Genomic DNA, 57,671 nt, shown 5'->3' with positions numbered 1-57,671 from the left:
TGGTCGGGGCGCTGATCTGCGCCGGCGCCGCGCTCGCCCCCGACCTCGACCACAAGGCCGCCACCATCTCGCGGGCCTTCGGACCGCTGTCGCGCTGGATCTGCGAGATCGTCGACAAGCTGTCGTACGCCGTCTACAAGGCCACCCGCAAACCCGGCGACCCGCGGCGCTCCGGCGGCCACCGGACACTGACGCACACCTGGGTGTGGGCGGTCATGATCGGCGGCGGCTGCTCGGCCGCCGCGATCTTCGGTGGGCGCTGGGCGGTGCTGGCGGTCCTCTTCGCGCACATGGTGCTGGCGATCGAGGGTCTGCTGTGGCGGGCCGCCCGCGGCTCCAGCAGCGACGTGCTGGTGTGGCTGCTCGCGGCGACCAGCGCCTGGATCCTGGCGGGCATCCTCGACAAGCCGGGCAACGGCTCGGACTGGCTGTTCACCCAGCCCGGCCAGGAGTACCTGTGGCTGGGCCTGCCGGTGGTGCTGGGCGCGCTGGTGCACGACATCGGCGACGCGCTGACCGTCTCGGGCTGCCCGATCCTGTGGCCCATCCCGATCGGCCGCAAGCGCTGGTACCCGCTGGGCCCGCCGAAGGTGATGCGGTTCCGCGCGGGCAGCTGGGTCGAGCTGAGGGTGCTCATGCCGGTGTTCATGGTGCTCGGCGGCATAGGCTGCGCCGCCGCCCTCAACGTGATCTGACCCGGCGGTCAGCCGGTCTTCCCGGAGCCGTCCCCATAGCGGCGCTGGAACGCGGCGACGCGGCCCTCGGTGTCCACCGTGCGGGCCTTGCCGGTGTAGAAGGGGTGGCTCTCGGAGGAGATCTCCACATCGACCACCGGGTAGGTCTCACCGTCGTCCCACTCGATGGTCTGCTCGCTGGTCGCCGTGGACCGGGTCAGGAAGGCGTATCCGGCGGCGCGGTCGCGGAAGACCACGGGGTGGTAGTCGGGGTGCTTGTCCTGCTGCATGGCGGCTCCTCGAACAGGCCGAACCGGGCGGAGGGGGCGGAAGGGGCGGAGGGGGCGGATCAGGCGGACGGGCCGGTCAGGTGGCAGGGGACCGACGGGGCGGACGGGCCGGTCGGGGCCGGGTCAGCCGTAGGGGGAGTCCTCGTCGACGATGTGCATCGCGGCCTCCTCGGCGGAGGCTCCGGCGCCGTCGATGCCGACGTCGCTGGCGACCAGGCCGTTCTCGTCGTCCTCGTGCGTCCCCTCGTTCGGGGCGACGAGCCGGCCGGAGCGCAGGTCACCGACCTCGTTGTCCAGGAGTTCGCCGTCGGTGCCGGCGCAGTCGCCGATGCCGTCGCCGTCGGGGGCGCCCTGTTCCGGCAGCTCCTCGGAGAGCCGCTGGTCCAGCGTCTCGCCCTGGTGGCGCTCGGCCGCGGTCACACCGGTGTGCTCCACCGCCCACGGCCGCTCCGGCGGGGACCAGCCGCGGTCCAGGGGATCGGCCACGCCGTCGAAGTCCAGGGTGTCCTCGACGTCGAGGACACCCGAGTCCTCCCGGATCTCGGACTCGTCGGGCTGGTAGACGTCGTCCCCCCATCCGTCGGCGGTGGTCACGGCTACCTCCAGGGGGTGAGGACGCGGTCCGCGAGGCGGGCCGCCGGCACGCTCGGCACGGGTCTCACACGGCGCGAACCCTCCGGTTCCCGGCCGGTCCCCGAACCCCTGCCGCTCTCCAGCCTTCCACCCCTGCTCGCACCCGCGCAACGGCACGGGGCCCGACCTGGGCCGTGCCCGCCGGGCCGCCGCGACCCCTCACCCGTGCCACGACCGCCACAGCGCCGCGTAGGCGCCGTCGGCCGCCACCAGCTCGTCGTGGCTGCCCAGCTCGCTGATCCGGCCGTTCTCGACCACGGCGATGACGTCCGCGTCGTGGGCGGTGTGCAGCCGGTGGGCGATGGCGACCACGGTGCGGCCGTCCAGGACCCGGGCCAGGGACCGCTCCAGATGGCGGGCCGCGCGCGGATCCAGCAGCGAGGTCGCCTCGTCCAGGACCAGCGTGTGCGGGTCCGCCAGCACCAGCCGGGCCAGCGCGATCTGCTGGGCCTGCGCCGGGGTCAGGACCGCCCCGCCGGAGCCGACCTCGGTGTCCAGACCGTCGTCCAGGGCCCGGGCCCAGCCGTCCGCGTCGACCGCGCCCAGGGCCGCCCACAGCTCGGCGTCCCCGGCGTCGGTCCGGGCGAGCAGCAGGTTGTCGCGCAGGGACCCCACGAAGACATGGTGTTCCTGGTTGACGAGGGCCACGTGGGACCGGACCCGTTCGGCGGTCATCCGGGAGAGTTCCGCGCCGCCCAGGGTGATCCGGCCGTCGCGGGGCGCGTAGATCCCGGCGAGCAGCCGGCCGAGCGTGGACTTGCCGGCTCCCGAAGGACCGACCAGCGCCAGCCGGGTGCCGGGCGCGACCTCGAGGGAGACCTGACGCAGCACGTCGACGCCCGGCAGGTAGCCGAAGCGGACCTCGTCCGCGAGGACCTCGCGGCCTTCGGGGGCCAGCGATCCGTCGCCCGCGTCCGGTTCGATGTCCCGCACCCCGACCAGCCGGGCCAGCGACACCTGGGCCACCTGGACCTCGTCGTACCAGCGCAGGATCAGGTTCACCGGCTCGACCAGCATCTGGGCGATGAGCGCGCCCGTCGTCAGCTGGCCGATGCCGATCCAGCCCTTCAGCACGAACCACCCGCCGAGGATCAGCACCGAGCCGAGGACCGTGGTGTGGGTGGCGTTGATCGCGGGGAACAGCACCGACCGCAGCCAGAGCGTGTAGCGTTCCCACGCCGTCCACTGGGTGATCCGCTGTTCGGACAGGGCGATGCGCCGGTCGCCGAGGCGGTGCGCCTCGACGGTGTGCCCGGCGTCCACGGACTCCGCGAGGACGGCGGCCACGGCCGCGTAACCGGCGGCCTCGGAGCGGTAGCCGGAGGGGGCCCGCCGGAAGTACCAGCGGCAGACGACCACGAGGATCGGCAGCGCCAGCAGCACGGTGGCGGCCAGCGGCGGTGCCGTGACGGCGAGCCCGCCGAGCAGCAGCACGACCCACACCACGCCGATCGACAGCTGGGGCACGGCTTCCCGCATGGCGTTGGCGAGCCGGTCGATGTCGGTGGTGATCCGGGACAGCAGGTCGCCGGTGCCGGCCCGTTCCAGGACGCCCGGCGGCAGCCCGACCGAGCGGACCAGGAAGTCCTCGCGCAGATCGGCCAGCATCCGCTCGCCGAGCACGGCGCCGCGCAGCCGCACCTCCCGCACGAAGACGGCCTGCACGGCGAGCGCAAGCACGAACAGGCCGATGGTCAGGCCCAGATGGAGTTCGCGGGCGCCGTCGGAGACCCGCTCGACGAGCGCGCCGAGCAGGTACGGGCCGACCATGGAGGCGACCACCGCCACCGCGTTGACGGCGATGAGGAGGGTGAAGGCCCGGCGGTGCCGGCGGAAGAGCTCGGCCACGTAGGCGCGCACGGTCGCGGCGGCGCCGACGGGCAGGGTGGCGGCCGTCGTCGGGGCCGCCGGGTCGTAGGCCGGTGGTGCGACGCCGATCATGCGCTCTCCTCGATCTCTTCCAGCGCGCCGCGCAGGGCCGCTTCCTCGTCGGTCTCCCGGGTCACCACCGCCCGGTACAGGGGATCGGCGTGCAGCAGTTCGCGGTGCACGCCGACCGCCGTGACCTCGCCCTCGTGCACGAGGACCACCCGGTCGGCCCGGTCGAGCAGCAGCGGCGAGGAGGTGAACACCACGGTCGTGCGGCCGGAGCGCACCTCGCGGATCCCGTCGGCGATCCGTGCCTCGGTGTGCGAGTCGACGGCGGAGGTGGGCTCGTCCAGGACGAGCACTCCGGGGTCGGTGATCAGCGACCGGGCCAGCGCGAGCCGCTGGCGCTGCCCGCCCGACAGGGACCGCCCGCGCTCGGTGATCCGGGCGTCCAGCGGGTCGGTGACGTCCAACGAGCCCTGGACCAGGGCTTCCAGCACGTCCGCGCACTGCGCGGCGGCCAGTGCGTCCTCGGCCCGCACCGCGCCTGAGGCCGGCACGTCGAGCAATTCGCGCAGCGAACCGGACAGCAGCACGGGGTCCTTGTCCTGGACGAGCACCGCGGTGCGGGCGGCGGCGAGGGACAGTTCGTCGAGCGGTACCCCGCCGAGCAGCACGGAGGTACCGGCCTCGGCGGGGTGGCCGCCCAGCCGTTCGGCCAGCTGTCCGGCCGCGTCGGGGTCGCCGCAGACCACGGCGGTCAGCCGGCCCGCGGGGGCGAGCAGGCCGGTGGCGGGGTCGTACAGGTCGCCGTCCGGCACCTCGGCCGCGCGTGAGCCGCCGATGTCCGTGGCCCGCTCCAGGGAGAGCACCCGCGCGGCCCGTTTCGCCGCGGGGCGTGAGAAGGAGTAGGCCATGGCGATCTCGGTGAAGTGCTGCAACGGGTAGTTGAGGATCATGACCGCGCTGTAGACGGTGACCAGCTCGCCGACCGTGACGCTGCCCTGCCGGGCGAGCTGGACGCCGTGCCAGACGACCACGATCAGCAGCAGCCCGGGCACCAGCACCTGGATCGCGGAGATCAGCGCCCACATCCGGGCGCTGCGCACGGCGGCCCGGCGTACCTCCTGGGAGGCGCGGCGATAGCGGTCGAGGAAGAGGTCCTCGCCGCCGATGCCGCGCAGCACCCGCAGGCCCGCGACGGTGTCCGAGGCCAGCTCGGTGGCGCGGCCGGCCTTGGTGCGCTGGTGGTCCGCTCGCCGGGTGGCCCTGGGCAGCAGCGGCAGCACCGCCAGCGCGACCAGCGGCAGGCCGACGGCGACGACCCAGCCGAGGGCCGGCTGGTAGAAGAGCAGGCCGACACCGACCGCGACGACGGTCAGCGCGGCAGCGGTGAAGCGGGAGACTGCTTCCACGAACCAGCCGATCCGCTCGACGTCGGCGGTGGAGACGGCCACCACCTCACCGGCCGCCACCCGCCGGGTCAGACCGGAGCCCAGCTGGGCGGCCTTGCGGGCGAGCAGCTGCTGGACGCGGGCGGCCGCGGTGATCCAGTTGGTGACAGCGGCCCGGTGCAGGAAGGTGTCGCCGAGGGCGATCGCCGTGCCGCACAGCACCAGCAGACCGCCGGTCAGCGCCAGCCGGGTGCCGGACCGGTCCACCACGGCCTGGACGGCGGAGCCCACGCAGAACGGGAGCAGGGAGACGGACACGAAGTGCAGCAGCCCCCAGGCCAGTGCCTTGAGCTGGCCGCCCAGCTGGTTCCGCCCGAGCCACCACAGGAACCGGGGCCCCGAGCGGGCGTCCGGCACACCCGGATCGGGATACGGAAGATCTTGAATCTGCATGACGTATGACGTCCCAGCGGCTCGTGTCGGGGAGGGGGAATGAGGGAGGGGGAAACGGAACGGAGAGGCGGCGACAAGCTGTGAAAGGTTCGCGTCGGAGCGTGCTCGAAATCAAACGGTTTTCCCGGGCGGCGGCCGAAACGCGTACAGCCGTAGGACGCCACCCGCCTCGAGTGCGGGTGGCGTCCTACGGCTGTACCTCGGTGCCGGCCTGCCGCTACCGCGTGCCGTGCGTGTCCAGCAGGTCCACGTCGTTCGCCCTGACGTAGGCGAGCCGGTGGCCGAGCTGGATCTCGTAGTACCGCTCGTGGCCCAGCACGACGGGCTGGGGTACGTCAGAAAAGGTCGACCTGTCGACATAGGAACCACCAACACCGGACTGGGTCACGTACCGCTGACCCGCCCGGACGGTGTACGGCAGCGGCGACTCGTCCTCCTCCTCGACCCCCTCCGGGTAGGCCTCCTCCTCCGGGAGGGCACGCCCGAACACCGGGATCTCGTCCAGGCCCTCCTTGGGGGTCACCATCCGGCCGCTCGCGCCGACGGCCGTCGGGTGCGCGGCGGGGTTCTTGAACCACGCCTTGTGCCCCTGGAACCAGATCGCCGTCCACTCGCCGCTGCGGTCGGCGACGGCGAACGTCTGGCCGGTGGAGACGCGCGAGCCCAGGTCGCTCACGTCCTCCGTGGAGCTCTCGCCGTCCGGCCTGCGGCCCGGGTCCTGGATCAGCGGAGCGTTCTCGTCCGGCCGGGTGTACAGCCGCACGGCGCTGGAGCCGTGCGGCTGGCAGCGTCTGCCGTCGCCCTCGCACCCCGTGTACCGCGGTTTGTGGGTGGCGTAGTCCGGCAGGATCATCACCATCGGGCTGTCCGGTCCCGCCGTCGCCTTCAGCGGGGCGCCGAGCAGGTCGAAGTAGTGCCGCCAGTCCCAGAACGGACCGGGGTCCTCGTGCATCTCGGGGATGGAGTCGGCGGTCGGCGCGGGCACGTTGTCGTGGCCGAAGATGTGCTGCCGGTCCATCGGGACGCCGTACTTCTTCGCCAGGAAGCGCACCAGACGCGCCGAGGACCGGTACATCTGCTCCGTGTACCAGGTGCCGGGGTGGGCGAGGAAGCCTTCGTGCTCGACGCCGATGGAGCGGGCGTTCACGAACTTGCTGCCGGAGTGCCAGGCCTCGTCCTTCGTCCTGACGTGCTGGGTGATGTGGCCGTCGCTGGAGCGGACCGAGTAGTGCCAGGAGGCCTCGGTCGGATCCTGCACGGTCTGGAACATGTTCGGCAGCGTCGACTCGGTGTCGTGGATGACGATGTACTCGATCCGCTGGTCCCGGGGCCGGTCGGCGAGATCGTGGTTGCCGTAGTCGCCGTCCTCGTCGATCTCCTCGTAGGGTGCGGCGAGCCAGTCGCAGGACAGTTCGGGAGGGCACTCGACGTTCTTCGGCCGCGGTGCCGCCGGGGGCCCGGGATGCGGTCTGACGCCGGGGGAGGCGGGCAGGGTGACCTCCTGCCCCTCGGCGGTGGTCCGGTGCGCGCCCCGGCGGATCAGGCCGAAGACGTCGTCGGCGTAGGTGGCCGCCGTCGTCACGTCACGGGTGCCGGGGAAACGTTCCACCGCCTGCCACCAGTCCTCCGGGTCGGTACTGAGCGGCTTGCCGAGGTGCCGTTGCGCGGCGGCCAGCAGCGCCGCGCCGCCGCGGACGTTGGCGACGGCGTCCGTCCGCAGCTGCCCGGCCGGGACCCGGATCAGCCGCGCGGCGCGTTCCAGGTTCGCGGGCTGCACGGCGTGGCCGCCGGAGGTGAACGCCGTTCCGGCGAGCGGGTCGGCGGGACTGCCGTCCGGCGCCCGCGGGCCGGGCGCGGGCGCCGGGCCACGGCCGCCGCCGGCGTCCAGGAGGTGCATCGGCCCGTAGCCGCCCGCGACGCTGGGGGTGCCGGGGTGGGTGTCCCAGCGCGACTGCATGTACGAGACGCTCATGAGCACACTGCGCGGCACGTGGAACTCGCGCGCGGCGTCCGTGAAGGCGTTCTGCAGCCGCTGGTCCTCGGTGTCGTCGGCGCCGGAGGCCGGAAGGATGAGCAGGGGTGGCAGCAGCGCGGCCGTCGCGATCAGGCAGGCCGCCAGACGGCACGACCGAAGGGCGCCGGGCACTCGTGGAGCGACAGTTCTTCTCATACCAGAGGGTCTCCAACCGCTTGCTGAGGGTCTCCGAGCACGCTCGTCGCAACCAGGGCAGGGGGTTTGCCCTCGATGTCACCCCTCGTACGTTTCCGTGCCCGGCGCGGCACGGCGCGCCGAACGTCAACCGGGTGGACCAGCGCTCCGGCAGAGGCCACCCGGTCGGCGGGCACCGGTGAGGCATCCGCCAGGGGTCCGCGGCGCGCCCGTTCAGTCCTCGACCGGGTCCACGCGCCAGTCGGGGTGCCCCGGCATCGCGGGGGTGTCCGGGCCGTACAGCCAAGGGGTCAGAAAGGGCGTCAGATCCTCGCCGGCGACCTCGGAGGCGAGCGCGACGAAGTCCCGGGTGCCCGCGGCACGGCCCCGGTACCTGGTCACCCAGGTGCGCTCGATCCGGTCGAACACCTCGTCACCCACCTTCTCCCGCAGGGCGTACAGCACCAGCGCCGAGCCGTCGTACCGCATCACCTTGAACAGCGTCGGCTCCGTCGGTTCGGCCGGGGCGCCGTCGTCGTGACGCCACTGGTCGTGCTGCTCGTACGCGGCCCGCATGGCGTCCTCCATGCCGACGCCCCCGTGCTCCGCGGAGTACAGCCGTTCGTAGTACCGGGCGTGACCCTCACTCAGCCACAGGTCCGACCAGCGCCGGACGGCGACGCTGTCGCCGGTCCAGTGGTGGGTCAGTTCGTGGACGAGATTCCGTTCGGCGTCGATCCGGTCGCCCAGCAGGTCGCCCTTCGGCACGACGGACAGCGACTGCGTCTCCAGCGCCACCGGCAGGTCGGTGTCCCCGACCAGCACGCCGTAGCGGTGGAACGGGTACGGGCCGAGACGCCGTTCCAGCCAGGCGAGGTGCTCCGGGGTGCGTGAGCGTTCGGCCTCGGTGGCCGTGACCAGGTCGTCCGGCACGACGTCCCGGACCGGCAGTCCGTGCGGTCCCTTTCCGTCGGTGAAGGTGAACTTCCCGATCGCCACCTGGACCAGCTGGGCGGCGATCGGTTCCTCGGAGTCGTACGTCCACCGGACGCGTCCGCCCGGCCGGCCGACGCGTTCGACGAGCCGGCCGTTGGCCACCGCGCCGAGCCCCGGTGGGGTGGTGATGCGGAAGGTGACCGGGGCGCGCAGGCTGGGGTGGTCGTTCACCGGGAAGACCAGCTTGGCGCCGTCGGGCTGAGCGTAGATCAGGGTGCCGTCGGGGGTGGGCACCCAGCCGTACTCCCGGATCGCGTCGCTCCGGTGCCGTCGCCCGGTCGGGTCGGCGGTGTAGGTGACCCGGACGGTGAACGCGGCGCCCCGGGGGATCGGGCGGGCGGGTGTGACGACGAGTTCGTCCCCGTGGCGTTCGGCGGTGGCCGGTGCGCCCTCGACGGTGACCCCGTGCAGTGTGTTGCCCGCGAAGTCCAGGTCGAAGCGGGACAGTGCCTGGGTGGCGGTGGCCGCGACGGTGGTGCCGGCGGGGAACGGTGTCCGGGGCGCCCGCCAGTCGAAGTCGAGGGTGTAACGCCGTACGGTGTAGCCGCCGTTGCCGTCCAGCGGCATGAGGGGATCGCCGATGCCGGGTGCGCCCGGCGCGGCGGCCGGCCCGGCGGGACCGGGAGCGGGGGAGTGCCGGCCCTCGCGCGGAGGGTCGGTGAGAACGGCTTCGCAGGTGAGGGCGACGGCTCCGCCGAGGGCGAGGGCGAGTGCCGCGCGGCGGACGCGAGCGGTCGTGATCTGCATGGCAGCACTGTGTCAGCAGAGTCATCTCATAGCACCATATGTCCACCCTGGGCGCGCCTGAGGCACGCCTCGGGCGCACCCGACCGACCCGTAGGGGGCAGGGGGCCGCCGCGTGATCGTCGGCCGGTCTGCTCGTTGCGGCCGGCGGCCGACTCCCCGTAGAACACCGGCCATGAGAAGACGGATCGTCATGTCCATGCTTGCCGGAGCGGCGCTCCTGACGAGCACGCTCCTCGGTACGGGCGCCCCCGCCGCCCGCGCCGCCGACGTCCCGGCCGAGTTCGGCACCGACTGGCACGACCCGGTGACCGCGGCCCCGCCGGTGTCCGTACCGGAACACGCCACGTCCTGCCGGGTCACGCTGGCCGAGGCGCAGTTCCGCGACTTCACGCCGTACCGGGGCGCGTACACGCCCCCGCGGGGCTGCGGCGACCGCTGGAGCAAGGTGGTGCTGCGGCTCGACGGCAAGGTGAAGGGCCGTCAGTACGACCGCCTGGGCTACCTGCACGTCGGCGGCGTCGAGGTGCTGCGCACCTCCACCCCCGAGCCCTCCCCGGACGGCATCGAGTGGCACGTCGAGAAGGACGTCACCCGCTACAGCGACACCTTCCGCGGCGCCCAGGACGTCGAGATGCTCATCGGCAACGTCGTCGACGGCACCTACACCGGCGTCATCGACGTCAAGGTCACGCTCACCTTCTACGCGGGCCGCCCGCCGGCCACCGCTCCCGACAAGGTGCTGACCCTGGACGGCGGCACCACCCTCACCACCCCGCGCAACAGCGAACGGGTCGTCGCCGAGGTGTACGCCACCGGATCCGGCGGCGGCTGCGAGGAGTTCTGGTATCTGACGGTGGCCGACCCGGCGTCGTACTCCTGCAAGGCGGACAAGGGGCCGTACCGGGAGGTGCAGATCACGGTCGACGGCCAACTGGCCGGAATCGCCGCGCCGTTCCCGAACGTGTGGACGGGCGGCTGGTCCAACCCCTTCCTCTGGTACGTCATCCCGGGCCCCCGTGCCTTCGACGTCAGGCCGATCGAATACGACCTGACGCCGTTCGCCGGGCTCCTGAACGACGGGCGCCCGCACCGCGTCGAGGTCTCCGTCACCGGGGTGCCCGAGGGTCAGGCCGGCTGGAGCGCCCCGGTGAACGTACTGGTCTGGCAGGACCACCACCGCGCCCACGTGACCGGGAAGCTCACCGGGGCCACGGCCTCCGAGCCCGTCAACTCCTCGGTGTACACGCCGGGTTCGGGGGAGTACCGGGTGGACACCGACGCCGGGCACCGGCTCACCGTCGCCGGTTACGTCGACACCTCGCACGGCCGGGTGACCACCACCGTCGCCCGGACCCTCGCCAACACCTCCGTCCACCGCTGGAACGACGGCGAGACGACCGACGCCCTCGACGCCACCTGGACGGACGACCAGAGCGTCACCGTGCGGGCGGGCGGACCGCCCCGGACCACGCGCACCCAGCGGACGTACACGATGAACGGCGCCATCACCATCGGCACGGACAACCGGCTGCGCACCGAACTGGCCCTCGGTGACCGGGCGACGGTCGTCCGGCCCGGCGCCGACCGCTCGCGGTCCGACGACTCCTACCGCGGCGACGCGTCCTACCTCCTGGACGTGCCCCGCGACCAGCGGCACGCGGTCGGTACGTCGAGCGAGCGCTACCGGCTGTACGGGCCGGGCGAGTGCTACGACCGTTCGCTGGCCACCGAACAGGGGGTGCTGACGGAGGACCGCGGCGGCTGCTGAGCCGACTCGTGTGCGATGCGTCACTCCGCGCGTGATTTACCCGGCTGACACACCGTGGTTTCGGACGGGATCAACAAGGCCTTCAGGGTGATCGACACGGAAGCCGCTTTCCGTATCGCAGAAGTCCCGCTCGGCTTCCGTGAGTCGAAACCCCCACAAGGAGTGCCCGTGCCGCAGTCCGTACCGTCCCTGCCGGGACGCGTCGCACGCATACTGCGTACCTCTCTCTTCGCGCAGGTCGCCTGCGCGCTCGTACTCGGAATCGTCGTCGGGCGGCTGTGGCCCGGCTTCGCCGCGGACCTCCAGCCGCTCGGCGACGGTTTCACCCGGCTCATCAAGACGATCATCTCCCCGCTGGTGTTCTGCGTGGTCGTCGTCGGCATCGCCAAGGCCGGTGACCTGAAGGCGTTCGGGCGCATCGGGCTCAAGGCGCTGGTCTGGTTCGAGGTGGCCAGCACGCTCGCGCTGGTCATCGGACTCGTCGCCGCCAACGTGGTGCGGCCGGGATCGGGCATGCACGTCGACCCGGCCACGCTGAGCGCCAAGGCGGTCGACGCGAAGACGGGCGGCGGGTCACTGCCCTCCACGACGGAGTTCGTCCTCGACGCCCTGCCCACCAGTTTCGTGGGCGCCTTCGCCGAGAACTCCCTGCTCCAAGTGCTCGTGCTGGCCTGCCTGGTGGGCGCGGCCCTGCTGCACCTCGGGCACACCAGGGTGCCGCAGGTACTGCCGGCCGTGGAACAGGCCCAGGAGGTCGTCTTCGCGATCGTCGGCTTCGTGATGCGGCTCGCCCCGATCGCCGTCTTCGGCGCGACGGCCGTCCTGATCGGCCAGTACGGGCTCGGTGTGATCGAGACGTACGCCAAGCTGATCGTCCTGTGCTACGCGGCCGCCGCGCTCTTCATCGCCCTGCTCGCGGTCGTCCTCAAGGCGCTGACGGGGCTCAGCCTGTGGAGGTTCGTCCGCTACATCCGCGCGGAACTGCTGCTCGCGCTCGGCACCGCCTCCACGGAGTCCGTGCTGCCGCGCGTGATGCAGAAGCTGCGCAAGGCGGGTGCCCCTGACGACGCGGTCGGCCTGGTGCTGCCCACCGGCTACTCCTTCAACCTCGACGGTGCCTCGCTCTACCTCTCCATCGGCACCCTGTTCATCGCCCAGGCCGTCGGCGTCGACCTCAGCCTGGGTCAGCAGATCACCGTCGTCCTGGTGCTGATGCTCACCAGCAAGGGCATGGCCGGCATCCCCGGTTCGGCCTTCCTCGCGCTGTCCGCGACCGCCTCCTCGCTCGGCGCGATCCCGGCCGGCGCCGTCGCCCTGCTGCTCGGCGTCGACCGCATCATGGACTCGATGCGTGTCGTCACCAACCTGCTCGGCAACTGTGTCGCCGTGTTCGCGGTCTCCCGCTGGGAGGGTGCGCTGGACGTCGAACGGGCGAAGAAGGCACTGGGCGACGAGGTGCAGCCGGCGGAGGAACCTGGGGCGGCGCCGGAGCGGGAGCCGGAGCCGGAACGGGAGCCGGAGTCAGGGGCGGAGCGGGAGCCGGTCAGGGAGCCGGTGCTCGACAGCTGACCGACTGCCGTACGGCTCGGGGCGGCTCCCTTTCCGGCAGCGCCGGGAAGGGAGCCGCCCCGGCGTGCCTCAACAGTGCTTCGCCGCCACCGGACCGTCGACCAGCGTGTCCAGCAGACCGCCCAGCGCCTCCCGCTGCTCCTGCGACAGCGGCGCCAGGATCTCCGCGGCGGCGGCTCTGCGTGCCGCGTGCAGTTCGGCCAGGGTCGCGTGCCCCTGGTCCGTGATCTCGATCCGGGTCACCCGGCGGTTCGTCGGGTCCGGTGCCCGGCGCACCTTACCGCTCGCCTCCAGACCGTCGACCAGGGTCGTCACCGCACGCGGCACCACCTCCAGGCGCTCGGCGAGATCAGCCATGCGCGGGGGCGCGTCATAGTGCGCGAGGGTGCGCAGCAGCCGGGACTGGGCCGGTGTGACACCGAGGTCGCGCGCCTGGAGGTGGCGCTTCTGGATGCGCCACACCCGGCGCGTGAGGCGCAACAGCTGCTCGGCGAGCGGGCCGTCGGGGTCGGGGGTGTTCATGCGGGAATAATAACAGGACTCAGTTCATTGTGAGCGTAGGTAACAGTGAGCTATGCTCCGCCAGTCCGTACACACCGCACCCATCCGTAGGAGCCATGCCCCGAGACGAGATCAACTGGACCCCCGACGGCGCTTCGGCCGGACAACCCCGCCAGGTGCGCCGCATCCTCAGCCTGTTCCGCCCCTATCGCGGGCGCCTCGCGATCGTCGGCCTGCTGGTCGGCGCCGCCTCACTGGTGTCCGTCGCCACCCCCTTCCTGCTGAAGGCGACCCTCGACACCGCGATCCCGCAGGGCCGCACCGGACTGCTCAGCCTGCTCGCGCTGGGCATGATCCTCAGTGCCGTCCTCACCAGCGTCTTCGGCGTCCTCCAGACGCTGATATCGACCACCGTCGGCCAGCGCGTCATGCACGACCTGCGCACCGCCGTCTACGACCGGCTGCAGCGCATGTCGCTCGCCTTCTTCACCCGCACCCGCACCGGCGAGGTGCAGTCCCGCATCGCCAACGACATCGGCGGCATGCAGGCCACCGTCACCTCCACCGCCACCTCCCTGGTCTCCAACCTGACCAGCGTGGTCGCCACCGTCGTCGCGATGATCGCCCTCGACTGGCGGCTCACCGTCGTCTCGCTGGTACTGCTGCCGGTCTTCGTGTGGATCAGCCGCCGGGTCGGCAACGAACGCAAGAAGATCACCACCCAGCGCCAGAAGCAGATGGCCGCGATGGCCGCCACGGTCACCGAGTCGCTGTCCGTCAGCGGCATCCTGCTCGGCCGCACCATGGGCCGCGCCGACTCGCTCACCGCCTCCTTCGCCGACGAGTCCGAGCGTCTCGTCGACCTGGAAGTGCGCTCGAACATGGCCGGCCGCTGGCGGATGGCCGTGATCACGATCGTGATGGCCGCGATGCCCGCCGTCATCTACTGGACCGCCGGCCTGGCGCTCCGGACGGGTGAGGCGCAGATCTCGCTCGGCACCATCGTCGCCTTCGTCTCCCTCCAGCAGGGCCTGTTCCGCCCGGCCGTGAGCCTGCTGGCGACCGGCGTCCAGATCCAGACCTCGCTCGCGCTCTTCCAGCGCATCTTCGAGTACCTCGACCTGCCGGTCGACATCACCGAGCGGGACGAGCCCGTGCACCTGGACCGGGTGAAGGGCGAGGTCCGCTTCGAGGACGTCGGGTTCCGCTACGACGGCAAGGGCGGCCCGGTCCTCGACGGCATCGACATCACCGTGCCGGCGGGCGGCAGTCTGGCCGTCGTCGGGCCGACGGGCGCCGGCAAGTCGACGCTCGGCTACCTGGTTCCCCGGCTCTACGACGTCACCGGCGGCCGGGTCACCCTGGACGGCGTCGACGTCCGCGACCTCGACTTCGACACCCTCGCCCGCGCGGTCGGCGTGGTCTCCCAGGAGACGTACCTCTTCCATGCGACGGTCGCCGAGAACCTGCGCTTCGCCAAGCCGGACGCCACCGACGAGGAACTGCACGAGGCCGCCCGCGCGGCCCAGATACACGACCACATCGCCTCGCTGCCGGACGGCTACGACACCGTCGTGGGCGAGCGCGGCCACCGGTTCTCGGGCGGCGAGAAGCAGCGGCTGGCCATCGCGCGCACCATCCTGCGCGACCCGCCGGTCCTGATCCTCGACGAGGCGACCAGTGCGCTGGACACCCGCACCGAACGCGCGGTCCAGGACGCCATCGACGCACTGTCGGCCAACCGCACGACGCTCACCATCGCCCACCGGCTGTCCACGATCCGTGGCGCCGACCAGATCGTGGTCCTCGACTCCGGGCGGGTCGCCGAGCGGGGCACGCACGAGGAACTGCTGGAACTCGACGGGCGCTACGCGGCGCTGGTGCGCAGGGACGCCCAACTGGAGACGGCGGGGCGGCCGGCGGTGTGAGCGCGCGGCTCCGCCGACGAGCTGAAGATATGCCGGGTTTGCTGGTGTATGCGGGCTAATGTGCCCGCATGCAGATGAACATTCCGCGACGGAAGACGGTCCGACGGAGCCCGGTCACCGGGAACTCGTCGCGACGGAATCCGGCCCGACGGAACACGGTCCGGCTGACGCCCCGGGGCAGGGTCACCCTCGGCGTGGCCGGTGTCCTCGTGGCCGGCGCGGCCGTGATGGTGCCGCTGCTGACCCTGCACGGCACGGCCGGGTCCGCCACCCTGGTCATCCCCGAGGGCTGGCGTGCGTCCCAGGTCTACGACGCCGTCGACAAGGTCCTCGCCCTGCCGGCCGGCAGCACCAGGCAGTCCGTCGGCGGCGCGGACCTGCGACTGCCCGGCGAGGCCGCGGGCAACCCGGAGGGCTACCTCTTCCCGGCCAGCTATCCGGTGGATCGGGACGCGACCCCGCAGTCCGTGCTGCGGTTCATGGTGGACACCGCCAACCAGAGGTTCGGCAGGGCGCCTCTCGCGGCCGGCGCCCAGCGCGACACGATGAACCCCTACCAGGCGGTGACGGTCGCCAGCATCGTCCAGGCCGAGGCCGCGAACAAGGCGGACATGGGCAAGGTTGCCCGGGTCGTCTTCAACCGGCTCCAGCACGGCATGCCGCTCCAGATGGACGCCACCCTCAACTACGGCCTGGACCGCAGCACCCTCGACACCACCGTGGACGACACCCGGAGCGAGAGCCCCTACAACTCCTACCAGCGCATGGGCCTGCCGCCCACGCCGATCGACAACCCGGGCGAGGACGCGATGCGGGCCGCGCTGAACCCGACGCCGGGCGACTGGCTGTACTTCGTCACGGTCAGGCCGGGCGACACGAGGTTCACCGCCGACTACACGGAACACCAGCGCAACGTCGCCGAGTTCAACGCCACGCGCGGCGACCGGGGCCGGCAGCCGTCCCCCTCCGCACAGCAACACTGAGCGGCGGCCGTGGACCGGGGTGCCGGCCGTGGGCAGGAGGCGGGTGGCGGTCCGTGGTTCGGGCTGCGGTCCGTGGGGCTGGAGGCGAGGCTGTGGTGCGTGGGTCAGGCGGCGAGGGGTTCCCCGGCCAGCAGTCGCCTGATGTCCCGTACGGCCTCGCGGCCCGCCCGGTTGGCGCCGATGGTGCTGGCCGACGGGCCGTACCCGACGAGATGGACGCGCGGGTCGGCGACCGAGCGGGTGCCCTCGACGCGGATCCCGCCGCCCGGCTCGCGCAGCCGCAGCGGCGCCAGATGGTCCAGGGCGGCGCGGAACCCGGTGGCCCAGAGGATGACGTCGGCGTCGACGTGCCGGCCGTCGTCCCACTCCACCCCGTCCGGGGTGATGCGGTCGAACATCGGCTGCCGGTCCAGGACGCCGTCCGCCAGGCCCTGCCTGATCGCGTCGTTCAGCGGCAGCCCGGTGACCGACACCACACTCCGCGGCGGCAGGCCCTGCCGGACCCGCTCCTCCACCAGGGCGACCGCGGCCCGCCCCACGTTCTCGTCGAAGGGGCCCTCGCGGAAGACCGGCGGGCGCCGGGTGACCCAGGTGGTCGCCGCCGCGTACGGGGCGAGCTCCAGCAGGTGCTGGGTGCCGGACGCGCCGCCGCCGACCACCACCACCCGCCGGCCCGCGAACTCCTCCGGCCCCCTGTACTGCGCGGTGTGCAACTGCCGTCCCCGGAAGGTCTCCTGACCCGGGTAGCGCGGCCAGAACGGCCGTTCCCAGGTGCCGGTGGCGTTGATCAGCGCCCGTGCCGACCAGTCCCCGGCGCCGGTCTCCACCAGCAGCCGCCCGCCCTCGCCCTCACGTACCGCGCGGACGTCGACGGGTCGCCGTACCCGCAGGTCGAAGGTGCGCTCGTAGTCCGCGAAGTACTCCCCGACGACCTCGGCGGACGGCCGTGCCGGATCCGCCCCGGTCAGCTCCATGCCCGGCAGCGCGTGCATGCCGTGCACCTTGCCGTACGTCAGTGAGGGCCACCGGAACTGCCAGGCACCGCCGGGCGCGGGGGCGCGGTCGAGGACCACGAAGTCACGGTCCGGCTCGAAGCCCGTGCGCCGCAGGTGATAGGCGCTGGACAGACCGGCCTGACCAGCGCCGATGACGACCACTTCGACCTCGCGCACCTTGTTCACGCCTCTACCAACCAAGGGGTCGCCGGGGATCTTCCCGTACCACCGCTCGCACGGACGGCCCGGCACATGGGCCAGGATGGAGGCATGTCGGATGCCTTCACCACACGAGTGCTCAACGTCGCCACCGGGTCCCGGGAGCGGGTCGTCGACCTGACCGGCGACTGCGAGGCCTTCCTCAGCGAGGCCGCGGCCGGCCGCGACGGCCTCCTGAACATCTTCACCCCGCACGCGACGGCCGGTATCGCGGTCATCGAGACCGGGGCCGGCAGCGACGACGACCTGCTGGCCGCGCTGCACACCCTGCTCCCCGCCGACGACCGCTGGCAGCACCGCCACGGCAGTCCGGGCCACGGCCGGGACCACGTCCTCCCGGCGATCGTGCCGCCGCACGCCACGCTCCCGGTGATCGACGGCCGCCTGGAACTGGGCACCTGGCAGTCGGTGTGCCTGGTCGACACGAACAAGGACAACTTCGAGCGGAAGGTGAGGATCTCCTTCCTCGCCGGTTCCTGATTCCGCGCCGGTCTCCGAGCCCGTCAGGGCGCCGCGTCCAGCAGGTCGACGGCGCTCTGCTGGCGTGCCGCGTCCACCTGGTCGAGCGGCCCGTACCAACGCAGCCCGTACTGGTCCAGGGCGTTGCGGTCGTTCGTGCGGGCGCTGTCCGCCTGGCGCCTGAGGTACGCGGTGTACGGGTGGTCCGGCAGCACCGAGTTCAGCCTGCCGAGACCGCGCACGCCGGCGCCCTTGAAGGACGGCCCGTCGGCTCCGCAGTCACCGCTCTCGCAGGGGTCGCGCAGGATGCCCCCGGAGGTGTGGAGCAGCGAGGTGGTGGTGGCGGCGTCGGCGATCCGCCGGGCGTCGGTGAGCAGTCCGGCGTCGCCCGTGCCCCGGTACAGCTCGGCCAGGGCGCCGAGCAGCACACCCTGGTTGTACGACCAGACGGCCTGCCCGTTGTTGCCGCAGGTGGACAGGTCGACACCGTCGTTGACCAGGTGCGAGCCGTTGATCATTCCGGTGCCCTGGAACCAGGTCCAGCCGGCGCGGGCCCGGCCGAGGTACGTCGTGTCGCCCGCGATCCTGTTGTGCAGGGCGGCGTTGAGCTGGATGTACAGGGAGTTGGCGATGGCGTTCTTGTAGGTCCTCGCGGTGCTCCACCACACTCCGCCGCCACAGGTGGTGTCCCAGTAGGCCGCCATGTGGTCGGCGTCCGCGCGGGCCGTGTCCAGGTAGCGGCTGTCGCCGGTCAGGTCGTAGGCGGCGACCCAGGCGAGGCCCCACCAGCCGGTGTCGTCGATGTAGTCGTTGCGGAACCGGCCACCCTGCGCGTTGACGTTCAGGTCGTAGGTGCGGGCGATCGCGTACCGGTAACTGCCCATGCCCGTCACCCGGATGTTGTCGATGACCGCGGTCAGCGCGTTCGCCGAGTTCCACCAGCCGGTGGTGTCGAAGAGGCCGGTTCCGTAGTCGTAGGAGGCCATCAGGGCGGTGGCCGCGGCGGTGCGCGGTTCGCCCGCGTTCCAGGTGGTGCGGGCCCAGGGGGTGCACGCGATCTCGGCGCGGTCCCCGGCCTTTCCGCAGGCGCGCAGGGCGCCGACGCCGAGGTTGTTCCAGTCGTCGACGTTGTACATGAGTGTGCGCCAGCCGTGTCGGCCGGTGGGCACGCTGGTGTCGCCGAGCCTGCTGCCCGAGCTCCAGGTGCGGCCGCCGTCGAAGGACCGGTCGAGCCACACCTCGTCGCCCGGGCCGCCGTTGTCGACGGAGGCCCAGCCCATCGCGTCCGCGTCGTCGAAGTGCAGGACGACCGACCGTGAGTAGATGCTCGCCGTGACCGGCGTGCGGTCACCGGCGGCGAGCGCCGGGTCCCGCGCGTCGCAGTACTTGTTGCACACCGTGGCCGCCGCCGAGGTGGCGGCGGCGGATGCCTGGGGTGCGAGGGGAACGAGGACGGCGGACAGCGCGGCGGCGAGCAGCGCCGCCGGCCGGCGCGGGCGGCGGCTGCTCGGCCTGCGTACGAGGGGCATGGGGGCCTCCCTGCCTCGAGGGACGGACGTGAGAGCGCTCTCGGAAGGTAGGGAAGCGACAGGGAGGCGTCAACGTGGCCCGCGGGTACGGACGTTGCACTCAGGTCTGCCCTAAAGGGCACCCGCCAGCACCTCCGCGGCGGCGATCCCGGAGGCGGCCGTGGCCCCGTGCGTGAAGATCTGGGCGGCCGACGGGACGACGGTGCCGGGCAGGCCCATCTCGACGACGATCGCGTCCGGGCGGGCGGTGACGAGTTCCGTGAGGGCCCGCGCCATCCACGGGTGCCGGGCGGCGTCGCGGACCACCACGACCAGTGGGCGTCCCGACGCGGGGACCAACGCCTGTGTCTCCAGAGCGGTGTCGCCCGTCCGCAGGTCCTCGTGGCGTACCCGGGCCGACGTCGTCCCGGGCAGCCGCTCGCCCAGCGGGGCCGCCACGCCCCAGGGGGTCTCCTTGCCGATGGCCAGGTTGGTGGTGGGCGCCAGCTCCACCACGTGCGGCGCGGTGACCAGCGGGAGGACGTGCCGCACGGCCCCGGTCAGCCGGATGGCGCGGCGGGCGGCCGCGAACCCGATGCCGGCGGCGTCCCAGGCGGCGACGCCGGCCGGGCTGAGCCCCGCCGACCACGTCGCGAACTCCCGGACGCGCAGGCTGGCTTCGGCGAGCCGCTCCTCCGGGAGCTGTCCCGACCCGACGGCGTCCACGAGGGCGTCCACGAGCAGGACCGCGGTCGCCTCCTGGGCGTTCTCGCCGCCGACGCAGACGGCGTCCGCGCCCGCGGCCACCGCCCTGACCGTGGCCCCGCCGATCCCGTAGCGGCCGGCCACGGCGCCCATCTCGATGGCGTCGGTCACCACCATGCCGTCGAACCCGAGCTCCTGGCGCAGCAGTTCGTGCAGGATGCGGCGGCTCAGGGTGGCGGGCAGTTCGGGGTCGTAGGCCGGGACCAGCAGGTGGCCGCTCATCACCGCGCGCACACCCGCGTCGATCGCGGCACGGAACGGCGGCAGGGCCTGCTCGGTGATCCGCGCCCGGTCGGCCTCGTAGACGGGCAGGCCGTGGTGGGAGTCCACGGCCACGTCGCCGTGGCCCGGGAAGTGCTTGGCACAGGCGGCGACACCGGCCGACTGGAGTCCCCGGATCCAGGCCCCGGTGTGCCGAGCCACCACCTTGGCGTCGACGCCGAAGGACCTGACGCCGATGATCGGGTTGTCCGGGTTGGAGTTCACGTCCGCGCTGGGCGCGTAGTCGAGGCTCACGCCGGCCGTGTGTAGCTGCCGGCCCAGGTCGGCGGCGACGGCCTCGGTCAACTCGGTGTCGTCGACGGTCCCGAGCGCGAAGTTGCCCGGCCGGGTGGAACCGGTCGCCGACTCGATCCGGGTGACGTCCCCCGCCTCCTCGTCGATCGCGATGATCAACTCGGGGTTCTCCGCGCGTAGTTGCCCGGTCAGACGCGCGACCTGGCGGGGCGTGACGATGTTGCGGGAGAAGAGCACGACCGACGCGAGGCCGTCCCCGATCTCGCGCAGCACCCAGTCGGGGGCCTCGGTGCCCACGAACCCGGGCTGCAGGACGGAGCGCGCCAGTCGCCGCAACTCCTTGCCGCTGTGCTTGCTGGAGACCATAGCGTGCGCCCTCCCGTTGGTACAGACCAATGCGTCCCGCTCAGGCTAACCGTCGCTGTCAAGTGGCCCCGGCGTGTGCCCTGTTGGCGGCAACACGCCCTCAACCGGGATGTTTGACAGGTCGAGTTGGTCTAGTCCAAGTTGGTTGCACGCGAGTTCGAAGGGGCTGGTGTGGCCCGCGGTGCAGCGACCCTGCCGCTACGGTCCCCGCCCCGCACTCCGCGCAGTTGGCGGCCCGGCTGGGTCGCCGGTACCTGAGAACGAGGTGTGGAGCACCGTTATGCCCACGACTGACCGTTATCTCCATCGAGCGCCCTCGAACACCCCCTACTTCAGCTCGGACGGCGAGACCTACCTCGCCCCGACACCCCTGCGGGACCTGAAGAAGACCCGCCCCCTGCGCGTGCTGTCCGAGGAGGACTTCGCCTTCTGGCAGACCTACGGCTACGTGGTGGTCAAGCAGGCCGTCCCCGCCGCGTCGGCCCGCCGGCTCCTGGACTTCGCCTGGGAGTTCCAGGGACTCGACCCCGAGCGCCCGGAGACCTGGTACGAGGAGCGCGAGTACCGCTCCGACCTCGACCGGGAACTGCACATCTACGGCTTCGTCGAGGCCTACCACCACCAGCTCATCTGGGACAGCCGGCAGAACCGGCGGGTCTACGACGCGTTCGTCGACGTCTGGGACTGCGAAGAGCTGTGGGTGACGCTCGACCGGCTCAACCTGAACCCGCCCAACATCAGGACCCGGGACCGGGCCCTGATCCCGCGTACGGACGAGGGCTTCGACATCGAGCTGCACTGGGACGTCGACACCACGCTCGGCGTGCCGCCGCAGCGGGTGCAGGGGATCATCGCCCTGACCGACACCAGGCCGGAACTCGGCGGCTTCCAGTGCTGCCCCGAGCTGTTCAAACGGTTCGACCAGTGGAAGGCCTTCCAGCCCGAGGACCGCGACCCGATCCGGCCCAGGATCGACCGCGCGGAGTTCCCCGTGGTGCGACCGGAGCTGGAGGCCGGCGACCTGCTGATCTTCAACGGCCTGCTGGCGCACGGCGTGGCACCCAACACCGCCGACCAGGAGGTGCGCGCGGTCCAGTACCTCTCGATGATGCCGGCCCTGGAGTCCCACGAGACGCTCCGGCGTTCCCGGGTCGAGTCCTGGCGCACCCTCGCCACCCCCGACTGGAACGGCACGCTGCTCGGCGACGCCACCCGCCACGAGTCCCTGCGGTACGGGCGGGCCACGCTCGACGAACTCGGCGCCAGACTGCTCGGCCTCAGGTCCTGGACCGGGGCGGACCTCGACGGGACGACCCCGCCGGCCGGAGAAGAGACATGCGCCGAATCTGCCTGACCCTGCCGACCAACAGACCCTGCGCGGCGACCATCACGGCCGTGGCCGAGGAAGCGGCCTACGCCGTCCGGCACTTCGACGTCGAGGTGCACCTGCTCGTCCTGGACTCCTGCGCCGCACCGGCCCACGCGGAGCACGCCGAGGCCGTGCGCCGGATCCCGGCCGACCCGCGGATCGTCGTACACCACCTCGACGAGGCAGAGCAGCGGGACTTCCTCCGGCGGGCGATCGACCGGTCCGCGGCGCCGGACCCCGACCACCTGCTGGACCTGATGCTCCCGGCCGGCCTCTCCTACGGCGCCTGCACCAACCGCGCCTTCCTCCTCGCCGCCGGACTCGGCTGCGAGTCCGTCCACCGCCGGGACTCCGACAGCCGGTACCAGGTGGTGGACGGACGAACCGTCTTCCCCGTCCACCACGAACTGGCCTCCCTCGGCAGCCGGGCGGCCGACGCCGCCCGGCACGTCACCGAGACCACGCTGGCCGCCGACCACATGGACCGGCGGGTCGCCATGGTCGGCAGCTCCTTCATCGGCGAACTCTCCGTGGACATCGGGGAGATACTCCGCACCGACCCCGCCGTCTACCACGACATGGTCGGCCTGTGGGCCCCCGCCCACTGGTCCGACGAGCAGAAGACACAACTCGTCGACGAGTCCTTCCGAGGCGCCGGCACAGAGCCGTTCACCGCCGACCGCGCCACCCTCACCCTGGTCGACCCGATGCGCGTGGACATGTGCAACATCGCCTTCCACGGCCTGCACGAACGGGTCCCCCTGCCACCCGCGACCGACACGATCGGCAGCGACTACTTCCTGATCCACCTGGTCCACGACGCCGGGCAGCCCGGCGTCCTGCACAACCGGAACATCGTCAACTTCTACACCGGCGAACGCCGCACCGACGCCGGGTTCACCGCCTACCAGCTGCGCTTCGTCAAGTTCCTGCTGTCGATGCTCTACTTCAACTTCGTCTACGACCGGATGGCGCGGGCCGGTGCCGCCCTGCTGGACGACCGGGGAGAGGTGCGCGCGTCCGTCGTGGCCCGGCTGGCGAGGGAGAGCGCCGGGCTCGACCGCGGCGAGAACATCCACCGGCTGGACGTCCTCGACACCGCGTACCGCAAACTCGGCGGCCGCTACGCCGAGTTCGCCGACCTGCTGGCACGGCGCCGCGAACGGCTCCTCGACGAGGCGCGCCGTGACATCGAGGACTTCGCCCTGCTGGTGGAGGCGTGGGAGCCGCTGGTGCGGGCGGCCGCGCTCACCTCCGTACCGCGGCGACGGTGAGGGCGACGATGACGCACGAGTCCGCACCGCTGCTCGCCGCGCTGGCCGGCGCCACCGAGGACCGCATCTTCTTCGACCTGACCGGAATCGAGAACCGCTACGACACCCTCCGGCGCGAACTGCCGGACGTCGATGTCCGCTTCGCCATGAAGACCTGCCCGGTGGACGAGGTGCTGACCCACCTCGCCCGCCTGGGCGCCGGGGTCGACGGGGCGAGCCCCAGCGAACTGGAGCAGGCGCTGCGCGCCGGTGTCCCGGCCGGCCGGACGCACTACGGCAACACCGTCAAGTCCGACCGGGACATCGCCGAAGCCCACCGCCTCGGCGTCCGCGACTTCGTGACCGACAGCGCCGAGGACCTGGCGGCCATCGCGGCCCACGCCCCGGGAGCCCGGGTCTTCTGCAGGCTCGCGACCAGCGGCGACGGGGCGCTGTGGGGGCTGAGCAACAAGTTCGGCTGCGCACCCGCGGACGCGGTCCGGATCCTCCAGCGGGCACGGGAACTCGGCCTGACCCCCGCCGGCCTGTCCGTGCACGTCGGCTCCCAGCAGATGACGGCGGACGCCTGGCACCACGCCGTCGAGTGCCTGGCGGACGTCCTCACCGCCCTCACCCGGCGCGGCATCGTGCTGGACCACGTCAACCTCGGCGGCGGCCTGCCTGCCCTGGGCTACCTCGACCGGTACGGCCGGCCGCTGGAACCCCCGCTGGACAAGATCTTCGCCGTCATACGCGAGGGCATGCGCCACCTCAGAAAGGTCCACGGCGACCACCTCGCGTTCGTCATGGAACCGGGCCGCCACCTCGTCGCCGACCACGGAGCCATCCGGGCCCACGTGGCCCGCCTCGCCGAGCGGCGGGGGCCGGACGGCGAGCACCAGTACTGGCTCTACCTGAGCTGCGGCAAGTTCAACGGCCTCTACGAGATGGACGCGCTGCAGTACCCGCTCGTCTTCCCCACCCACCCCGACGCCGAGTACGTCCCCGCCGTCGTGGCGGGCCCCACCTGCGACAGCGACGACGCCTACCCCCAGGGACACGCCCTCGTCCCCGTCCCCCGCGACCTGGCGTCCGGCGACCCCGTCTGGGTCCTCGCCACCGGCGCCTACGCCATCAGCTACACGACCCAGGGCTTCAACGGCTTCGCCCCGCTCCCGTACACCTGCGTCGGCGAAGGACACCTGTGAACCGGGACGGCGTACGCATACGCCACATCGCCGACACCGACTGGGACGCCGTCGCCGCGCTGGAGGCCCGCGCCTACGCGGAACTCGGCCTGTCCGAGGGGAAGTCGGCCCTGCGGTCCAGGGCGGACGCCTCACCGGAGACCTGTTTCGTCCTGGACGTCGGCTCGCGGCCCGCCGGATACGTGCTGGCGCTGCCGTATCCGCCGTTCAGCTACCCGGACCTCCGACGGGCCGAGGAGCCCGCGGCCCCCGCGCAGCGTTCGGGCAACCTGCACCTGCACGACCTCGTCGTCGCCGAGCGGCTGCGCGGCAGGGGACTGGGACAGCGTCTCCTCGACCACCTCACGCTGACCGCCGGCGCGCGCGGCTTCGAACGGATCTCGCTGATCGCCGTCGGCCACAGCGAACGGTTCTGGTCGGCGCGCGGATTCACCGCCCACCCGGGGATCGCTCCGGGCGGATACGGCGCGAACGCCGTGTACATGTCCCGAGTCGACGAAACGAGTTGATGTGCGTGTTCCCCGTCCGTGACCCCTTCCAGCGCGGCCAATGGGCCATCGCCGCGCTGTTCTGCTCCCTCGGCTTCCAGTACGCCACCTGGGCCTCGCGCATCCCTGCCATCAAGGCGGACCTCGGGCTGACCGCGGCCGAGGTCGGGGTGCTGCTGATGGCGGCCGGCATCGGCGCCGTGGCGTCGTTCCCGCTGGTGCCGGTGCTCATGCGACGGCTGGGCTCGGCACGCCTGTCGCTGCTGTCGGCCCTCTGCCTGACCCTGCTGCTCCTCGGCCTCGCCCTCGCCCCGGACTACCCCGTCGCCCTGCTGGTCATGGTGGCCGACGGCGTGTGCGTGGGATGCCTGAACGTGGCCATGAACGCCCAGGGAACGGCTCTGGAGACCCGGTACGAACGCAATGCCATGGCCAGGCTGCACGCGACGTTCAGCGCAGGCTCCCTGCTCGCCGCGCTGCTCGCCTCCGGCATGAACACGGCCACCTCCTCCGTCACGGCCCACTTCGCGGTCGCCGCCGCGGTCCTCGTCCTGCTGGCGGCCCTGGCCCGGCCCGGTCTGCTCACGGACGAGGCTCCCGCGGCGCCGAAGCAGAGCAGGAACCGAACCGGCTGGAGCCTGCCGTCGCGCGTCACGCTCTGGATGTGCTGCGCCATGGCGTTCGGCACCGTGACCGAGGGCGCCATGAACGACTGGTCCGCCCTCTACCTGAAGGAAGTCGCCCGGTCCACCGCCGCGTTGGCGCCCATGGGCATCGCCGTGTTCTCCGGCATGATGGTGCTGGCCCGCCTCTTCGCGGACGGCTGGCGCACCCGCTGGGGCGACGGCCGCGTGGTGCTGTTCGGCAGCGCCCTGGCCGCCGCCGGGCTGGCCTTCGCCCTGGTGAGCGGGGGAGTGGTGACGGCCCTCCTCGGGTTCGCGTGCGTCGGGCTGGGCTGTGCGGCGGTGACCCCGTGCGTCTACGTGGCCGCGGCGAAACAGGGCTCGGAGGCGCTGGCCCTGGTCGCCGCGATGGGCACCACGGGCCTGCTGGCCGGGCCACCGCTCATCGGGTTCGTGGCGGGCTCCAGCAGCCTGGTCTGGGGCCTGGCCGTGGTCGCGACGGCGGCGGTCGTGGTCGCCCTGAGCAGTACGCGGATCCAGTGGACGCCGGCGAGCGGCTGACCCGCCGCGCCGGCCGCCACCCGTCGCCGTCACATGCCGGCCGTGCCGCCGCCGGTGAGACCGGGAGCCAGCGCCGGAACCCAGAAGACGGCGGCGGCCAGGGCGATCGAGGTGACCCCCACGACCCGCGCGACCAGGTGCCCCACGGGAGCCAGCTTCTCCGCGGTGATCACCGCGGTCAGCGCCGCCATCGCCCACAGGTTCATCGCGCCGAACGCCGCCAGCAGCACCATCAGCGACCAGCAGCAGCCCAGGCAGAAGCCCCCATGATGGACCCCGGCCCGCAGATCGCGTGCGGACCCCGGATACGAGGCGTAGCGCAGCATCAGTCCGATCGGCGAGCGGCATCTCGCCAGGCAGCGGTCCTTGAGGGGGGTGAGCTGGTAGACGCCGTTGACAGCGAACACGGCCGCGGCCACCGCGGTCCCCGCCACGGCGGGGAGGTCCGCCGCCCGGCCCAGGCCGACCGCCAGGCCGTACGCCGGCAGCCCGGCCGCGGCCCAGACCAGCAGGTAGGCGATCGTGAACACGACCATGCGCGGCCCGCGGCGCACGGTGATGGTACGGGCGTACAGCGCGGCCACCGGCGCCGTGGCGGGCAGCATCATCGCCGCCGTCATCAGCGTCCACACGGCCAGGAAGGCGGGCAGACCCAGGCCCATCGTGCCCGGCATCGGGGCCATGCCGCCCCAGCGCGTCACCATCCAGACCCAGGCCGCGGCCGCCGCGACCAGCAGCAGCCCCGCGGGACCGGTGGCACGGCCGACGGTGACCGGCCGGCCGGTCACGCGGACCACGTGAAGGGCGCCGAATGGCCGTTGCCGCCGGAGAAGTCCCAGGACCGGCCGTACACGCCGGCGCCGGTCGCCCGGGTGGACCGGGCAACGGTCAGCGTGCTGTTCACCGGATGGAAGATGCCGGTCAGGCTCATGACCGGACCGTCCTCGCCGAACTGCGGGGCGACCTGGTCCACGATCTCGATGTCGATGGCGTCGCCCACCCGGGCGGTGTGGCGGCGGCCGTCGTCGCGGTAGTCGATGGGAACGCGCTCCACGCCCAGGACCTCGCCGATGAGCGGGGCGAGTGCCGCCATCGGGCCGCCGGCCTGACCGGAGAAGACCTTGCCCAGCGCGTCCGCCTGCCCCTCGTCGGCGGCCGCGTCGAGGTACAGCGCCACCTGCCAGTTGCCCTCCGCCATCACCCGGGGCGCGTCGATGAAGACGGCCACGCTGCGGTCGGACACGTCCACTCCGTCCACGTCCCCCTGGTCCACGTGGAACGCGAAGGTCACCTGACAGCGCTCGTGGTCGGCGGGGGCGGTCAGGCCCGAGGTGGTGCAGGGACACACCACGTCACAGTTGCAGCTCTCCAGATACGTGCCGTTCAGACGCCAGGGCATGGCTCTCCGCCTCCCTCTCCTGCACCCCCCTCGGCAAATGCTCGACAAACGCTCGGCGATGGTCCGGCAGGGAAGGACATCGGGAGGCCCCGTTCCGTCCCGGTGCCACTCCACTCCAGCCTATTCCCGACGACCCCCGCCGCGCAGGTCAGACCCCCTGCCGGAGGGAGGCGTCGCCACCAGCCCGAGCCGCTGCGCGCGCAGCACCGTGCTGATGCGGTCGCGGGTGCCGAGTTTGCGGTAGATGTTCTCGACGTGCTTGTGCACGGTGCGGGCCGAGATGCCCAGCCGGCGGCCCATCGCGTCGGCGGTCAGCGCGTCGGTGAGCAGGAGCAGGACGGTGAGTTCCCGCGGCGTCAGCACGCCGTCCGCGGCGCGCCCCGCCGGTTCGGCCGCCGACCGCCGCCACTGTTCCAGCAGCCGGCGCTGCTGCTCGACGGCGGCCAGCAGCGGTTGCGCCCGCTCGGCGACGCGCATGTGGTCGTCGCTGAAGTCCCCACCGGAGCGATACACCAGACAACCCGTGATCGGCGCGACCGTCCCCGGCAGCGGGAGCCCCAGCACCTGGTTCACGTCCAGGGCGGCGCCGAGTACCCGCGCGGTGGCGCTCGCCGCCCAGTCGCGGCCCGCGAGCCGACCGGCCGTGACCGGTGTCCGCCCGGGACCGGCCGCGTAGTGGCGGGCGAACGGATAGCCCGAGCGCAGCACCGCCGTCTCCTTGGCACCGAGCCGCTCCAACTCGACGGCGGCGGCAGGCGAGATGCCGAGCGTCCCCGTGCCCTCGCTCCAGTCGTCCAGCTTGTAGATCAGCGTCTCACCGCCGCACAGGCCGGTCAGGGCGTCGGCGAGCAAGGGCCAGAGCCGGTCGGGCTCGCGTTCGTTCAGTGCGGCCACGGCCAGTGCGGTGAGGCGTTCGTAGGCCCTTTCCAGCCCCTGTGACACGTCTTCCTCTCTGCCCGTCCCCTACGCAGTTGTACGCATACCCCCGTACCGGCCGGCTGCCGCATGCTTCAACCGGAAACCGACACCGGACCGGAGGACTCCGGTCACGCGGGCCGCCGGCACGGGGGAGCGGCGGCCCGCGATCGGTCGTCGTGCCGGGTCAACCGCCCCAGGCGGCGGCGCACAGCACCCGCTCGACCTCGTCCGTGTAGCGCGCCGCGGTCAGCCAGGTCCGTGCGAAGCGGCCGGTGTCCGCCGGAAGGAGACGGCCGAAGGCGTCGCGCGAACGTTCCGCCGCCGCGGCGAGCAGTTCGTCGAGGATATCGCCGGCCGTGGCGAGCCCGTGCCGGTGCAGACGAGCCGCGTCGGCCGCGGAGTTCCCCGGGAAGGCCAGCACACGCCGGCCGCCCGAGGCCGCCTGCTCGACCCGGCGGCGCAGCACATGGAGGGGTGCCTCCGCGGGCGTCGGCGCGGTGCCGGCCGGTACCGGCGCGGGCAGGTCCGCCTGCTGGAGCCGGTCCAGCCCCAGGTCGACCCGGGTTCCGGCGAGGGTGGGGTGCTCGCTCGCGAGCAGTCGGGCACGGGCGTGCGGGGCCGGGACGAGCCGTGCGACCACGCGCAGCCGGCTGCCCCGGGCGGCGGCCAGCAACCGCAGGTTGTCACGGAACGGCAGCGCCGGATGGTCGTGCGCCACCGTCAGCCGCAGCGGCAGCCCGCCGCAGTCGGCCAGCAGACAGTCACCCGCCGCCTCCCGCACCGTGCCGACCGGCGTCACCTCCAGGAACAGCAGATCGTGGCCGCCGCCGAGGGCCCGCCCGACCTGCTCGGTCACCGGCACCGCCCACCACCGGTCCAGTGGCTCGGCCCGCCAGTCCACACCCGAGGCGCGCACGGCCCGTACCCCCTTGCCGGCGCCGAGCCGCCCGGCCGGCGACAGTGTCGCCCCGGAGACCGCGAGGCCCGCCCGCGACAACTCCCGGTGCGTCAGCGCCGTGTCACCGACGCGTACGGCACGGTCGGCGGCGCCCACCGCGCGGCCCGCGCCGCCCGGGGCCACGTCCGAGACGCTGCACAGCCGGCCGTCGGCGTCGGCGGTCCAGGTGACGGCTCCCGCGTAGCCGCTCGCGGTGAGCACGGGCTCGGAGAACAGGCCGTACAGGCGCAGCGAACCGTCCGGGGTGTACGGCTGCCGTACGGTGCCGCGCAGTTCGGCCAGCTCCGGGCCGGTCGCCGACGGGACCCGGTGGGCCACGTACAGCGCCTCCGACAGGGCGGTGACGAGGTCGGCGAGCCGGAACGCCGGGTCGGCGGCGCGCGCCGCGCGCAACGCCGTGACCACGGAGACCGCCGCGGAGGCGGCCCGGGGGAGACCGGCGAGGCGCGCGGTGTGCGCGGCCCGCAGCAACTCCGCCTGGAGCACGGCACCGGCACCGTCCGTACCGGCGTCGAGAACGGCGGCCACGGCGTCGAGAACGGCCTGGGCAGCGGTGAGTTGAGGGGCCGTGGGGGCCGCGTCGGAGGTGCCGGCCAGGTGGACCACCGACTCCGGCCCCGACTCCCCGGCGGCCCTCGCGGTCCTGCCGGCCTCTGCGGTCTCCGTGGCCTCGACGGTGTCCGCGGTGTCCGCGGTGTCCGCGGTGTCCGCGGAGGCCGCGGAGGCCGCGGTGTCCACGGGCCCCGGTGTGACAGCCGTCGACGCGCGTGCGGACGGGGCCGTCGGCGGGTCCGGCAGGGGGGTGTCGGCCACCGGGGCCGCCGAGGCCGCTGCCGCCCGGTGCAGGCAGTCCGGGGCCAGCAGGCAGCCGCAGCGGACGGCCGCCGGGTCGGTCACGACGCCGTCGGGGGCGTGCAGTTCGAGCACGGACCCCTCGTCGTCGACGGTGACGCGCACGGTGTCGCCGTCCCGGACGACCGGGCGGTCCGCCAGCTTGGCGACCCCCGCGTCCAGCCGCTTGCGCAGCCGCGGCGAGAGAGCCGCGACCAGTTCGGCGGTCACGGCCGGGTCGACCGCGGGCAGTTCGGTACTCATGCGATCTTCTCCCCTACCCAGCGGGCGAGTTCCAGCGGGCTCAGGGCGGCCACCGGCATCCCGGCACCGACCAACTGCCCCGCCACCCCGGTGGAGTAGCGCGGGCGCCCCGAATCGTCCAGGCTCGCGCACCCCAGCACCTGACAGCCCGCCCCGACCAGCGCCCTGACCTCCGCGAGCAGCCCGCCGACCGGATGGCCCTCCTCGAAGTCGCTGACCACGACCACGAGCGTGCGGGACGGCACGGTCACCAGCTCCCGCGCGTGCCGCAGCCCGGCCGCGATGTGCGTGCCGCCGCCCACACTGACCTCCAGCAGCAGCGACAACGGGTCGGAGACATGCTCGGTGAGGTCGATGACCTCGGTGGAGAACGCCAGGAAGTGCGTGGACAGCGTCGGCACACCGGCCAGCACCGAGGCCGTGAGCGCCGCCCAGACCGTCGACGCCTCCATGGACCCCGACACGTCGGTGACCAGGATCAGCCGCCAGTCGGCCGCTCGCCGGGCCCGGGTCCGGAAGACGGGATGCTCCGGGATCACCCGGACCGTGCCGTCCGACGCCCGGCGGGCCGTCGCCAGGTTGGCCCGCAGGGTGCGCGGCAGGTCCAGGCCACCACCGGGGCGTCTGCTGGGACGCGGCAGGACGGTGCCGTGCAGCGCCGGGCGCAGCCGGGTCGCCAGTTCCCGCGTCAACTCGTCCACCAGGCGTCGTACCAGCGGGCGCAGTGCCGCGAGACGGGCCTCGGGCAGCCCGCCGGCATGCCGCAGCACCGAACGCAGCAGGTCCACGGAGGGCCGCACGGTGTCCGGGTCCAGCTCGGCCAGCACATCCTGACGGCCCGTCGCGGCGGCCGCCGCCAGCACCTCCTCCCTGATCCCGGGCCCGAACAGGGCCGCCAGCTCCTCCGACCACTCCCGCACCCCCGGATACGGCGCCTCGCGCCCGCCGCCGCCCCCGAGCTCGCCCCGGCTGCCCTCGCCACGCCCACTGCCGTACAGCTCGTCCAGGGCGGTGGCCAGCGCGCGTGCCGACGGGGGAAGCCGGTCGGACCGTCGGCCCAGGAGCAGACGCCAGCGGTCGGCGGGCGACAGCCGGCGGTCCTCCGCGGCCGGAACGGCGGCGCCGACCGTCTCGGGCTCCGTCCGCACCCGGGGTGTGGGCAGCAGCCCGAGTGCGCGCAGGGTCTCGCGGGCGGCGAGGTCCGCGCCCGTCCAGGTGGCCAGGTCGGCGGGGTCGACCGCGCCGGTGTCGGCCAGCCGGTCGGTGCCCAGACGCCCCTCGACACCGGTCAGCAGACGCTCCCGGTCGGCCGGGCTCAGTGTGTCGAAACCGCCGCGCAGTGCCGGGAGCCGGGCGAGGAAGTCCGCGTCGGACAGCTCGGACACCCGGTCGACCAGGGGCTCAAGCGTCGGTGCCGCCGCCTCCAGCAGCCGCCCGGCCGCCGTGAGCAGCCCCGTCAGCCGGGCGGTGAGCGCGGACCGGGAACCGGCGTCGACCGCCCCGTCGACCCATGACGCCACCCGATCGCCGAACGCACCCGGTTCCTCCTGGCCGAGCAGCACCCGGACGGCCCCGGCGGCGCCCCGCATCAACGCGGAGCCTTCGGCCGCGAGCCGGGCCAGCGCGTCCGTGAGCCGGACACCGCCCAACAGGTCCGCGCGGTGGGCGAGTTCGAGCAGGGCGTGGGCGTCGGCCGGATCCTCGGACCCGGTGAGGCCGTCCACCTGGCGCACCGCCGCGGCCGTGAGCAGCTCGGCCACGGCGACGGCCCTGGCGGCACGCTCCTCGTCGGCGTCGAGACCCGCGATGTGACCGGTCCGCAGGCGGTCCGTCAAGGCCAGCCCGGTGAGGAGTTCGGGGAGGGTGCCGGAGTCCGGCAGCACGTCGGCGGTGTCACCGAGCCGTTCGTCCACGAGACCGGGCAGACCGCAGTGCGCCGCCTGTTCCAGGCCGCCGAGCACCTGTGCCGCCGTGGGCCCGCCGGCGTCCCGTTCCTTGCGGGCCCGCTCGCGCAGCAGGCCCTCGGCGGCTTGGGCGAGGGTCACCCCGCGGACCCCGGCCGCGGCCAGCATCGCGGCGGTGGCCGGCGTCCAGCGGACCTCCCAGCGTGAGGTCAGGGCGTCGGCGCCGCCGGCACCGGTCACCGACCTGGCCTCGGCGTACGGCACCGAGCACAACGACAGGCGGCGCAGCAGCAGTTCACGGCGGCGGTCGAGGTCCGAGCGGAGGGGGTCGAGGCGCAGGTCCCGGGCGGTTCCGGGGGCGCCGTCGGACGGGCCGGGCAGACCGAGTGCGGCGATCTCGGCCTCCACGGCGGGGGCGAGGCCGCTTCGTGGTGCGCCGGGTGCGGGGCGGCCGGTGCGGCCGCCGATCAGGACCGTCTCCATCGCCCGTGCGACGGCTCGGCCCCGGCCGTACGGTTCGCCCTGCGCCAGTACCGTCTGGACCGCCTCGACCAGCTCGCCCCGGCCCGCGGCGGGCAGGTTGCGCAGGCGCGCGAGGTCCCCGGCGAGACGGGTGATCTCCCTCGCGTCGGCCGGACCCGAGGGGTGGCCCTGCTCGCGGAGGGCGGCGCAGATCCGGACCGCCGCGCGGGTCAACGTGTCCTCCAGGGCGGCGGGTTCACCGGCCGCTTCGAGGACCATGTGCTGCCATTCGGGATCGCGGATACCCGCCGGGTAGCCGGAGCGCTCGTCCAGGAGGGCGTAGGTGTAGGGGATGAGGGAGGTGGTCCACTCGGGTGCCGGCCGGTCGGAACTTGTCGCGCCCGCGCGGCGGTAGCCGCACATCGATTGCGGGCCCGCGCCCCCGTCGGGGCGCACCAGTGCCGGTGTGTGGAAGGCGCCGACCACCGCGGCCGCCCGCTCGCCCTTCGCCGTCGCCTCGGCCAGCCGCGCGCGCATCCACTCCTCCCGCCGCAGATCCACCTCCGGCACGGCCGACTCCGTCCGCAGCGCCCAGCCCGCCAGCAGGGCCGCCCGGCGCAGTGCCTCCGGGGTGGATCCGGGCGCGGCCGTCTCCACCAGCCGGTCCCACAGGTCGTCCCCGGGACGGCCCGTGAGCCGGGAGCGCAGGGCGGCCGAGAGACCGCCCGGACCCTGCGCCGCCGCGGGCTCCCGATCCTGCCACCCCCGGTCGGCCAGCGGCAGATCACACGCCACCACCGGCACCTGGTGCCGCGCGGCCCACCGCACCGCCGCCAGCTCCGGGGAGAAGTCCGCGAACGGGTAGAACGCCGGGCCGGCGCTGCCGTCGGCCGGTGCCGCGGCGAGCGCCACCGGCGCCCGGGTCTCCTCGTGGGCGAGCCACGGCAGCCACTCCTGCAACTCGGCCGGCAGCTCCACGAGCAGGACGTCCGGCTTCGCCTCGTCCAGCAGCGCCGGTACGGCCGCGGCCAGCGACGGCGCGTGGTGCCGTACACCGATCAGATAGGGGCCCGCCGGATCGGTGAGAGCCGCGAGGGCGGCCGCCGGGGAATGAGCCATGGCGTCTTCGGAGAAGCCGGCCACGGCGGCCTCGGGGGAGTCGGCCAAGGCGTCTTCAAGGAAGTCCACCACGGCGTCTTCGGGGGAGTGGGCCACGGCGTTTTCGGGGGAGTGGGCCATGGCGTCTTCAGGGAAGCCGGCCGCTGCGTCTTTCGCTGAGGGGGCCACGGCGTTTTCGGGGGAGTCGGGCACGGCGTCACGCCTCCAGGACCGTGCGCAGGTCCCACAGGGTGCGCCAGGTCGCCGAGCCCTGCTCCGCGCGCCGCCGGACCGGGCCGTCCCAGTAGCCGCGCAGCCGGGCCGCGTCGGCGGGGTCGTCCTTGCGCACGACACCCAGGAGATGGCCGGGCAGCAGGCCGAGGACGTCGCGGTCGCCGGGGAAGTAGGCCGCGGCCAGGGCCAGCGCGCCCGCCACCGACACCGCCTCCGCCGTGCTCATCACCGTCGACGGGCGCTCCACCTCCCAGCCCTCCGCCGACCGTCCCTCGCGCAGGTCACGGAACGCGGTCACCAGGGCCTCCAGCACCGCGTCGTCGACCTGGAAGGGCGCCCCGGCCCGCTCCACCGACGCCCGGGCCTGCCCGCGGACCAGTGCCGTCTCGGCGTCCAGGTCCGGGATGGGGCCCACCGTCTCGAAGTTGAAGCGCCGCTTGAGCGCCGCCGACATCTCCGAGACGCCCCGGTCCCGCAGGTTGGCCGTGGCGATGAGCGTGAAGCCGGGCGCGGCATGCGCCAACGCGTCCTCGGTGCCCGCGAGTTCGGGCACCGCGATGCGCCGCTCGGACAGCAACGACACCAAGGAGTCCTGGACTTCGGGCAGACACCGCGTGACCTCCTCCACCCGGGCGACGGCACCCCTGGACATCGCGGTGAGCACGGGGGACGGGACGAGAGCCTGCCTGCTGGGACCCTGCGCGAGCAGCAGGGCGTAGTTCCAGCCGTACTTGAGCTGGTCCTCGGTCGTGCCCGCCGTGCCCTGCACGACCAGTCCGCTGGTGCCGCACACCGCGGCCGACAGCAGCTCGGACAGCATCGACTTGGCGGTACCGGGCTCGCCGACCAGCAGCAGCCCCCGCTCACCGGCGAGGGTCACCACACAGCGTTCCACCAGTGCCCGGTCGCCGACGAACTTGCCCGCCACGACGAGCCGGCGCGGTACCCCCGCCGGCACCTCGGCGTCGTCGGGCAGCCGCAGCGCCCGGCCGTCGCTGCCCATGACGAAGGTGACGACGGCCCGGGGCGTGAGCCGCCACGCGGGCGGGCGCGGCCCGGCGTCGTACGCGGCGAGAAAGGCCAGTTCGGTGGCGTAGCGGTCCTCGGGCGGGACGATCTGGCGGAGCGGGGCGGTGGTGACGGTCATCGACGGGTCGTCCTCGGCGGTGGTGCGGATCGTGGTCATCGGCGGCGGCCTCGGCGGGTCGCCCGGGTGGTCAGCTGCTCGTACGCGGGCGCGTCCCCGGCCCGTACGCGTTCCCAGGCGCGGACGAACAGCTCCGGCACAGGGACCAGCGGCAGGGTGCGGTCGCCGTCGGAGACCGGGTAGAGGGCCTCCTTCCAGGTCTCCACCGGCAGGGCCGGGGCCCTGAGGTCACGCCAGCCGCAGGGCAGGAACAGGGTGCGGCCGGCGCGGGGCCGTTTCGCCTCGACGACCAGGCCGGTCGCCGCGAGTTCGGCACGCGCCTTCTTCGCCCGGGCGGGCTTCCAGCCGGTCCAGCGCGCGCAGTCGCGGTCGGTCGGGTCGGGCAGCGCCAGCAACTGGAGGTAGAGCGCCGCCGCGTCCTCACTCAGACCGTGTGCCGCGGCGGCCTCCGTCACCAGCTCGGGCACGCTGACCGTGGGGTCCTGGGGGTGCCCCGCGGGCCCCTCGGCCACGAGGGCACGCGCGAGGTCGTCGCCGAGGAGCGTGCGGACGGTGCTCAGTGCGGCCCCGCGCCCGGCGCCGACCAGACCCTCCAGCAGCCCGAGGACGGGGTCGTCGGGGCCGCTCAGCGCGGCCGGCCGGAGCAGGACGTGCTCCGTGTCCGCGTACCAGGGGCGCAGGACCAGCGCCTCCCCGGCCCGGGTCACCCCGTGCGCGTCTCCGCCGCCGGTCTCGGGCAGGCCGTACACCTTGCGCAGTTGGACGGAGGTCGGGCCGCCCTTCTCGGTCCAGTCCAGGCCCAGGTCGAGCAGCAGCTCGGGGTCGGTCAGCCGGCGGCGCAGCGCGGCCAGTCCGTCCGGCAGCCCGGCCCGCAGCGGATGCCCGTACGGCAGGACGTACGCGAGCGCGGCCAGGCTGTCCACGGCCCCGGTGAGCGCGTACGAGTTCGGCACCGCCGACGGGTCGGCCGGCGCCAGGTCGCCGTCCGCGTCGGGCCGGAACACCGTGGTGCGGCTGAGCCAGGGAACCCGGGCGGGGTTGAGCACGGTCTCGGCGTGGCTGATCCCCATGCCGGCGAGCTCGGTGCTGAGGTCCTCCGGGAGCCGTACCAGGGTGCCGAGCCGCTCGGCCCACAGGCGGCCCGCCGCGGCCGTGCGGGGGCCGTCCGTCCACAGGTCCGCCGGGTGGTCCGGCAGCAGCGCGCCCAGCAGCGCCCGCTGTTCGTCCACGCCCAGCGCGGTGAGCAGTCCGGCGCCGAACGCCCGCTGCCGGGGCTTCAGCCCGATGGTGGTCAGTTCCTCGGCGGCGGGGGCCTGGGGCAGGCCGGCCAGCAGCACGGTGGCCTGCACGGGGCCCAGGCCGCCGTCCGTCGCGGACACCAGTTCCGCGGGGGCCTCGGGCCGCCAGGGCGCGGCGCCCTTCTCCCGTACCAGCCTGGTGAGTTCGGCCAGCCGGTCCGCCGGTATCCCGGTGCTGTACCGGGTCTCACGGACCAGCGTGAAGTGCCCGACGGCGCCGAACGTCCCGGACGGGTCGTGGTCCAGGGCCAGCCACTCGACCTTGTCCCGCTGGGGATCGACGCTCTGGCAGCCGAGCACGACCACGGTACGGCCGTCCCGGCGCAGCACCTGGCCCGCCCGCTGCTGCTTGTCGTGCGGTTCGCCCAGCACGACCTCGCGCAGGGTGTTCCCGAGGCCCGTGAGCGGTCCCTCGGTCAGCGCCTCGAACAGCAGGAGCAGCGGCTCGCGCTGGACGGCGGAGAGCGCGGGCGAGGCGGCCCGGTAGGCCAGCGGCCGCAGGGTGCCGAGGACCGGCGTCCACACGGCGCCGATGGCGGGGACGGTGTGTTCGTCGCTCAGCCAGCCGTCACCTATGGCGTGCTGTTCGCGGTGGGCGAGTGGTTTGCCGTCGGCGGGCCTGCCGGACAGCACGTGGTTCACCGAGCGGATCTGGCGCAGCGCGGCGAATCCGCTGTGCCACGCGCTCCGCAGGGCCACCACGCCGGCGGTGGCGTCGTGCAGCGCGCGGTCACCGCCGTGCTCGGGGCTGTAGTCGGCGAACATGCCCTCGGTCCGCTGCCGCGGCTGCCGCGGCAGCTCCCGCGGCGGGGTCGCCAGGGCCGAGGCCGACTCGGTGGCCCGCAGGGCCGCGTGGACGAGGGCGGCCACCCCGGCCAGCAGCCGCCGGTCGGTGAGCCCGGGAAGGGCCCGCGCCACCGCGGTCACCGCGACCTGGTCGGCGGCCGGCACCGCGGCCCTGGCCTGGGCGTCCTCACCGGCCCGTGCCAGCGCCTCCCGCCGTTCGGCCAGTGCCGTCGCCGTGGTCCGCAGCAGCTCCCCGGCCGACTCGTCGGTCAGGGCGCGCAGCACGGCCGATCCGTGTTCGTCGCGGGGGCGCAGCGCGTGCCAGAACGGGACCGGCGGCACCAGCCGGGTCCCCGCCGCGTACGCCCCGCCCGACTCGCCGAACGACACCCGGCCGAGTTCGGTGCCGTCGCCCGCGTGCAGGGCGACGCTCTGGTACGTCTGCGAGACGACCGGCTCGGCCCCGCCCGGCAGCCGCAGCGCCCCCAGCGGCACCCGGCCGCCCAGCCCGGCCCGCAGCGTGGCCGTCCGCCCGTCCGGAGTGCCGGCAACGGTGCGCGCCTCGGCCCCCTCGCCCTCCGTGCGCACCCACCGCCCGAGCACCGTGCCGTCGGTGCCGAACGGGCTGGTCTCCAGACCGGGCTGGAGCGGCAGCACCTCGCAGGAACCGTGCCGCAGCGAGGCGTCCTCGCGGACGGCCGACGCCAGCAGCGCGGGCAGCGAGGCACGTCCGTGCTCACCGGTGGCCGGGTCGTACTCCAGCCACACCGACTGCCTGCCCTGCCGGCCCTGGCGCCAGTACGTGACGCCGTCGCCGATCACCGGGCGGCTCGGCGGCAGGACCGTGTCCCCGGCGTGCAGGGTGCGCCCACCCGTCGCCCGGCCGCCACCGGGCAGCGGGATCGACGCGTTGGCCGCGTCCATGCCGGACCACCAGCTGGGGATCTGCTCGCCGCCGACCGGGAACACCTCGGCCGGACGGTTCGACCAGTAGCCGTACTGCTTGGCCCCGTCGCGCCACATCACCAGCAACTCGCCGTCGGCGTACCGGAACCGGGGCCGCTGCCAGCGGTCCAGGTCGGTGGGCAGCCGCAGTTCGTGCGTGAGCAGGATCCCGTCGGGGCCGACGACGACCGCCCGGCGACCGCGCGCCAGGATCAGCGCGGGCCATGCCTCGGTGACGGCGAGGGAGTTGTCCTGGTCCTTGCGGACCTCGGCGTCGAGCTGTTCGAGCGCCTCGTCCAGGGCGGCCCAGCCCAGCTCGTCCAGGACACCGGCCCGCAGGGTGCGGCCGAGCGCCGGAAGGATGTCGTACCCGCCGATGAGGCGGACGGCCTCCGGACTCTCCTGCAACACCGCCCGGAACGGGCGCAGTCGCTCCAGCCGCGCCTCGACCGCGGGCAGTCCGGCGGCGGCGGCGAACTCCGCGGCCGCCTCCCGCAGCCACTCGCGCAGCACCTCACCGAGCACCGGATGCGCGGCCGCCTCGGCCAGGTCCTTGCCCTGCCCGCGGCCCAGCCCCTCGACGGCCGCGGACAGCAGGGCGCGGTACCGGGGCTCGGCCGCGACGGCCCGGAGGTCACGCCGGCCGGGCCGGTCGTCACCCAGCCAGGCGCTGAGCGGCAGGTACACCTCCTCGTCCGGGTCCGGGACGGTCAGGGCGACGCCCTCCGCCACACACAGGTCCAGCAGGTCGAGGTCGGCCCCCGCCCGCCAGCGACCGGTGAACAGGTCGACGGGCCGGCCGGCCGCGCGCAGCCGCGGCGCCATCCGCTCGACCAGCGCCAGTGTCGCCGGGGAGCGGTGCGAGTACGCCGCGCCGTGCTTGCGGTGCTGGGCCCACCGGGTCAGCCAGTCCGCCGCGTCGGCCTCGCCGCCCTCCTCGGTGAGCAGCAGGTCCGCCCCGCACTCGGCGAGCAGCGCCAGCCAGAACTCGTCGTCCGCCACCTCACGGCCCAGACCGGCCGGCATGATCTCCAGCAGCCGCACCCGCAGCTCGGGCCGCCGCTCGGCGAGGACGGGCAGCACCGTGCGGTAGGCGTTCCAGAAGGAGGCGGGCGCCCGTACCGCCGCCGGGGACACCAGCAGGTCGGCGACGAGGGCGCACTCCTCGGTGACCCGGTCGAGACCGGCCGCCCTGACCAGGCCGCGCGCGTCCTGCGGCAGCGAGGCGTACGGCGGCATCCCGGCCGCGCAGCGCTCCACCGTCAGCTGCCGGAACTGGGCCCAGGCGACGTCCGGTCGGAGCCGCCGGGCCAGGTCCCGCACGTACTCCTTGAGCGCCTTCACGGTGAGCGCCCCGGCGAACGCGAACTCCAGGAACACCGCCCGCTGCCGCTCCTCGTCGACCGCGAGGGCGTGCACCCGCTCCGCCTCACGGGCCTTGCCGAAGAAGGCGGCCGCGTACGTGGTGTTCTCGTGCTGGAGGAAGACCCGCGCGGCCTGCTCGTAGAACGTGGGCAGGAAGTGCGGGACCGCACGGCCCAGCCGCTCGCCGAGCGCCTCGAAACCCTCCTTGGCGTTGCCCGGCTTGGACTTCGCCTGCCGGGCCAGCCGCTCCACGTCCTTGACCAGGGCGAGGGCATGGTGGCCGTTGGCCGGGTCGTGGACCAGCGCCCAGGCGGGGAAGCCCAGGGTCTCCCGGCGCACCTGGCCCACCTCGGGCGCCTCCGGGTCCCGGGCCAGGCCGAGGAACTCCAGGGCCAGGTCCTCGGCCTCACCGAGGGTGCCCGGCACCAGCCGCACCACCCGGCGGTCGTCCAGGGCGGGGTGGGTGTAGGTGCGGGCGGTCAGGACGTCGGCGTCCTCGCGTCCGGTGGTGCCCGCGGGCAGGATCGCGCCGGCGTCGAGCAACGCGGCGCTGGTGGTGTCGTCGTACGTGGTCATGCCGCCCGCTCCTCGTCCTCGATGTCCCGCCCCGCGTACAGCGCCGCCGCCATCCGCATGCCCTCCGACCAGGCGACCGGGCCGACCTGCCCCAGCTTCAGCGGCCGGCCCGCCGGGTCGGTCCACGCCAGCGGGCCGGTCTCGGTCTCGTAGTAGCCGTCGAAGTCGCCGACCCAGACCCGGGCCTCCACCTGGCGGCCCGCCTCCAGCACGGAGCACACCGCGTGTCCGCCGCGCACCCGGTACCCCAGGGAGCCGGCCCGGCCGTGCAGGAACCGCAGCTCCTTGAAGACCCCGCCCGCGTACTCCTCGACCTGGGTGCCCTCCGCGTCCAGCGTCGCCGGGCGGTGCCAGACCTCGCGGAACAGCTGCTGCGCCTTCTGCTCGACCCCCAGCTCCACCGCGAACTCCCGCAGCTCCTCCAGGTCGTCGAGGAGCACCGGGTGCGGCAGGCGGACCAGTTCGGGTGTGATGCGCACGGTGTCGCCGTCGAGGTCGACGAGCCCGAGCCCGCGGCCGGTGTCGGCGTCCCGCAGGAACCCGGCCACCTCGCCGTCGGCGCCGGTGACGACCAGGTCGCGCAGCGCCGCCTGCCAGGCCAGGTCCGGCCAGACCCGGGTGAGGACGGCCAGCGGTACCGGCAGCGAACGGGTCATCCACCGCTCCACGTCGCCCAGGCACTGCCGTTCGTGCCGCTCCAGCCACTCGGTGAGCTGCCGCAGTCCCAGCACGGCCGGATCGTCCGCCAGCTTCGCCGGCACGGACTTCAGCCGCCGCCCCGCCGCGTTGCGGCAGACCACCTTCCCGTCGTCCAGGGCTACTTCGTAGTCCCCGGCCGTCACCCACCCCATGCGTGCCTCCCCGCACCGCAGTGATCAAGTGCTGGGAACTGTAGGGGAGGCCACTGACAACACCCTTCGAGAGCCCCGCCCGCGAGGGAAGAAGCAGGTCGGGACGGTACGGCCACGGCCCCGGCCGAGGCGGTGGGCCTCGGCCGGGGCCGTGGGGAAGATCGGGTGGGCCGGACGTCAGTCCTCGCCCGCCTCCTTCGCGCGCTTCAGGTTCTTCAGTCGTGCGCCCTCCTTGCGGACCTCGGCCTGGGTGGCGCGCTCCTTCTCCAGCCACGCGGGCAGGTCGCGCTTCAGCTCCTCGATCTGCTCGGTGGTGAGCGCCTCCGTCACCCCGCCGCGCGCCAGCCCCGCGATGGACACGCCCAGCTTGGCCGCGACCACCGGACGCGGGTGCGGCCCGTTGGCCTGCAGCTCGCGCAGCCACTCGGGAGGGTTCGCCTGGAGCTCGGTCAGCTCGGCGCGCGAGACGACACCCTCCTGGAAGGCGGCGGGCGTGGCGGGCAGGTACACCCCCAGCTTCTTCGCCGCGGTCGCGGGCTTCATCGTCTGGGCGGTCTGGTGCGAACTCATGAGGTCAAGGGTATCGGCCGGGCGCGCGGGCGCGGACCACGCGCGTACCGGGCCGGCCGCCGCCCCCGACCGCGGCCGGTTAACCTTGCCTGGTGACAGGCTCGGAGGAAACACCGTCGTTCCGGCTCGCGTACGTTCCCGGCGCGACGCCCGCCAAATGGGTAAGGATCTGGAACGAGCGCCTGCCCGGCGTCCCGCTCACCCTCCACCAGGTCCCGGCCGCCGAGGTGTCCGGACTGCTGCGCGCGGGCGAGGCGGACGCCGGTCTCGTACGGCTCCCCGTGGACCGCACGTTCTTCAGCGCGATCCCCCTGTACACCGAGACCACGGTGGTCGTCGTCCCCAAGGACCACGTGATCACCGCGGCCGAGGAGGTCACGGTCGCCGACCTGGCCGACGAGGTCCTCTGCCACCCCCTGGACGACGTGTTCGACTGGGACGCCCCGCCCGGCGAGCCCGCGTTCGAGCGCCCCGCGACCACCGAGGACGCCGTCGAGCTGGTCGCCGCCGGCGTGGGCCTCCTGGTCGTGCCGCAGTCCCTGGCCCGGCTCTACCACCGCCGGGACCTCACCTACCGGACGCTCACCGACGGTCCCGAGTCGACCGTCGCGCTGTCCTGGCCGGAGGCGGCCACCACGGACCTGGTCGAGGACTTCATCGGCATCGTCCGCGGCCGCACCGTGAACAGCACCCGCGGCCGGCAGCCGGCACAGGCACCGCAGGGCTCGCAGGAGAAGCCCAAGCGGTCGCAGAAGCCCGCCCCGGCCAAGGCGGCGCAGTCGCGCACCGGCGCGGCGAAGCGCACCCAGTCCGCCAAGCCCGCGAAACGAGGCAAGCCCCGCCGCCGTTCCTGACCCCAGCCCCGGGCCCCCGCCCGCCCCCCGTCTGCTTCTGGACACCCCCGGCGCCTCCCCGTCCCGGGGTCCGTGCGATGCCACGATGCCCTCCGGACATCCCGGATATCCCGGACATCCAGCGCTGGAGGCGCCGTGAGCCCAGAAGCAGTGGCGGACGAAGTGGTCGACGCCCGTGCCTCGTCCGCGTTCCTCGTCAACGAATCCCTCGGCTACCTGTTCCCCGCCGCACTGCGGGCGGCCGCCGTGGTGGGGGTGGCCGATCATCTGGCCGACGGGCCCCGGACCGCGGCCGAACTGGCCGGGGCCACCCGTACCGACGCGCGCAACCTGTACCGGGTGCTCCGGCTGCTGGCCACCCGCGGCGTCTTCGAGGAGGACGCCGTCGGCCGCTTCCGCCTCACCGCCGCCGGCGACGCGCTGCGCACCGACGCGCCCTGCTCGGCACGGTCGGCCGTCCTGATGAACACCGACCGCAGCATGTGGCTGCCCACCGCCGACCTGAGCCGGTGCGTGACCGAGGGCACGTCCGCGTTCGAGCACCTCTTCGGACTGCCGTTCTTCGAGTACTTCGCGCAGGACGAGGACACCGCGGACGTCTTCCACACGGGCATGGCCGCCATGTCCGACGCCGAGAACGGGCCCATCGCCGACGCCTGCGACTTCCCGCCCACCGGGACCGTCGTCGACGTGGGCGGTGGCCACGGCGGTTTCCTGCTGACGGTCCTCGACCGTCACCCCGCCCTGCGCGGCGTCCTGTACGACCGGCCGCACGTGCTGGCCGGCCACCGGCTGGACACGCCCGGGGCGGCCGGACGCTGGAGCACCGAGACCGGTGACTTCTTCACCGCCGTACCGAAGGGGGACGTACTGCTCCTCAAGCGCATCCTGCACGACTGGGAGGACGACCAGTGCGTCACCCTCCTCGACCGCTGCCGTGCCGCGCTGGCGCCGGGCGGGCGGATCCTGGTCGTCGAGGCGGTGGTCCCGCCGGGCAACGCACCGCACCAGGCCAAGGCGCTCGACCTGCTGCTGATGGCGGCCCTGGTGGGCCGGGAACGCACCGTGCCGGAGTTCGCCGGGCTGTTCGAGGCCGCCGGCCTCAAGCTGGCCCGGGTGGTGCCGACGCCCACGGTGCTCTCGGTGGTGGAGGCGGTGGCCGTCTAGGCGGCCGGCTCCAGGTCCTCCGCGTCCGCCTCCGGCGCCTTCGCCCGGTCCCGCAGGTCGGCCAATGCCAGGCACAGGGCCAGCAGGATGAGTCCGACGGACGTCAGCAGGCCGAGCTGGAGCGCCTCGACGGCCGGGCCGCGGTTGGCGAGGTGCGCGAAGTACACCGAGCCCACCACGGCGATCCCGGCCGCCGAGCCGACGCGCTGGCCGGTCTGGAGCACCCCGCCGGCCGCGCCGGCCCGCTTCACGGGCACCCGGGTCAGCGTCAGCGTGGTGTTGGGGGAGACCGTGATGCCGGAGCCGATCCCGCCGACGACCATCGGCAGCGCGGCCGCCCACCCGAAGCTGTCCAGCGGCACCAGCCGCACCACCGCGATGATCCCGAGCAGCCCGACCGCCACCCCGGACAGGCCGAGGACGACCAGCTTGCGCCCGTGCCGCACCACCAGCCGGCCGCCGAGGGCGGCACCCACCGCCGAGGCAGCCGCGAACGGCAGCACCGTGACACCGGCGGCCAGCGCGCTGTACCCCGCCGCGTTCTGCAGGAACAGGGCGAGGACGAAGAAGACCGTGGTGAACCCCGCGAAGTAGGTCAGGCTGACCAGCGCGCCGAGCGTGAAGGACCGCAGCGAGAACAGCCGCAGATCGACCAGCGGCGCGCGTCCGAGCCGGCCCTGCCGGCGCTCCCAGGTCCAGAACAGGGCCAGCAGCAGCGCGCCCAGCGGCACCAGCGCCCACTTCTGGCGTCCGGTCCACTGCTGTTCCTGCACCAGCGGCAGCATGAGGGCGAGCACACCGGAGCCGAGGAGCAGCACCCCGACCGGGTCGAACTCCTCCCGTCTGCCGAGGACGGGGAACCGCGGCAGCAGCCGCAGCCCCGCGGCCAGCGCGACCACCCCGATGGGCAGGTTGACGAAGAACACCCAGCGCCAGCCGTCGTCGGTGCCGACGGCGTCGATGATCAGGCCGCCGGCCAGCGGGCCCACCGCCGTCGACACCCCGATGACACTGCCGAGCAGACCGAAGGCCCTGGCCCGGTCGGCGCCCTGGAACATCTGCTGGATCAGCCCCGAGGTCTGCGGGGCGACCATGCCCGCCGCCGCGCCCTGCATCAGCCGGAACACCACCAGCCAGTCGGCGCTCGCGGCGAGTCCGCAGGCCGCCGAGGCCAGCGTGAAGACCGCCAGCCCGATCAGGAAGGCCTGGCGGCGGCCGCGCATGTCGCCGAGCCGGCCCGCCGGGACGAGGGCCAGTCCGAAGGTGAGGGCGTACCCGGAGACCACCCAGGCCTGGGCGGCCTCCGTGGCTCCCAGCCCGTGCTCCATGGAGGGCAGTGCCACATTGACGATCGAGGTGTCGAGCAGCGAGATGAAGCCCGCGGTCAGACAGACCCCGAGCGCCTGCCAGCGCCGGTCTTCGGTGGCCGGCCGCTGCGGCTTTGCCCAGGTCGTGGTCATACGGACACGCTATGCAGGCATCCGGGGCATCGCACGACCGGCGGAGCGAACGGCTGGCGCACTGCTCCCGACGGGTGAACGGCCCTCCGGTCAGCGCGCGTACGACGCCTTCCGGGCCGTGGCCACCACCCGGTCGCCCGCCGGTCCGTCCAGCAGCCCCCGCGCCACCCACGTGTCCACGACCGACCGCACCCGCGCGACCAGCGCCGCCTTGTCGTGGAACGGCGCCCCGGCCCACACCGCGTCCAGGAGCGAGCCGCCGTCGGGCCCCACCGGGTCGGCGACCCCGGAGTCCAGGCCGCCGAACACCACCGTGGGCTCCGAGCGCCGGAAGTAGGCGTGGCCGGGGTCCTCGGTCCCCTCGTGGAAGGGGGCGAACTCCGTGCCCGCCACGGTGAAATGGAGCGGGGCGTCCGGTACCGGCGTCACGGACGGCAGCAGGTCACCGGAGAGCCCCGCGTTGCCGTACAGGCCCAACTCCAGCCACTCCGTGGACGCGTCGCGGCCGACCAGGTTCACCGGGCCGTAGAACAGGGCCTGCACCGACGGATCGTCCAGCGTCCGTTCCACCCGCAGCCGGAACGGGATCGACACCCGCACGGTGTCGCCGGGCCGCCAGGTCCGGGCCACGCCGAAGTAGCTCCCCGGCACCGCGGTCCCCGGCACCGCCCGCCCGTTGACCGTCACCCGGAACCCGGCCGTCGCCCACCCCGGCACCCGCAGCCGCAGTTCGAAGGGGACGCCCCGGCCGCTCCCGCCCACGGTGAGCGTGCTGCCCTGCTCCCGTGGGTAGGCGGTGTGCTGCTCGACCGTGATCCCCCGCTCGGCCCAGGTCAGCGTGGACGGGCTGTACAGGTTGACGTACAGGGCGCTGGCGTCGGCCGCCGCGAAGTACACCGAGTCCTGGTACTTGGTGGCGGACTCCATGCCCGTGCCCTCGCAGCAGGTCGTGCCCTGCTTGGGCGTGTAGTCCCGGACATGGCCGGGCGTCAGCCCGACGAAGTACGTGACGAGCGGCTTCTCCGCGTCGGTCCGGTCCTGCTTGGAGCCGAGCACCTGGTTGTACAACGTCCGCTCGTAGTAGTCCATGTACGCCGGGTCCTGCTCGTGCAGGAACAGCGCCCGGCTGAGTTTCAGCATGTTGTAGGCGCAGCAGGTCTCCGCCGTGGTCGCGCCGACGGTCCCGGCGATCACGTCCCGTGCCTTCCAGAACTCGGCCGTGCTGGTCCCGCCGATGCCGTAGGTGCGATGCGGTACGACCATGCCCCAGAAGTTCTTCGCGGCGGTCAGGTAGCGCTCCTCACCGGTGGCGTCGTACAGCCGGACCAGTCCGGTGAAGACCGGGATGTGCTGGTTGGCGTGCAGCCCGTTCAGCGTGTCGGTGTTCGCGGCGCACGCGTCGATCAGGCTGTCCAGGTCGAACAGCCGGGCCAGCGCGAGGTGTTCGGGCTTCCCGGTGAGCTCGTGGAGATCGCAGACCGCCTCGACGATCCCGCCGAACTCGCCGCTGGAGAAGATCCCCCACATGCGCTGGAGGGTGGCGGCGGGCAGTACGGAGAGCCGGGAGTGCATCCAGTCGCCCATGCCGGACGCGAGGTCCAGGGCGCGTTCGTCGCCGGTGGCGGTGTGGGCGTCGAGGAGGCCCCGGAGGATCTTGTGCGCGGTGTAGTACGGCGCCCAGACCCGGGTGTAGTCGCTGCCGGTCATCGACTCCAGCAGGATGAACTGCGTCTCCGGGTAGGCCGCCAGGAAGCCGGGATGGCTCGGCCCGCCCCAGGTGCGCCGCAGGGCCGCGTCGAGACCGCGTCCCGAACCGTCCGCGAGGACCGCCCCGGTCGTCTCGCCGAAGGAGTACGACACCAGGTCGCCGGTGGCCGGCATGTGCTGGAGCGCGGCCATTTCGTCCGCGTCCAACGCCCGCGAGAACACGTCGAATCCGCCGAGGGCGCCCGCGAAGACCGGGTCGGCCGGGTAGTGGGAGCGGCCGAGCCAGTGCTGGGCGAGCGGGCCGAGAGCGGCCGGGGTGAGGGACATGGCCGGGTCGCGGGCGACGGCCGTGCCGTCGACGTACAGCGTGCCGGTGCCGTCGGCGATGGTGACCGCGAGGTGGCTCCACCGGTCCAGGGGCAGCGGGGCCGTGCCGTCGAGGCCCTGCTCGGCACCCGCCCCGCCGGTGGTGATCGCGAAGCGGGGCACGCCGTTCGCGTTGCGTGCGGTGAGGTACAGGTACCGGGTGGTGTCGTCACCGAAGTCGAACACCCGGGCCCAGGCGTCCTCGTGGCCGGGCCGCACCCAGGCCGCCAGGGTGACGGCGGAGGCGTTGTGGAGCACTCCGGCCGGCAGGTCGACGTACTGGTGGGACCCGCGTTCGTTCTCGACCGCGCGCCCGCCGAGGGGCCCGGTCGTGCTCAGCACCGACGGCTCGTGCCGCAGTGCCTCGCGCACCTCGGCCAACGCCCCCACCATCGTGCGGATCTTCGCCCCGAACACCTCCTCGCCGGTGCTCGCGTACGCCTGGGCGAGCATGGTCAGGAAGTGGCCGGTGTAGTGCCCGCGGAGGTTTCCGTTGGCCTCCCCGTCCAGTCCTTCCCAGCCGCCGGGCGCGACCGCGCCGCCGGTGTCCAGTCCGGCGTTGGCCCGGAACACCTGCAACAGCCGGTTCACGTCGTAGCCGCGTGCGTGGTCGAGCATCAACGCCCGTTTGTCCGCGAACAGTCCGGGGCGCAGGGCCACGTCCCCCAGCCCGAACGGCTTCACCGTCCGGGCCGCTTCGGCCGCCGTCGCCTTCGCGCCGGCCGTGGCGCCGGCCCCGCCGGCGGCGGCCACCAGGGCCGTCACCTGGATGAGGGTCCTTCGGGAGAGCGGCCGCGGCATGGGCACCTCGCAAGTGTTCGGAATGCCGGACGGTGTTCGTGAAATCGTCCAGACCTTAGGCAGCCGACGGGGGAGCGTCAACGTTTCCGACAGGGAGGGCAGTTCAGGGAGCGGTCAGCCACTCGTAGACCGCGTCGGCGGTGAACTCCGCCTGGCCGCCGCGCAATACCAGGTCGGCCGTGGTGAACCGGTCCGCCTGGGTGGTGACATAGGGGATCGCGACGCAGCGCATCCCGGCGGCGTGCGCCGCCGCCGCGCCGGGCGTCGCGTCCTCCAGGACCACGCAGTCGGCCGGGGCGGCCCCGAGACGGCGGGCCGCCTCCAGGAAGACGTCGGGTGCCGGCTTGCCGCGCGCGACCTCGTCGGCCGAGACGAACGTGCGCAGACACGCGTCCAGGCCCGTGCCGGCCAGGACGGCCTCGATCGCCTCGGGGGAGGAGCCCGAGGCCACCGCGGACGGGACGCCCGCGGCCGCCAGTAGCTCCACGAACCTGCGCATCTCCGGGTACACCCGGGTGCCGGCACGGGCCAGCTCCAGATAGAACCGGTTCGTCTCCGCGAGGAGTTCGGCCACCGGGGGCCGCAGGCCGTGGCGCTCCCGCAGCAGGCCCAGCGTCTCCAGCGTGCTGATGCCCACGAGCTTCTCGTGCTCCGCCCAGGTGTAGTCCGCGACGCCGTGCGCGGCCAGCGTCTGCCGGGTCGCCTCGTAGTAGTTGGGCTCGCTGTCCACCAGTGTTCCGTCGAGATCGAAGATGACCGCGAGGCTGCCGGGACCGCTCATGGGAGCCAGGATGCCGTCATCCACGCGCGGCCCGGCCGATCGACTCCACCAGCGGCAGCAGCCGGTGCGGGACGCGTTCGCGCAGGGCCACCTCCGTGCGGGTACGCACCACGCCCGGCAGGCTGATCAGCTTCTGGATCACGTCCTCCAGATGCGCGTTGTCCCGCGCCACCACCCGGGTCAGCAGATCCCCGCCACCCGTGATCGAGAAAGCCTCCACGATCTCCGGTACGGCGGCCAGCGCGTCCCCCACGTCGTCCAGATGTCCCTGGGTGACCTCGATGTGCACGAACGCCAGCACCGGATGGCCGAGCGCGGCCGGGGAGAGGGCGGGGCCGGTTCCCGTGATCACGCCGTCCCGCTCCAGCCGGTCCAGCCGGGCCTGGAGGGTGCCCCGGGCGACCCCGAGGATCCGGGCGTACTCGCGCACGCTGGTCCGCGGCTGCTCCAGCAGCAGCCGCAGGATGCGGGTGTCGAGCTCGTCCACGGTCATCACTCACGACTGTACCAATGGCTCAGACCCGCGCCGCGGCGAGCTGGGCCAATGGTCTCCCTGCTGCCTGACGGATCGGCCGTCATCTGCGCCAATGGACCAGCAGAATCGAGTCCACTTGAGCCAGCCGCCCCGGCGGTGCTCTCATGTCGGTGTCGATGGCGCTGCGGATCCCCGCGGCGCCTTTTCCGTGCCGCCCGTGGGAGGGGAAGCAGTGCTGAAGAGGGTGTTCACGGCTCCGGACCCGGGGCGGGTGCGGCTGCGCTTCGCCGCGCGCGCCGTGCTCGGCATCGGGCTCGCCGTCGCGGTCTGCGGAGCGGCCGGACACTCCCTCACGGGCGCTGTCACCGGCGGTCTCGCCGCGCTGCTCGCCCTGTTCACGGTCACGGATCCCACGGTGCGCGGGCAGGCCGTCACCACCGCGCTGCTGCCCGTCGTGGGTCTGCCGGTCCTCACGGCCGCGGCCTGGCTGCACGGCGTACCGGTCGCCCGTGACCTGGTCTTCCTCGCCGTGGTCGGCGCGGGCGTGTACGCGCGCCGCTGGGGACCGCGCGGCCACAGCCTCGGTGTCTTCGCCTTCATGACCTACTTCGTGGCCCAGTTCCTGCACGCCACCCCCGGACAGCTGCCCGAGCTGTCGGCCGCCGTCCTGCTGTCCGTGTCCGGCGCGGCCCTCGTCCGCTTCGGCCTGTGGTGCTACGAACGCGGGCTGCCTCCGGCGCCGGTACCCGCCCCGCCCGCCGGTTCCGGCCTGGCCCGGGTGACCACCCGGCAGGCGGTGCAGGCGACCGCCGGCGCGGGGTTCGCGCTCGTGGCGGGCCAGCTGGTGTCCGGCCAGCGCTGGTACTGGGCGGTCGGCGCCACCTGGTGGATCTTCGTCAACACCGCCTCGCGCGGCGAGACACTGGTCCGCGGCTTCCGCCGGGTCCTCGGCACGGTCATCGGCATCGCGCTGGGCCTGCTGGTCGCCGCTCCGGTGCACGGCGCCCCGGTCCCCACCGCCGTTCTGGTCGCGGCCGCCGTCTTCGGCATCTTCTACACGGCCGCCGTCTCCTACACCTGGATGATGCTCTGGGTGACCTTCCTCGCCGAACTGCTCTACGGCCTCCTCGGCGTCCTCACCCCGGACCTGCTGGCCCTGCGGCTGGCCGAGACTGCGGTGGGCGCCCTGGGTGCCGTACTCGCCGTGCTGTTCGTGCTGCCGGTCACCACCCACCTCACCACCGACGCCTGGATCCGGCGCGCCCTGCGCTGCGTGCACGCCTGCACGACCGAGGCCACCGCCCGGCTGGCCGGATCCACCACCGCCGACCCGGCCCTCCGGGTGGCCGAACTGGAACAGCTGCTCGGCCGGGTACGGCTCTCCGTCGCCCCGCTGGTGCACCCGCTCGCCCCGACGCCCGGCCGCAAGCGCCGGGCCCGCCGGGTCCTGGCCCTGCTGGACGACTGCGCCCGCGAGGTCCGCGGCCTGGTCGCCGTCGCCGCCGACCCGGAGGCCTCCCACGACGCCCGGCTGGCCGCCGCCTGCTGGCGCGTCGAGGCGGCCGTGGAGGCCCTCACCCGGGGCTCGGAGCACATCACCGCCCCCGCCGAACCGCCCACCGAACCCGCCCTCGCCCACCTGCACGGCCTGGAACGGGCCCTGGCCGAACTCGCCGACCCGCTGCGCCCGACCGCCCGCCCGCGGCTCGCCGGCGCCTGAGACGCGCCCCGCCCGCACGTCTTGGTCTAGACCGCAAACTGCTACCGTCGGCCCCGGACCGGCCCGTACCGACTCGTACCGGCCCGTATCGAGAGGGGACAGCGGTGACAGACGGCGGCAGGCGGCGCAGGGCGTTCATCGGGTCGTTCACGGCGGCGGGCGGACCCGGGGTCGTCACGGCCGCGGTCCACCCGCACAGCGGCGCCCTGGCCCTCCTGGAGAGCGTCGACGGCGTCCCCGACCCGTCGTATCTCGCGCTCGCGCCCGGCGGACGCACCCTGTACGCGGTCAGCGAGACCGCCGACGGCGCGGTGGCCGCGTACCACGTCCACGACGACAAGCCGCGCCTCGCCGGTCCGCCGGTGCCGGTCGACGCCAGCGGCCCGACCCACCTCAGCGTCTACGACGGGCACGTGCTGACCGCCAACTACGGCTCGGGCAGCGTCAGCGCCGTCCCCGTCCGCCCCGACGGCACACCGGCCCCCGTCCCCTCGGGGGTGCTCCAGCACACCGGCTCCGGCCCGCACGAGCGGCGCCAGCGGGCCCCGCACGCCCACCAGGTACAGCCCGACCCCAGCGGCCGCTGGGCCGTCAGCGTCGACCTGGGGACCGACTCGGTCCGCGTCTGCACCCTGGAGCAGGGCGTCCCCGTCCTGCACCGCGAGTTCGCGCTGCGCCCCGGCTCCGGCCCCCGCCACCTGGTGTTCCACCCCGACGGCCGGTACGCCTACGTCGTCAACGAACTCACCCCGACCGTGACCGTCTGCCGCTGGGACGCCGGCACCGGGACCCTGCGGCCGCTGAGCGAGACGCCGGTCCTGCCCGGCGCGCCCGCCGGCGACGCGTACCCCTCGGGCATCGCCGTGTCGCCCGACGGCCGCTTCCTCTGGACGGCTACCCGCGGCGAGGACGTCCTGACGACGTTCACGATCGAGGAGGACCGCCTGCGCCCGACGGCGACGGTCCCCTGCGGGGGCCACTGGCCCCGGGCGCTCACCGAGTCCGACGGCCACCTGTACGCGGCGAACGAACGCTCCGGGAACATCACCTGGTTCACCGTCGACCAGGAGACCGGGCTGCCCCGCTACGACGGCCAGGTGGAACTCCCGGCACCGTCCTGCGTCGTCTTCGGCTGAGGTCGCCTGAAGCGCCCCTCGGGGGCGCGGGGAACTGCGCGAACGACCCCCACCGGCCCGCGGCCGGAATCGGACCGAACCACCCCGTGAAACAACCGACGGGGCCCCAGGAAAGGACCCCGTCCGAAAAAGCAGCCGCGTCAGCGGGCCGGCGCACCCTGCGGCTGCTGGGGAGCGATCCCCAGCGCCGTCGTGTACTTGGCCAGCGCCAGCTTCCCGATCGCCGGATACGCCCCCAGCGGCTCGGCCGTGGCACAGCCGGCCTCCTCCGCGGCGGCGCTGAGCAGCGCCGCGTCGATCTCCGGCCCGATCAGATAGGGCGCCAGAGCCAGCTGCTGCGAGCCCGAATTCCGCAGCTGTTCGGCGACGGAGGCGATCGAACCCTCCTGGTCCAGCGCCGCGGCCATGACCGGCACGGCGAGGCGCGCGGCGAGCAGCATGCCGGTGATCCCGGCGGCCTGCACCGCCTCGTCGCCGCCCACCGACGCCAGGACGATGCCGTCCGCAGCCGTCGCCACGGTGAACAGCCGCGCCCGGTCGGCGCGGGCCAGACCGGCCTCCGACAGGCGCACGTGCAGCGCCTCGGCGAGCAGCGGGTGCGGGCCGAGGACGTCCGTCAGATCAGCGGCGACCCGGCTCTCCATGACCGCGTGGCGGACCTGGCGCAGCAGCGCGCTGTCCGGGCCGGCCAGCAGCGGCACGACGACGGCGACCGGGCCGTCGGGGGCCTTTATGCCCTCGACACCCGCGGCGACGGCCTGCTCGTAGCGGGCGGTGCGCTCCTCGGCGGCACGGGCGAGCACGGACTGGAGGGTGGGGAACTCCTCGTCGTCCCCGTCCAGGTAGCCGATCCGGGCGTCCAGGCCGGGCAGCTCGGAGCGGGCGATGCTCACGACCTCCTCGGCGAGGCCGCGCGTGGCCGCGCTGGGCTTACCCGGCACCGCGAGGACGAGCGCGGGCGCGTCAACGGGAGCCACCAGCGGCTCGGGACGGCGGTGCCGTCCGGGCTGGCGGGGGCGCGGCATTCGTACTGGCAGGCCGGCGGGCCCAGTGGGGGAGCTCATGGCGCCGCATGTTACTGGCTATCTGGGCTCTGCTGTTCGGGGAGGGTGCAGGTGAGCGGTATCCGTCCGGTTTTGTCTGATGAGTTACGCATGATTCGGAGGTGATCCGGCCATCTGTCGGACACTTCGGCTCCCAGTGGGATCAATCCGCTTTTGTGTGCACCACGCAGAGCAGCCGTTCATCACCCGGCAGGGTGAGCCGCCCACTGGCCAGGTCACCCGCGACGCGTACCGCTCCGTGCAGCGGATCGCCCGCCGCCGGCACCCGCCGGGCGTGCGGCAGCAGAGCGGTCAACTCCTCGGCCAGCGGGACCAGCAGCGGATCGCCGAGCTTGGACAGGCCACCGGTGACGGCGACTCGGGGCGCGCCCTCGGCGGGGCAGACGGCGGCGGCCGACTCGGCCATGTGCCGGGCCGCCGTACGCAGGATCCCGGCCGCCACCGGGTCGTCCGCGGCGCTGAGGGCGACCTGGGGGGCGAAGGAGGCCAGCACGGCGGGCCGGTCGGAACGCGGGTAGAGCAGGCCGGGCAGCCCGGGCAGCGGCCCGAACCGCTCCTCGGCGCGGGCCCGCAGCACCGACGAGCCGCCGTCCCGCCCGTCGAAGGCGCGCAGCGCCGCCTCCAGCCCGGCCCGGCCGATCCAGGCGCCGCCGCCGCAGTCGCCGAGCAGGTGTCCCCAGCCGTCGGCCCGCCGCCAGCCGCTCAGATCGGTACCGATCGCGATCAGACCGGTGCCGGCGGCGACCACCGCGCCCCGGCAGGGGCCGAGGGCACCGGCGTACGCCGTCACCGCGTCGGCGGCCAACGCGACGGTCCGCGCGCCGAGTTCCCGGGCCAGCGCACCGGGCAACTCGGCCCGCAGGGCGTCCCCCAGGGTGGCCAGTCCGGCCGCGCCGACGACGACCGTGTCCATCCGGTCCAGTCCGTACTCGGCAGCCGACGCCCGTGCCATGGGCAGTACTTGCTCCAGCAGATGCCCGGGGTCGATACCCCGCGCCCCGGTCCGCACCGGCACCCGCGACTCCCGCGGCGCGGACGGCTCCCGCCCCGGCACCCCGACGACGGCCCGCACCCCGGAGCCGCCGGAGTCGACGGCGAGGAACCCGGACACCGGGCTCTCCGATCCGGCGGCCCCGCGGATCCCACCGGCCGCGGCGGTCACGGCAGCCACCGGTCGGCCGGCGTGTGGCCGGCGGGGCTGAGCGGCTCGACAGCCGGACGCAACAGGCTGCCCTCCTGCCCGGTGGCCGCCCGCGCGTGCCACGGGACCGGCTCGACGACCTTGACGATTTCGACGACCTTGACGATCTCGACGAGAGGAGAAGAGTAGCGCCGCGGACAGCCTCCGCGGGCGGGGACTTCTGCCTCTGTGCGGGGCGCCTGAGGCTGCCAGTAGGGTGACCTGCTGTGGCACCACGACCCTTGTACGAACTTGTCGAAGCGGGCTGGGCGAAGGCCCTCGAACCCGCGGCCGAGCGGATCGCCGCGATGGGGGACTTCCTCCGGGCCGAGATCGCGGCCGGCCGGACCTATCTCCCGTCCGGGGCGAACGTCCTGCGGGCCTTCCAGCAGCCCTTCGATGACGTTCGCGTCCTGATAGTCGGTCAGGACCCCTACCCCACGCCGGGGATGGCCATCGGACTGAGTTTCGCGGTCTCGCCGGAGGTGCGTTCGCTGCCGGGCAGCCTGGAGAACATCTTCCGGGAGATGCACTCCGACCTGGGGCTGCCCAGGCCCTCCAACGGGGACCTCACGCCGTGGACCCGACAGGGGGTGCTGCTGCTCAACAGGGCGCTCACCACCGCCCCGCGCAGTCCGGGCGCCCATCGCGGCAAGGGCTGGGAAGAGGTCACCGAGCAGGCCATCCGGGCGCTGGCGGCACGCGGCAAGCCGCTGGTGTCGATCCTGTGGGGGCGGGACGCGCGCAATCTGCGGCCGCTGCTCGGGGACCTCCCGGCGATCGAGTCCGCCCATCCCTCGCCGATGTCCGCGGACCGCGGTTTCTTCGGCTCCCGCCCCTTCAGCCGGGCCAACGAGCTGCTCGCCCAGCAGGGGGCCGAGCCGGTGGACTGGCGACTGCCGTAAGCCCGACGGAGTCCGCGCCGTGGGAACGCCGGTGGGAACGGCGCACCGCCTCGGGCGATCGGTGACGGTCCGGCCCGCCGGGGTGTGCGGAACCCGGCGGGCGGACTCGCCCGTTCTTCCCGCTGCCGGCCTCAGCCGAGGACCGCCGCCCGCACGCACAGCACGTCCGGCAGGTGTGAGGCCAACTGCCGCCAGCTGTCCCCGTCGTCGGCCGAGGCGAACACCTCGCCGTTGCGATTGCCGAAGTACACCCCCGCGGGGTCCGCGTCGTCCGTGCACAGCGCGTCGCGCAGCACCGTGCCGTAGTGGTCCTGGTCGGGCAGCCCCGCCGACAGCGGCTCCCAGGTCCGGCCCCCGTCGGCCGTGCGGAAGACCCGGCAGCGGCGCTGTGCGGGGACCCGGTCGGCGTCCGCGTTGATCGGGAAGACGTACGCCGTGCCCGCGCGGTGCGGATGGGCGGCCACCGCGAACCCGAACGTGGACGGCAGACCCTCGCCGATGTCGGTCCAGTGCGCGCCGGCGTCGTCGCTCCGGTAGACCCCCCAGTGATTCTGCAGGTAGAGATGGTCCGGGCTGCCCGCGTCCTGGGCGATCTTGTGCACGCACTGACCGAACTCCGGGTCGGGGTCCGGCAGGAACACCGCGGAGACACCGGAGTTGGACGGCTTCCAGCTCGCGCCGCCGTCGGTGGTGCGGAACACGCCCGCGGTGGAGACGGCGACCGTCACCGCCTTCGGGTCCCGCTGGTCCGTGACGACCGTGTGCAGGCCCTCACCGCCGCCGCCCGGCACCCACCTGTCACGCGTGGGGTGTTCCCACAGCGGCCGGACCAGTTCGAAGCTCTCCCCGCGGTCCTCGGACCGGTACAGCGCGGCCGGTTCGGTGCCCGCGTACACCACCTCCGGTTCCGCGGCGGCCGGGTGCAGCTGCCAGACCCGCTCCAGCGAGGCTCCGGTCTCCTTGGGGAACCTCACGGCGGGCCGGGCCGGTTCGGTCCAACTGCGGCCCAGGTCGTCGGAGTGGAAGACCGACGGGCCCCAGTGCGCGCTGTCACCGCCCGCCAGCAGCCGGGGCCGGCCGCCCCGGTTGTCGATGGCGACCGAGTAGATCGCCTGCGCGTTGAAGTAGGGACTCTCGTCGAACTCCCAGGTGCCACCTCGTCGCCGCCCGAGAAACAGACCTTTACGGGTGCCCACGGCGAGCAGTACCTCGGTCATGCCGATCACCTCCATGACGTCCTTGTCACAGCAGACCCTCACCTTCCGGCCAGTCTGCACCCCACCACTGACAGTCACCCCCGTGTGGGTGTCATCGCAGGTCAGAGCCGTCGTGTCGGTCGGTCGAACGAGGTGACGGAACGCGTTCCGGAAGACGCCTGCGCGAGCGGGGTCACTCGTGCGACCGTCGACTCGGAGGTTCGCCGTGAGCAACAAGGCGGCCTCTGCCGTATGGGAGGGCGGTCCGGGCTGTCCGTGCGCGCGTGAGGAGGATGCCTTTGAAGGCGTTCCGTGGTCCGAAGGTCTGGCTGTGGCGCTGGCGGCGCAACCCGCTGAAGCGTCGCGCCGACACGGTGGAGGCCTGGGTGCTGCTCGGCGCCTGGCTGTTCACCCTGCTGGCCGGAGTGCTCGCCGGGCTCGCGGCGGCCCGGTCGGTCGAGGGCGGGCTGGCCCGCGAGCGCGTCGAATGGCACCCGGTCGTGGCCCATGTCATGGAGAAGGCCCCGGGGACGCCCCGGGACGGGTCGGACTCCGCCGGCGGTGAGCGGGTCTGGGCGAGAGTGGGCTGGACCGTCGAGGACGGCACGGTGCACACCGGCCAGGCGCGGGTCGTGGCCGGCAGCAAGGAGGGCACTCCGGTCACCGTCTGGACGGACCCGCAGGGCCACCTCGTCACCCGGCCCGCCACCGCCTCCGAGGCCCACCTGCGTGCCGGGCTGATCGGCGGCCTCGTCGGGCTGAGCGCTGCGGCCGTGCCGTTCGTCGCCGGACTGGTGGCGCGGGGCCGGCTGGAGCGCCGGCGGATGGACCGCTGGGACGCGGAGTGGTCACGGCTCGGACCACAGTGGGGCCGCACGACCGGCTGAGCCCCGCACCCCCGGTCGGGCGGCGCGGGGTCGCCGGGCGGCGACAACGCGGCGCCCGGCCTCGCCCGCCGCCGCCCGGCCT

The 57,671-nt window shown here is 73.7% G+C and carries 43 protein-coding genes (1 of these 43 running past the window's edge); 17 read left to right on the top strand and 26 right to left on the bottom strand.

The genetic code is table 11. The annotated features are described in order from the left end of the window. A protein-coding gene (locus MB828_RS27750; protein WP_301650615.1) for a metal-dependent hydrolase crosses the window boundary here: on the top strand, positions 1 to 695 show its 3' portion. 100 nt of this gene lie to the left of the window's left edge; 695 of the gene's 795 nt are visible here — the last part of the coding sequence; its start codon lies off the left edge, out of view; its stop codon occupies positions 693 to 695. An 8-nt stretch (positions 696 to 703) separates the two neighbouring features. On the opposite strand, the gene MB828_RS27745 is transcribed toward MB828_RS27750, so the two are convergent. From MB828_RS27745 to MB828_RS27720, 6 genes are all read right to left on the bottom strand, one after another. Further along, positions 704 to 964, bottom strand: coding sequence for a type B 50S ribosomal protein L31 (locus MB828_RS27745; protein ID WP_133024927.1), 261 nt, complete (start codon positions 962 to 964; stop codon positions 704 to 706). A gap of 123 nt (positions 965 to 1,087) precedes the next feature. Beyond that, entirely contained in the window at positions 1,088 to 1,558 is a 471-nt protein-coding gene (locus MB828_RS27740) for a DUF5709 domain-containing protein (protein WP_301650614.1), read from the bottom strand. A gap of 198 nt (positions 1,559 to 1,756) precedes the next feature. Next, positions 1,757 to 3,538 (bottom strand): ABC transporter ATP-binding protein, encoded by a 1,782-nt coding sequence (locus MB828_RS27735; protein WP_301650613.1) that lies wholly within the window; start codon positions 3,536 to 3,538, stop codon positions 1,757 to 1,759. Beyond that, positions 3,535 to 5,313: an ABC transporter ATP-binding protein gene (locus MB828_RS27730; RefSeq protein WP_301650612.1), complete on the bottom strand. Its 1,779-nt coding sequence runs from the start codon at positions 5,311 to 5,313 to the stop codon at positions 3,535 to 3,537. Before MB828_RS27730 ends, MB828_RS27735 begins: the two co-directional genes overlap by 4 nt. A 217-nt stretch (positions 5,314 to 5,530) precedes the next feature. Next, positions 5,531 to 7,483 carry an N-acetylmuramoyl-L-alanine amidase gene (locus MB828_RS27725; RefSeq protein WP_430381437.1) on the bottom strand — a complete coding sequence of 651 codons (1,953 nt, stop codon included), beginning with the start codon at positions 7,481 to 7,483 and terminating at the stop codon, positions 5,531 to 5,533. 213 nt (positions 7,484 to 7,696) lie between these two features. Continuing rightward, positions 7,697 to 9,205 carry a M1 family metallopeptidase gene (locus tag MB828_RS27720; RefSeq protein WP_301650610.1) on the bottom strand — a complete coding sequence of 503 codons (1,509 nt, stop codon included), beginning with the start codon at positions 9,203 to 9,205 and terminating at the stop codon, positions 7,697 to 7,699. Positions 9,206 to 9,377: 172 nt separating this feature from the next. Here MB828_RS27720 and MB828_RS27715 point away from each other — a divergent pair, with 172 nt between their 5' ends. Both MB828_RS27715 and MB828_RS27710 read left to right on the top strand, forming a co-directional pair. Then, positions 9,378 to 10,973 (top strand): peptide-N4-asparagine amidase, encoded by a 1,596-nt coding sequence (locus tag MB828_RS27715; RefSeq protein ID WP_301650609.1) that lies wholly within the window; start codon positions 9,378 to 9,380, stop codon positions 10,971 to 10,973. A gap of 168 nt (positions 10,974 to 11,141) precedes the next feature. Continuing rightward, a complete protein-coding gene (locus MB828_RS27710) occupies positions 11,142 to 12,542 on the top strand; it encodes a cation:dicarboxylate symporter family transporter (protein ID WP_301650608.1) in 1,401 nt (466 codons plus the stop codon). A gap of 69 nt (positions 12,543 to 12,611) precedes the next feature. On the opposite strand, the gene MB828_RS27705 is transcribed toward MB828_RS27710, so the two are convergent. Next, positions 12,612 to 13,064, bottom strand: a complete 453-nt coding sequence (locus MB828_RS27705; RefSeq protein WP_301650607.1) for a MarR family winged helix-turn-helix transcriptional regulator — start codon at positions 13,062 to 13,064, stop codon at positions 12,612 to 12,614. Positions 13,065 to 13,159: 95 nt separating this feature from the next. Between MB828_RS27705 and MB828_RS27700 the strand changes: the two genes are divergently transcribed. After that, on the top strand, positions 13,160 to 14,971 hold the full coding sequence (locus MB828_RS27700; protein WP_301650606.1) for an ABC transporter ATP-binding protein: 1,812 nt from the start codon (positions 13,160 to 13,162) through the stop codon (positions 14,969 to 14,971). Positions 14,972 to 15,045: 74 nt separating this feature from the next. Continuing rightward, positions 15,046 to 15,954 (top strand): endolytic transglycosylase MltG, encoded by a 909-nt coding sequence (gene mltG / locus MB828_RS27695; RefSeq protein ID WP_301650636.1) that lies wholly within the window; start codon positions 15,046 to 15,048, stop codon positions 15,952 to 15,954. Positions 15,955 to 16,058: 104 nt separating this feature from the next. Here mltG and MB828_RS27690 read toward each other — a convergent pair whose 3' ends face one another. Continuing rightward, complete coding sequence (locus MB828_RS27690; RefSeq protein ID WP_301650605.1) at positions 16,059 to 17,135, bottom strand: NAD(P)-binding domain-containing protein; 1,077 nt, start codon at positions 17,133 to 17,135, stop codon at positions 16,059 to 16,061. Between the two features lie 84 nt (positions 17,136 to 17,219). Between MB828_RS27690 and MB828_RS27685 the strand changes: the two genes are divergently transcribed. Continuing rightward, the gene (locus MB828_RS27685; RefSeq protein WP_133024936.1) at positions 17,220 to 17,648 is read left to right on the top strand and encodes a secondary thiamine-phosphate synthase enzyme YjbQ; all 429 of its coding nucleotides are present in this window, start codon (positions 17,220 to 17,222) and stop codon (positions 17,646 to 17,648) included. A gap of 23 nt (positions 17,649 to 17,671) precedes the next feature. Here the strand turns inward: MB828_RS27685 and MB828_RS27680 are convergent, their stop codons facing one another. Then, a complete protein-coding gene (locus tag MB828_RS27680) occupies positions 17,672 to 19,156 on the bottom strand; it encodes a glycoside hydrolase family 76 protein (protein WP_301650604.1) in 1,485 nt (494 codons plus the stop codon). 111 nt (positions 19,157 to 19,267) lie between these two features. Continuing rightward, a complete protein-coding gene (locus MB828_RS27675) occupies positions 19,268 to 20,782 on the bottom strand; it encodes a glycoside hydrolase family 3 protein (protein ID WP_301650603.1) in 1,515 nt (504 codons plus the stop codon). Between the two features lie 280 nt (positions 20,783 to 21,062). Between MB828_RS27675 and MB828_RS27670 the strand changes: the two genes are divergently transcribed. Genes MB828_RS27670 through MB828_RS27650 form a run of 5 tightly spaced genes read left to right on the top strand, consistent with a single transcriptional unit; the run spans position 21,063 to position 26,284 of the window. Further along, a complete protein-coding gene (locus MB828_RS27670) occupies positions 21,063 to 22,136 on the top strand; it encodes a phytanoyl-CoA dioxygenase family protein (RefSeq protein WP_301650602.1) in 1,074 nt (357 codons plus the stop codon). Further along, positions 22,118 to 23,425, top strand: a complete 1,308-nt coding sequence (locus MB828_RS27665; RefSeq protein ID WP_301650601.1) for a DUF6271 family protein — start codon at positions 22,118 to 22,120, stop codon at positions 23,423 to 23,425. Before MB828_RS27670 ends, MB828_RS27665 begins: the two co-directional genes overlap by 19 nt. A gap of 8 nt (positions 23,426 to 23,433) precedes the next feature. Next, positions 23,434 to 24,612 carry a type III PLP-dependent enzyme gene (locus MB828_RS27660; RefSeq protein WP_301650600.1) on the top strand — a complete coding sequence of 393 codons (1,179 nt, stop codon included), beginning with the start codon at positions 23,434 to 23,436 and terminating at the stop codon, positions 24,610 to 24,612. Continuing rightward, entirely contained in the window at positions 24,609 to 25,121 is a 513-nt protein-coding gene (locus MB828_RS27655) for a GNAT family N-acetyltransferase (protein ID WP_301650599.1), read from the top strand. The genes MB828_RS27660 and MB828_RS27655 overlap by 4 nt, the downstream gene beginning before the upstream one ends. Then, entirely contained in the window at positions 25,121 to 26,284 is a 1,164-nt protein-coding gene (locus tag MB828_RS27650) for an MFS transporter (RefSeq protein WP_301650598.1), read from the top strand. The genes MB828_RS27655 and MB828_RS27650 overlap by 1 nt, the downstream gene beginning before the upstream one ends. Positions 26,285 to 26,313: 29 nt before the next feature. On the opposite strand, the gene MB828_RS27645 is transcribed toward MB828_RS27650, so the two are convergent. From MB828_RS27645 to MB828_RS27605, 9 genes are all read right to left on the bottom strand, one after another. After that, the gene (locus MB828_RS27645) at positions 26,314 to 27,072 is read right to left on the bottom strand and encodes a DUF2182 domain-containing protein (protein ID WP_301650597.1); all 759 of its coding nucleotides are present in this window, start codon (positions 27,070 to 27,072) and stop codon (positions 26,314 to 26,316) included. Further along, positions 27,069 to 27,683, bottom strand: coding sequence for a DUF1326 domain-containing protein (locus MB828_RS27640; protein ID WP_301650596.1), 615 nt, complete (start codon positions 27,681 to 27,683; stop codon positions 27,069 to 27,071). The genes MB828_RS27645 and MB828_RS27640 overlap by 4 nt, the downstream gene beginning before the upstream one ends. A gap of 120 nt (positions 27,684 to 27,803) precedes the next feature. Further along, positions 27,804 to 28,625 carry a helix-turn-helix transcriptional regulator gene (locus tag MB828_RS27635; protein ID WP_301650595.1) on the bottom strand — a complete coding sequence of 274 codons (822 nt, stop codon included), beginning with the start codon at positions 28,623 to 28,625 and terminating at the stop codon, positions 27,804 to 27,806. A 160-nt stretch (positions 28,626 to 28,785) separates the two neighbouring features. After that, entirely contained in the window at positions 28,786 to 30,654 is a 1,869-nt protein-coding gene (locus tag MB828_RS27630) for a hypothetical protein (protein ID WP_301650594.1), read from the bottom strand. After that, positions 30,651 to 34,139, bottom strand: coding sequence for a vWA domain-containing protein (locus MB828_RS27625; protein WP_301650635.1), 3,489 nt, complete (start codon positions 34,137 to 34,139; stop codon positions 30,651 to 30,653). Before MB828_RS27625 ends, MB828_RS27630 begins: the two co-directional genes overlap by 4 nt. Positions 34,140 to 34,335: 196 nt before the next feature. Beyond that, the gene (locus MB828_RS27620) at positions 34,336 to 35,538 is read right to left on the bottom strand and encodes an ATP-binding protein (protein WP_046729355.1); all 1,203 of its coding nucleotides are present in this window, start codon (positions 35,536 to 35,538) and stop codon (positions 34,336 to 34,338) included. Beyond that, complete coding sequence (locus tag MB828_RS27615; protein WP_301650593.1) at positions 35,535 to 40,469, bottom strand: hypothetical protein; 4,935 nt, start codon at positions 40,467 to 40,469, stop codon at positions 35,535 to 35,537. The genes MB828_RS27620 and MB828_RS27615 overlap by 4 nt, the downstream gene beginning before the upstream one ends. Next, the gene (locus MB828_RS27610) at positions 40,466 to 41,320 is read right to left on the bottom strand and encodes a DUF4132 domain-containing protein (RefSeq protein ID WP_301650592.1); all 855 of its coding nucleotides are present in this window, start codon (positions 41,318 to 41,320) and stop codon (positions 40,466 to 40,468) included. Before MB828_RS27610 ends, MB828_RS27615 begins: the two co-directional genes overlap by 4 nt. Positions 41,321 to 41,497: 177 nt before the next feature. Beyond that, positions 41,498 to 41,890, bottom strand: a complete 393-nt coding sequence (locus MB828_RS27605) for a DUF5997 family protein (protein ID WP_301650591.1) — start codon at positions 41,888 to 41,890, stop codon at positions 41,498 to 41,500. 92 nt (positions 41,891 to 41,982) lie between these two features. Between MB828_RS27605 and MB828_RS27600 the strand changes: the two genes are divergently transcribed. Continuing rightward, the gene (locus MB828_RS27600; protein WP_301650590.1) at positions 41,983 to 42,744 is read left to right on the top strand and encodes a LysR family substrate-binding domain-containing protein; all 762 of its coding nucleotides are present in this window, start codon (positions 41,983 to 41,985) and stop codon (positions 42,742 to 42,744) included. Between the two features lie 135 nt (positions 42,745 to 42,879). Continuing rightward, entirely contained in the window at positions 42,880 to 43,911 is a 1,032-nt protein-coding gene (locus tag MB828_RS27595) for a methyltransferase (protein ID WP_301650589.1), read from the top strand. Here the strand turns inward: MB828_RS27595 and MB828_RS27590 are convergent. The 4 genes from MB828_RS27590 to MB828_RS27575 all read right to left on the bottom strand — a co-directional run bounded on the left by MB828_RS27590 (position 43,908) and on the right by MB828_RS27575 (position 49,519). Then, positions 43,908 to 45,371, bottom strand: a complete 1,464-nt coding sequence (locus MB828_RS27590; protein ID WP_301650588.1) for an MFS transporter — start codon at positions 45,369 to 45,371, stop codon at positions 43,908 to 43,910. The genes MB828_RS27595 and MB828_RS27590 overlap by 4 nt on opposite strands. Positions 45,372 to 45,461: 90 nt before the next feature. Then, positions 45,462 to 48,245 (bottom strand): beta-L-arabinofuranosidase domain-containing protein, encoded by a 2,784-nt coding sequence (locus tag MB828_RS27585; RefSeq protein ID WP_301650634.1) that lies wholly within the window; start codon positions 48,243 to 48,245, stop codon positions 45,462 to 45,464. A gap of 103 nt (positions 48,246 to 48,348) precedes the next feature. Beyond that, complete coding sequence (locus MB828_RS27580) at positions 48,349 to 49,026, bottom strand: HAD family hydrolase (RefSeq protein ID WP_301650587.1); 678 nt, start codon at positions 49,024 to 49,026, stop codon at positions 48,349 to 48,351. 16 nt (positions 49,027 to 49,042) lie between these two features. Further along, entirely contained in the window at positions 49,043 to 49,519 is a 477-nt protein-coding gene (locus tag MB828_RS27575) for an Lrp/AsnC family transcriptional regulator (RefSeq protein WP_046729347.1), read from the bottom strand. Between the two features lie 214 nt (positions 49,520 to 49,733). On the opposite strand from MB828_RS27575, the gene MB828_RS27570 reads away from it, so the two are divergent. Then, entirely contained in the window at positions 49,734 to 51,221 is a 1,488-nt protein-coding gene (locus tag MB828_RS27570; protein ID WP_301650586.1) for an FUSC family protein, read from the top strand. Positions 51,222 to 51,325: 104 nt separating this feature from the next. Next, positions 51,326 to 52,357 carry a lactonase family protein gene (locus MB828_RS27565; protein WP_301650585.1) on the top strand — a complete coding sequence of 344 codons (1,032 nt, stop codon included), beginning with the start codon at positions 51,326 to 51,328 and terminating at the stop codon, positions 52,355 to 52,357. A 140-nt stretch (positions 52,358 to 52,497) separates the two neighbouring features. Here the strand turns inward: MB828_RS27565 and MB828_RS27560 are convergent, their stop codons facing one another. Next, positions 52,498 to 53,421 (bottom strand): sirohydrochlorin chelatase, encoded by a 924-nt coding sequence (locus tag MB828_RS27560; protein WP_301650584.1) that lies wholly within the window; start codon positions 53,419 to 53,421, stop codon positions 52,498 to 52,500. A gap of 142 nt (positions 53,422 to 53,563) precedes the next feature. Then, positions 53,564 to 54,583: an N-acetylglucosamine kinase gene (locus MB828_RS27555; protein WP_301650583.1), complete on the bottom strand. Its 1,020-nt coding sequence runs from the start codon at positions 54,581 to 54,583 to the stop codon at positions 53,564 to 53,566. 245 nt (positions 54,584 to 54,828) lie between these two features. Here MB828_RS27555 and MB828_RS27550 point away from each other — a divergent pair, with 245 nt between their 5' ends. After that, positions 54,829 to 55,506, top strand: a complete 678-nt coding sequence (locus tag MB828_RS27550; RefSeq protein ID WP_133024959.1) for a uracil-DNA glycosylase — start codon at positions 54,829 to 54,831, stop codon at positions 55,504 to 55,506. A 131-nt stretch (positions 55,507 to 55,637) separates the two neighbouring features. Here the strand turns inward: MB828_RS27550 and MB828_RS27545 are convergent, their stop codons facing one another. Further along, positions 55,638 to 56,723: a WD40/YVTN/BNR-like repeat-containing protein gene (locus MB828_RS27545; RefSeq protein WP_301650582.1), complete on the bottom strand. Its 1,086-nt coding sequence runs from the start codon at positions 56,721 to 56,723 to the stop codon at positions 55,638 to 55,640. Positions 56,724 to 56,995: 272 nt separating this feature from the next. Here MB828_RS27545 and MB828_RS27540 point away from each other — a divergent pair, with 272 nt between their 5' ends. Beyond that, positions 56,996 to 57,589: an Rv1733c family protein gene (locus MB828_RS27540; protein WP_301650581.1), complete on the top strand. Its 594-nt coding sequence runs from the start codon at positions 56,996 to 56,998 to the stop codon at positions 57,587 to 57,589. The last annotated feature ends 82 nt before the right edge of the window (positions 57,590 to 57,671 follow it).

The sequence above is a fragment of the Streptomyces arenae genome (genome assembly GCF_022343545.1).
Classification (GTDB): Bacteria; Actinomycetota; Actinomycetes; order Streptomycetales; family Streptomycetaceae; genus Streptomyces; species Streptomyces humi.
The sequence above is the reverse complement of the archived record's forward strand: the minus strand, read 5'-3'. Positions and strand labels throughout refer to the sequence as shown.

Excerpts from the sequence above, each read along its gene's own strand:
- MB828_RS27725 (WP_430381437.1), bottom strand. The coding sequence starts at position 7,483 with ATGAGAAGAACTGTCGCTCCACGAGTGCCCGGCGCCCTTCGGTCGTGC.
- MB828_RS27580 (WP_301650587.1), bottom strand. The coding sequence starts at position 49,026 with ATGAGCGGTCCCGGCAGCCTCGCGGTCATCTTCGATCTCGACGGAACA.
- mltG (WP_301650636.1), top strand. The coding sequence starts at position 15,046 with ATGAACATTCCGCGACGGAAGACGGTCCGACGGAGCCCGGTCACCGGG.
- MB828_RS27640 (WP_301650596.1), bottom strand. The coding sequence starts at position 27,683 with ATGCCCTGGCGTCTGAACGGCACGTATCTGGAGAGCTGCAACTGTGAC.
- MB828_RS27680 (WP_301650604.1), bottom strand. The coding sequence starts at position 19,156 with ATGCCCCTCGTACGCAGGCCGAGCAGCCGCCGCCCGCGCCGGCCGGCG.
- MB828_RS27665 (WP_301650601.1), top strand. The coding sequence starts at position 22,118 with ATGCGCCGAATCTGCCTGACCCTGCCGACCAACAGACCCTGCGCGGCG.
- MB828_RS27705 (WP_301650607.1), bottom strand. The coding sequence starts at position 13,064 with ATGAACACCCCCGACCCCGACGGCCCGCTCGCCGAGCAGCTGTTGCGC.
- MB828_RS27720 (WP_301650610.1), bottom strand. The coding sequence starts at position 9,205 with ATGCAGATCACGACCGCTCGCGTCCGCCGCGCGGCACTCGCCCTCGCC.
- MB828_RS27670 (WP_301650602.1), top strand. The coding sequence starts at position 21,063 with ATGCCCACGACTGACCGTTATCTCCATCGAGCGCCCTCGAACACCCCC.
- MB828_RS27735 (WP_301650613.1), bottom strand. The coding sequence starts at position 3,538 with ATGATCGGCGTCGCACCACCGGCCTACGACCCGGCGGCCCCGACGACG.
- MB828_RS27630 (WP_301650594.1), bottom strand. The coding sequence starts at position 30,654 with ATGAGTACCGAACTGCCCGCGGTCGACCCGGCCGTGACCGCCGAACTG.
- MB828_RS27590 (WP_301650588.1), bottom strand. The coding sequence starts at position 45,371 with ATGACCACGACCTGGGCAAAGCCGCAGCGGCCGGCCACCGAAGACCGG.
- MB828_RS27620 (WP_046729355.1), bottom strand. The coding sequence starts at position 35,538 with ATGACCACGATCCGCACCACCGCCGAGGACGACCCGTCGATGACCGTC.
- MB828_RS27685 (WP_133024936.1), top strand. The coding sequence starts at position 17,220 with ATGTCGGATGCCTTCACCACACGAGTGCTCAACGTCGCCACCGGGTCC.
- MB828_RS27545 (WP_301650582.1), bottom strand. The coding sequence starts at position 56,723 with ATGACCGAGGTACTGCTCGCCGTGGGCACCCGTAAAGGTCTGTTTCTC.
- MB828_RS27715 (WP_301650609.1), top strand. The coding sequence starts at position 9,378 with ATGAGAAGACGGATCGTCATGTCCATGCTTGCCGGAGCGGCGCTCCTG.
- MB828_RS27745 (WP_133024927.1), bottom strand. The coding sequence starts at position 964 with ATGCAGCAGGACAAGCACCCCGACTACCACCCCGTGGTCTTCCGCGAC.
- MB828_RS27575 (WP_046729347.1), bottom strand. The coding sequence starts at position 49,519 with ATGACCGTGGACGAGCTCGACACCCGCATCCTGCGGCTGCTGCTGGAG.
- MB828_RS27540 (WP_301650581.1), top strand. The coding sequence starts at position 56,996 with ATGCCTTTGAAGGCGTTCCGTGGTCCGAAGGTCTGGCTGTGGCGCTGG.
- MB828_RS27585 (WP_301650634.1), bottom strand. The coding sequence starts at position 48,245 with ATGCCGCGGCCGCTCTCCCGAAGGACCCTCATCCAGGTGACGGCCCTG.
- MB828_RS27615 (WP_301650593.1), bottom strand. The coding sequence starts at position 40,469 with ATGACCACGTACGACGACACCACCAGCGCCGCGTTGCTCGACGCCGGC.
- MB828_RS27730 (WP_301650612.1), bottom strand. The coding sequence starts at position 5,313 with ATGCAGATTCAAGATCTTCCGTATCCCGATCCGGGTGTGCCGGACGCC.
- MB828_RS27605 (WP_301650591.1), bottom strand. The coding sequence starts at position 41,890 with ATGAGTTCGCACCAGACCGCCCAGACGATGAAGCCCGCGACCGCGGCG.
- MB828_RS27700 (WP_301650606.1), top strand. The coding sequence starts at position 13,160 with ATGCCCCGAGACGAGATCAACTGGACCCCCGACGGCGCTTCGGCCGGA.
- MB828_RS27560 (WP_301650584.1), bottom strand. The coding sequence starts at position 53,421 with ATGAGCTCCCCCACTGGGCCCGCCGGCCTGCCAGTACGAATGCCGCGC.
- MB828_RS27650 (WP_301650598.1), top strand. The coding sequence starts at position 25,121 with ATGTGCGTGTTCCCCGTCCGTGACCCCTTCCAGCGCGGCCAATGGGCC.
- MB828_RS27610 (WP_301650592.1), bottom strand. The coding sequence starts at position 41,320 with ATGGGGTGGGTGACGGCCGGGGACTACGAAGTAGCCCTGGACGACGGG.
- MB828_RS27675 (WP_301650603.1), bottom strand. The coding sequence starts at position 20,782 with ATGGTCTCCAGCAAGCACAGCGGCAAGGAGTTGCGGCGACTGGCGCGC.
- MB828_RS27625 (WP_301650635.1), bottom strand. The coding sequence starts at position 34,139 with ATGGCTCATTCCCCGGCGGCCGCCCTCGCGGCTCTCACCGATCCGGCG.
- MB828_RS27660 (WP_301650600.1), top strand. The coding sequence starts at position 23,434 with ATGACGCACGAGTCCGCACCGCTGCTCGCCGCGCTGGCCGGCGCCACC.